A 41,593-nucleotide genomic window follows, 5' to 3' on the forward strand; every position below is an offset into this window, starting at 1 on the left:
GGTCAAGGCGTGGCTTCAAAAGCTGAAAAAAGCTGAAGGGGAATAACATGAAAAAGGCGCTCAAGAGTTTGTTCCTGGCCGGCACGATGCTGGCCGTTTCGTTGGGATCGGCCGCCGCACAGGCCAAGGTTTCAGTGGCCGCCATCTCGGGATATTTCGCACAGGGCTTTGGCGTTTCGATCGTCAACGGCCTCAACAAGGCCAAGGCCGATTTCGGCATCGACCTCAAGCTGGTCGATACCGGCAATCGCGCCCTGGACTATCAGGAGCAGTTCGAAAACCTGGCCAAGGGCAAGCAGTACGACCTCATCTTCGTCATGGGCTGGGAGCTGGTGGATTCGCTGCAGAAGGTCAGCAAGGAATATCCCGACCAACGCTTCGTCTTCATCGACGGCGTGCTCGACAATCCCAAGATGATCTACGCCAATTTCGCAGAGGAACAGGGCTCCTTCGTCGCAGGCGCGCTGGCCAGCATGATCGAGGCCAAGGGCAGTGAATTTCCCAAGATCGGCGACGGCAAGGCTATCGGCTTCGTCGGCGGCCGCGACATCCCGGTCATCCGCAACTTCCTAGGCGGCTACGAGCAGGGCGCCAAATATGCCGCGCCCGATGTGAAGGTGAACTCCGTCTTCGCCGGCACGTTCGATGATCCGGCCAAGGGCAGCGAGCTCGCCCAGGCGTTGTACGGCCAGGGCTCCGACATCGTCTACAACGTCGCCGGCCCGACCGGCGAAGGCGTGATGCAGGCAAGTGCCGCCGCCGACAAATATTCGATCGGCGTCGATATCGACATGTGCGGCTCTGCCCCCGGAAATGTGCTCGGCAGCATGCTGAAGCGCGGCGACATCGCCGTCTATACGCTGATCAAGGACGAGGTCGGAGGGAACAAGGTCACCGCCGGCACCCGCACCTTCGACCTCGCGTCGGGCGGCGTCGAGTTCAAGGTCTGCGACGACATCGCCCCGAAGATCCCGGCCGACGTGACCACCAAGCTCGACGAGATCAAGAAGGGCATCCTCGACGGCAAGATCGTGATAGCCAAGGCGAAATAAGCCGGCAACAGCGCATTCCTCCCAAGAAAGCGCTACACTGATCCGTCGCGGCATGCCGTGGCGGATCAGTGTCCAATCTGCGAGAGCCCCCCAATCTGCGAGAGCATCGTGTCGAACGCGCCGGGGTCCCCGCCCCTCCTCAGCACAGCCGCGATGGCCGTCGAGTTGACAGGCATCACCAAGCGTTTTGGCGCCTTCATTGCCAATGACGGCATCGACCTTGCCGTGCGCCGGGGCGAGATCCACGCGATTATCGGCGAGAACGGCGCCGGCAAGACGACGTTGATGAACATCCTGTTCGGGCTGCTGCAGCCGGACGAAGGCTCGATCCGGCTGAACGGCGAGGCGACGGTGGTCGCCGACCCGGCCGCCGCCATCAAGGCAGGGCTGGGCATGGTGCACCAGCACTTCAAGCTGGTTCCCTCGCTCTCGGTCGCCGACAATGTCTTTCTCGGCATGGAAGTCCGTCGCCACGGGCTGATCGACCATGCCGCGCAGATCGCACGCACGCAGGAACTGTCGAAGCGTTTCGGCCTGCATGTCGATGCGACCGAGCGGGTCGGGCTGCTCTCGGTCGGCATCGAGCAGCGCATCGAAATCCTGAAAGTCCTGGTGCGCGGCGCCCGCACCATCATTCTCGACGAGCCGACCGCCGTGCTGACGCCGCAGGAGAGCCGCGAACTGTTTCAGACGCTGCGCAGCTTCGTGGCCGAGGGCATGACAGTGATCTTCATCTCGCACCATCTGGAAGAGGTGATGGAGGTTTCCGACACGGTGACGGTTCTGCGCAACGGCAGGAAGGTTGCGACGCGCCCGACATCCGAACTCAACAAGGACGAGTTGGTGCGCATGATGGTCGGCCGCGAGGTCAGTTTCGACCGGCGGCCGCGCGCGGCGCTGCACGGCGACATCGTGCTGGACGTGAAGGATCTGTGGGCGCGCGACGATCGCCGGCTGCCGGCCGTTCGTGGCGCCAGCTTTGCCGTTCGCTCCGGCGAGGTGGTGGGAATAGCCGGCGTCGCCGGCAATGGGCAGACGGAACTGGCGGAAGTGCTTTCAGGCCTGCGGCCGGCAAGCCATGGCGCAGCCTGGCTGAAAGGCCAGGACCTCACCACGCTCTCTCCCGCCGCGATCCGCCAGGCGGGCCTTGCCCATGTCCCCGGCGATCGCATGGTGCGCGGAGTCGATCGCAATGCATCGATCGCGGCAAACACGCTGATGGGCCGCCAGCATCGCGCGCCGTGGAGCCAAAATGGCGTGCTCGACTGGAAAGCGATCGCGCAAAATGCCGGGGCGCTGATCAAGAGTTTCGACATTCGCGCCCAAGGAGCCGGCGACGCCGTCAAGCGGCTCTCCGGCGGCAACATCCAGAAAGTGGTGCTGGCGCGCGAGTTCACCAACGGTGCCGACTTCCTGCTGATCGACCAGCCGACGCGCGGCGTCGACATCGGCGCCCAGGAGGCCATCCATGACGAGATCATGCGCCAGCGCGCGGCCGGTCAGGCCATCCTCTTGATTTCCGTGCAGCTTGACGAACTGGCGGCACTCGCCGACCGCATCCTGGTGATGTTCAATGGGCGGATCATGGGTGAAGTCGCCGGCGACGATGCCGACGAAGACAGGATCGGCATGATGATGGCGGGCGTATCGCAGCAGTTGGAGCCCGCATGAGCGACCGTTTGCGCGCCTTTTCCGGCCAGATCATCGCAGTCGGCGTAGCTCTGCTGTTGGGAGCGATCATCATCATCCTGGTCGGCGAAAGCCCGGTGCATGTCTTGATGACGCTGCTGCGCGGCGCCTTTGGCGACCAGGAGAAGATTGCCGGCACCCTGCTGCAGACGACGCCGATCCTGATCTGCGGCGTCGCGGCCTGCATCGGCCTGCGCGGCGGCATGTTCAATGTCGGCATCGAGGGCCAGCTGTTCCTCGGTGGATTTGCCGCCGCCTGGGTCGGCTTCACGTTCTCCCTGCCCGCGGGCATCCATACGCTGGCGGCTCTGGCGCTCGCAGTCGTCGCGGGCGCGGCCTGGGTCGCCATCCCTGCTTTTTTCCGCGCTCGCTACAACACCAACGAAGTCGTCTCGACCATCTTGTCGAACTACATCGCCGTGCTGCTCACTTCCTATTTCACCATCTTCCTGTTCAAACGGCCCGGCGGCTGGTCGGAGACGCCGCCGATCCTGGCGACAGCCTATCTGCCCGAGATCTTCGCCTTCTCGCGGTTGAACTGGGGACTGGTGATCGGCTTGCTGCTGGCGGTCGGCGTGGCGCTGATCTTCCGCTACACCAGCTGGGGCTACGGCGTGACCATGGTCGGATCGGCGCCGAAATTCGCCGAATATGGCGGCGTCGACGTCAAGCGGCAGGGCTTTGTCGTGCTGCTGCTTTCAGGCGCCGTCGGCGGCCTCGCCGGCGGTGTCGAGACGCTCGGCGTGCATCACCGCTTCATGGAGGGCTTTGCACCGGGCTTCGGCTTCGACGGGCTGATCGCCGCCCTGCTCGCCAACGGCTCGCCGGTCGCCACCATCGTCACGGCGCTGTTCTTCGGCGCCCTGCGCAGCGGGTCGCTGCTGCTCGAGGTCGATACCAGCGCGTCGCGCGAAATCATCACCGTGATCCAGGCACTGATCATCCTGAGCGTATCGGCGCAGGTCCTGATCAAACGCCGTGGCGACAGCCAGGCCGGGGAGCGGCGATGGAAATTCTAGACAAGCTGATCAACGTCGCGCTGATCGCGGCGACGCTTCGCACAACCGCGCCGATCCTCCTGGTCGCGCTTGGCGGGTCGTTCACCACCAAGGCCGGCATCTTCAACATCGGCCTCGAGGGGCAGATGCTGGCCGGCGCCTTTTTCGCCGTCATCGGCTCGATCTGGACGGGTTCGGCATTCGCGGGCGTCGCCTGCGGCGTCGCCGCGGCCCTTGCCTTCGCGCTTGCCTTTGCCGTGCTGGTGGTAACGTTCCGGGCCAATGAGGTGGTGGTCGGCCTGGCGCTCAACATCCTGGCCGGCGGCACGACGATCTCGCTGATGAAAGCGATCTTCGGCACGCGCGGATCGATCGTCGGTCACGGCATTGTCGGCCTGCCCAAGGTGCAGATACCAGGCGCCCAGGCGCTGCTCGGCTCATGGGCGCCGCTGATCTCCGGCTTCACACCGATCGTCTATATAGCGTTCATCGCCGTGCCGCTGCTGGTGCTGTTCTACAAGCGCACCCAGCTCGGCCTCTACATCCGCGTCGTCGGCGAAAAGCCTGAAGCCGCGGAGGCGCTCGGCATCTCGATTACCCGTGTCCGCTACATCGCCTCGCTGCTGTGCGGATTGCTGGCGGGACTGGCCGGCGCGCATCTGTCGCTCGGCTACATCACCATGTTCACCGAGAACATGTCCTCGGGCCGCGGTTTCATGGCGGTGGCGATCCTGATCTTCTCCAATGGCGATCCGCTGAAAGTGCTGGCCGGCTGCCTGCTGTTCGGCTTCGCCGATGCCTTCTCGCTGCGCCTGCAGACATTCGGATTTCCGTCCTATCTGGTTCTTACCGTACCCTATGTCGTCGCCCTGACTGCATTGTTCGCGCTCTCATACCGGGCACGACCAAAAGTCATCAGGGAGACGCTGGCGTCGATGCAGAAACTTCTGTCGGTGGACAGGAACAGCGCCCCGGTCGACAAGAATCCGCAATGAAGGAAATCTCATGGAACGCATAATCCTCGACGTGGATTCTGCCGGCGACGATATTCTGGCAGTGCTGTTTGCCGCGGCGAATCCGAATCTCCGGCTCGAAGGCGTGACCTCCGTCACCGGTGCCGCCGGCCCGATCGAACAGGTCACCAATGTCGTGCTCAACACGCTGACGCTTGCCGGGCGCGACGACATACCGGTCCACGCCGGCGCGTGGCGGCCGATCGTCGGCAACGCCAAGGCCGACATGGAGGCGCCGGTGCATTTCGAGAAGCGGCTCGTCGCCCGTTTCGGTGACCGGCTGAAGAAATTCAACCCGCCGGCGCCGCCTCCCTCCCGCCCGGCAACGCCGGGGCACGCGGTTGATTTCATCATCGATACGGTCCTGGCCAATCCGGGCGAGATCACGCTGGTAACGACGGGACCGCTGACCAATGCGGCGATGGCGCTGCTGCAGGAACCGCGCCTGACGGGCGCGCTCAAGCGGCTGTTGGTGCTGGGCGGCAATTTCCAGACGCCCGGCAACATCACGCCGCTGTCGGAGTACAACATCTGGGCCGATCCGGAGGCATCGCGCATCGTGCTCAATGCCGATGTCGAGAAGATCCTGGTGCCGCTCGACGTCTGCGAGGACAACCGCGTCGCCGCCTCGATGCTGACGCGCGACGACATCGCCGACATGCAGGCCGTTGCCCGCAAGAACGCCGTCTTCGACATGATTGCCGACAGCTTCCCGATCTACGTCGATATCTGGCGCGAGTTCTTCGACCTGGTCGGCTTCCCGATGGACGACGTCATCACCGTGGCTCTGGCCTTCGACCCCGGCCTTGCGACGATGACCGAACCGCTCTTCGTCGATGTCGTGCTGGACGGGCGCCTTGCGCGTGGGCAGACGGTTGCCCATCGCGGCCGGCAATTGCTGCCCGGCGGCGGAGCGAAGACCACGCGCATCTGCACCGATCTCGACGGCCGCCGCTTCCTGAACATCTTCAAGCAAACCATCGCGCGCTACGAACAAGCGGCGTGAGGATCGAGAAAATGACCATTGCAACTCCCATTCTGTTCGACTGCGACCCCGGCCACGACGACGCAATTGCGCTGGTCATGGCGCATCGTTCGCCAGCGATAAAGCTGCTTGGCGTCACCACCACCTGCGGCAATGCCGAGGTCGAAAAGACGACGGCCAACGCGCTGCGCATCCTCGAATATATCGGCGCCGGCGACGTGCCAGTCGCGCAGGGGTGTCACCGCCCTCTGGCACGGCCCTTGGTGCTCGGTACCGCCGATGGTCCGAGCGGCCTCGAGGGCTCACCCTATCTGCCACAGGCCACGATCAAGCCGGTCGACAGGCACGCTGTCGATTTCCTGGCCGACAAGCTGCGTGCCGCGCCCGAACCGATCCTGGTCGTCGCCACCGGCCCCCTGTCCAATATCGGCCTCCTGATCCTCAAGCACCGTGACGTGCTGCCCAAGATCAAGGAACTGATCTGGATGGGCGGCGTCTTCTACCGCAAGAGCGAGATCATAACGCCGACCGAGTTCAATGCCTTCTGCGATCCGGAGGCGCTGAAGATCGTGCTGGACAGCGGCGTGCCGATCCTGATGGTCGGGCTCGACGTCACCATGCAGGTGTTGATCGAGGCGCCGCAATATGCCGAACTCGCCACCATCGACACGCCGCTCGGCAAGCTCGTCAATGACTGGCTGCTGTTCTACGAGAAGCTGCACCGCAACTCGATGGGCGTCGGCGGCGCCATGCATGATCCGCTCGCGCTGGCGCTGGCCATCGATCCGACTTTGGTACGCACGCGTCCCGCCCATATCGGCGTCGATCTGTCCGGCACCTATGCTTTCGGGGCGACGGTTGCCGATTTCTGGGGCGAGCGCGGCGAGAAGGACAATGCGCGTATCGCTACCGAAGTCGATGCCGACCGCTTCTTCAAGCTGATGTTCGACCTGCTGCGGGATTAGCCCGCTCGGGGATATTCGCTTGTGTCAGCGTGGCCCGGTGCCAGGTACCGGGTCAGACAATCTTTCGGCGTGCCATCTCAGATGGTCGTCCATGAATGTCGAAATGAAGAAATACGAGTGGTCGTAGCCGTCCTGCATGCGCAGGATCAGCGCAATGCCGGCCTTGGCGCAGGCCGCTTCCAGAAGCCAGGGCCTCAGCCCGTCCTTGAGAAAGCCGTCAGACGTTCCCTGATCGACGAAAAGCTCGGGGAAACGGTGGCCATCCTCGATGAGCAAAGTGGCATCGTAGCCCCGCCATGACGCGTCGTCGGCGCCGAGATATTTTTCGAGGGCGGGCCGTGACCAGCCGGCGGTGCTTGGCTGCACGATCGGCGCGAAGGCCGAGCAGCTCTTGAAGCGCTCGGGATTTTTGAGCGCGATCGTCAGCGCGCCATGCCCGCCCATCGAGTGGCCGAAGATCGCCTGGCGCGTCATATCGGCTGGAAACTCCTTGGCGATCAACGCCGGCAATTCCTCGGTGACATAGGAATACATGCGGTAGTTCGTGGCATAAGGCGCCTGCGTGGCGTCGAGGTAGAAGCCGGCACCGCTGCCGAACTGCCAATTGTCCTTCTCGTCGGGAATATCGGCGCCGCGTGGGCTGGTATCGGGACAGACGACGATCAGGCCAAGCTCCGCGGCCATGCGCCTGTACTCACCCTTGTCCATGACATTGGCATGGGTGCAGGTGAGGCCGGAGAGATACCACACGATCGGGCAAGGCTTTTCACGGGCCTGCGGCGGCACGAAGACGGCGAAAATCATGTCGCAGGCGCAGGCATCCGAAGCATGGGAATAGACGCCCTGCACGCCGCCATGCGATTTGGCCAAGGAGATGGTCTTCATCCGGTCCGACATCTTCTTCCTTCTCCGCCAAGCGTCCTTAACCGCCGCCTGTCTACGGCATGGGCCGGGACGGCGGCAACCCTGATGGATTGGACCATGGTCGCGAGGGCAGCTCCAGCCTGTTCCGCCGTGATCGATCGCCCGACGCCCCTGACGAAACGTCGGGGGCAAAAGGTTGCTTTCTCGCCGACAATATCGGAAGCGCCCGGACGTCTGTCCCTTAAATGTCGATGCGCTGCTCGCTGCCGGGGTTGAACAGGTTGACGCTGGCCGGATCGACGGCCAGGAATATCGACTCGTTTCGCCGACCTGCAAACCTCGGCGGCAGGCGGGCGACGATCGACTGTTCGCCAACCTGCACCGTCACCATGGTTTCCGGCCCTGTAGGCTCCACGACATCGATCACCCCCTCGACCGAAGCTTCATCGCGCCCGACCACCTTTAGTTCTTCAGGCCGTATACCCAGGACCACCGGGCGCTCGGAATCAACCGGCTGCTTGGAAGCCTGCAATGCGACCGATACGCCGCCCGCTGCGAAACGCACGCCATTCGCGTCCGAGACCAGGCGCCCGGGCAGGAAGTTCATTGCCGGCGATCCGATGAAACTTGCGACGAATACATTGGCGGGCCGTTCATAGATGGTGCGAGGATCGGCAAATTGCTGGATGTGGCCGCCCTTCATCACCGCAACCTTGGTGGCCAGCGTCATCGCCTCGATCTGATCGTGTGTCACATAGACTATGCTGGTGCCGAGACGCTCGTGCAGGCGCTTAATCTCCGTGCGCATCTCCACCCGAAGCTTTGCATCGAGATTGGAAAGCGGCTCGTCGAAAAGGAACAGCTCCGGGTCGCGCACGATGGCCCGCCCCATTGCAACGCGCTGCCGCTGCCCCCCAGAAAGATTGGCGGGGCGTCGGTCGAGCAGATGCGAAATCTGCAGCAGCCGCGCGGCGTCGTCGACGGCGCGCTTGCGCTGGTCGGCGTCCACACCGCGCATTTCCAATCCGAAGCCGATATTTCTCTCCACGGACATGGTGGGGTAAAGTGCGTAGGACTGGAACACCATCGCGATGTTGCGATCCTTTGGCGCGAGATCCACGACCGAGCGTCCGCCGATCAGGATATCGCCGCCGGACGTGTCGTCGAGGCCAGCAATCATGTTGAGCAGGGTCGACTTGCCGCATCCCGACGGCCCGAGCAGAACCAGAAAGCCTCCGTCCTCGAGCTCGATATCGACCCCGTGAAGGACCTGCACGGAGCCATAGGACTTGCGCACATCCTTGATGGAAAGTGTCGCCATGCGAATACTCCTAACCTTTGATGGCGCCCGCGGTCAGCCCCTGAACCATGGTTCGCTGGACGATGGCGAAGAGGGCTATGACAGGCAGGATGCTGAGAATACCGCCTGCCGCCAGGACACCCCATGGAAGCTGGAACTCGCCGACCATCAACTGCAGGCCCACGGGCCAGGTGCGGGATCCCTGCCCTGTCGTCAGCATCAAGGCGAACAGGAACTCGTTCCAGGCGGCGATGGCAATGAACACCGAACTTGCCACCAGGCCGTTGCGCGCCAGCGGCATGACGATACGGACCATGGCGCCAAGCCTTGTCGAGCCATCGATGCGCGCCGCGCTCTCAAGTTCCTTGGGTGCGGAATCAAAGAAACCTTTCAGCATCCACACGAACAGCGGCAGAAGGAAACTCGTATAGGCAAGCGCAAGTCCGAAACGGCTGTCGACAAGACCGACGCCGCGCATGACGACATAAAGCGGAATGATCATCATTACGGCGGGGAACATGCGCATGACGAGATAACCGAGCATGAGCTTCGTTCGGCCGCGAAATGCGAAGCGTGAAAATGTATAGGCGGCAAGCGTACCCGTGGCGACGCAGATCGTCACCGTCAGGAAGGTGACGACCAGGCTGTTGGCGATCAGCCGCGGGAAGCCGGACTGGGTCCAGATCGCCACGTAATTGTCTAAAGTGACGCGCCTCGGGATGTACTGCATGGTTTGGGTGACAATGTCGGCCTCATATTTGAGCGATGTCAGAAACATCCAGATCATCGGACCGATGCAGAACGTCGACAGGGTCGCGAGGACGAAGTAGGTGGCGATGTTGGCGATCACCCGCCGGCGGCGCTTGCTTTCAATCATCGCCCTCTCCCTTGGAGATTCTGGACAAGCGGATATATGCCGCCGCGAAGATCATCAGGATCACGAACATCACCACCGAAAGCGCGGATGCGTAGCCGAAATTGAATTCCTTGTAGGCGGTCTGGAAGGCGTATAGCGACAGGACCTGCGTGGCGTCTCCCGGTCCGCCACCGGTGAGAATGAGGAGTAGATCGGGCGAATTGACCAACCCTATGACGCGCAGGATCACCGCCGCCGCAATCACGGTCTTGAGCATGGGCAAGGTGATCAGCCTGAGCTGCGCCGAGACACCCGCGCCATCCACCGCCGCTGCCTTGTAGAGGTCTTCGGGAATGCTCTTCAGGCCGGCAAGCAACAGCAGCGCGAAGAATGGAAATCCGTGCCACGCTTCTACAAGGATGGTCGCCGCAAGCGCGGTATTGGGGTCCGCGAACCATGCCTTGTAGGTCTGCAGGACGCCCATGCGAACAAGAAGATCGTTGATGACCCCAAGCCTCGGATCGAGCAGCAGGGCCCACATATGACCCGCCACGACGTTGGGCAGGAAATAGGGAAGCAGGATCAGCACGGCAAAGATCTTCGTGCCTGGCAGATCCCTGTTGAGGGCCGTCGCGGCGAGAAGGCCGAGCGCCAGTTCCAGCACGACGGCCGCGGTGACCCACACGACTGTATTCTTCAGCGCGATCCAGAAGACAGGATCGGACCACATTCCCGCATAATGTTTGAAGCCGACCCAGCCACCCAGCCCGGGACGCGTCAGACGCATCTCGCGAAAACTGATGGCCATGCCGTAAAGCGTCGGATAGGCGATCACCAGCAGGATCATGACGAGGCTGGGAAGAAGCAGCAAATACATCCAGTACCGGGTCTCGGACAGTTCGCCGAGAGCCCGCAAAGGCCGATATCCGCTCGAGCTTGATGTCATGGATCCGCGATGCGAAAGCATCGTCCCGTTGCATTCAAAGCATGGCCGCACGCCGGAGCAGGCCGTGCAGGCACGTATCAGCGAAGGGCAGCCTCGAGCCCTTGGATCATCCGGTCCACAGCCTGTTCCGGTGTCGACTGACCGGTGAGCACCGATTGGAAAGCCGGGTTGACGACATTTTCGGACCAACCCGCCGCGCCCACGAAATTGTTCGGCAGACGTCCGAACTCCAGCGTTTCGACCGCCGCGTGATAGATTGGATTGCCGGTGATCCGCGGATCTTGCAGGACAGCGGCCGAGGCCGGGAAATAGCCTGTGCCTTCGAGCAAGGCCAGGGCAGCATCGGTCTCGCCCCAGAAGCTCACCCAGCGCCAGGCGGCCTCTATATTGTCTTCCTTCATGATGCCATTGCCGGCGTAGGCAACGCGAGCGACATGCGCCTTCGGACCGGCCGGCATGGGTGCGGTCGAGAACTGTTTGCCCTGCTTCATCGCGGCCGAGATTTCATTCAGCGAGCCGGTGTGGTGCCACACCATTGCCGTCTGCCCGGTGCGGAAGCCCTCCATGATCTGGCGGTAGCTGTCGTTGGGCGCGCTCGGCGGCACGACCTTTTCCTTCAGGAAGAGATCGGAATAGAACGTTATCGCCTCGATCGCCGCGGCCCTGTCGATGGCCGGCTGACCATTCTTGACGATCGGCGAGCCGAACGCCTCCATGACGTCGATGACATATTTGAAACCGCCGGCGCCGGCGCGCATGCCGAAGGCATATCTACCCTTCGACGGATCGGTCAGCTTGCGGCAAGCGCTCAGGAATTCGTCGAAATTCCGGGGCGGCCCCGCCAACCCGGCTTCCTCGAAATAGTCGGCGCGGTAGTACATCCAATCGACAAAGGCGAAGGCGGGAACCGCGTAGATGGCGCCGTTGCTGGAAAGCCCGGCCCAGCGATTCTCGGGGAAATTGGCCTTGCCCTTCCAGCCGTTCACCCGCTCGGTAAGATCAATCAACCCCTCCATCGCGGTAAGATCGGCGAAACGCTCGGCGATCACCATGGCGGTATCCGGACGGCCGCCGGCCAGCACGGCCGAAGAGACCTTCGCCATATATTCGGAATTCGGGATGTTCTCCTGCGTCACCGCCACATCGGCATTCGCCGCCTGAAACAACGCGATGATCTTCAGCAGGCTGGCCATTTCCGACTGGCTGGTGAAATGGTGCCAGTAACTGATGGCGCTAGCAGCGCGGGCGCCACCGACATGCCCTGCCATCGCCAGGGCCGCCGAACCCATGAGAAACTGCCTCTTGTTCAACTGCATGCGACCTCCTCCACGATATCAGATCATCAATCTGATCTATCAGTTGAAGTTTGGGTAGCATCCTTTCCCACGCCATGCAACCGCCCGGCGCGCTGCTGGGCGCAGCGACGGATCACGGTTGACCTGTCAGACGAGACCCAGGCTTCGCTGCATCGCCGCCTGGAAATGCGCCTGCAGTTTTGCCTCGGCGGCGTCGGCATTCCTTGTGCCGCAAGCTTCGAGGATATCGAGGTGCTCCTTGAGCGTCCGGACCATGATGGGTGTCGTGATCTTCCTGTCGAGCCGCAGCAGGCGCAGGTAATTGTGCATGCGCCGGTAGGTGCTGTCGATCAGGGGATTGCGCAGCGCGGCGATGACCGCGCCGTGCAACTCTCCTTCAAGCGCGTCCATCTCCTCCAGCTGTTCCTGTCCCAGACCATCGCGCTCGACGCGTCGAAGCAGCCTGGAATGCCGGATTTCCAAGGCGTTCATGACGGCTTCGTCGCCCTGTTCCGCAAAGACACGGACCGCCGCGCGCTCGACGATGGAGCGGAATTGGTAGGTGGCGCGCGTAAGCTCCAGTCCGGGCCTGATGAACTGGATGCCGGAGCGCGGGTGGATGGTCAGGATCCCTTCCGCTTCAAGAACGCGCAGGGCGTCGCGAAGTGGGGCAACAGGCACGTCGACGATCGCGGACAACTCGTTTTGCGAAATGAACGCCCCTGCCGGAACGCGCCGATCGAACAAGCCCTCCAGGATTCGTTCATAGGCGACATCGCTCATGCGGGCGGCGGCCACGAGGGGAGAAGAGTCGGTTTTTGCCTTACCCGCCACTTGCGGCCCCTCCATTGGTCCGGTAGTACGATGCCATCTGATAGATCAGTTTGATATAGTAACCGATCAGAAAGCCCCTGTGATGAGCCTTTCGCATTTTCGTATAACCCGATTTCAGTTCGCCCGCGACCGGGTAATCGGGGACAGTCAGGTTCGGGCGGACGATGTCAACGTCGCCGCGCTGGAACTCGTTTCCGAAAGTGGCGAGGTGGGGCTGGGATTCATCCAGACGCTCTTCAACCCACTGCCTGATCAGCAGGAGATCGAGAGCGTTTTCGAACATGAGGTTTGGCCGAGCCTGAAGGGAAACAAGGCGATCGCCCTGGTCCACCGTGTGCACCGCCCGCGCGGCGGCAATCAGCGGGCTTACTCCCTGCCCTTTCACGAAGCGGTTCAGGTGGCGCTTTGGGATCTTGCGGCCAAAGAAGCTGGCCTGCCCCTTCATGTCTTGCTTGGCAGTCGCCGCGACCGGGTGAAGGCCTATGCCAGCGGCCTCGATTTTCACCTCGACGACGAGGCCTTCGTCTCGCTGTTCTCCCACGCGGCGTCGATTGGCTACTCGGCTTTCAAGATCAAGGTCGGCCACCGGGATTTCGACCGCGATCTGCGGCGTCTGGAACTGTTGAAGACCTGTGTCCCGGCCGGGTCCAAAATCATGATCGATCCGAACGAGGCCTGGAGCTCGAAGGAGGCGCTCACGAAATTGGTGGCGATCCGCGAGGCCGGCCACGAACTTCTGTGGGTCGAGGATCCGATCCTGCGTCACGACCATGAAGGGTTGCGAACACTCAGGCATGCCGTCACATGGACCCAGATCAACAGCGGCGAGTACCTGGATTTGCAAGGCAAGCGGCTGCTCCTGGAAGCCAATGCGGCCGATATCCTGAATGTCCACGGCCAGGTGACGGACGTCATGCGCATCGGCTGGCTGGCCGCCGAACTCGGGATACCGATCAGCATCGGCAACACGTTTCTGGAGGTCGGCGTGCATATGGCGGCCGCGCTACCCGAGGTCGAATGGCTGGAATATTCATTTCAGAACTTCGATCACCTGGTGGAACAGCCTATCGAAATCCGGGACGGCTACGCCTACGCGCCCGATCGGCCAGGCCATGGATTGGTCCTATCGGAAAAAGCGCGCGTCGAATGGACCAGGCCAAGGCGCCTGGCACGGTCGGAGCTCGGCGCCGCGCCGGAAAATCCACGCCTTCTGGCGAAGTAGTAGAGAGCTGAAGACCGGGGCACGTGCCATCAGGCGGCGCGAACTCCGGCTGATCGTTGCGCTTGCAAGTAGCACCATCTACGAAATGGAAAGTCGCGGCGAGTTCCCTCGCCGCTTCAATCTCACCCCGCGATGCGTGGTGTGAGAAGGAGCATCGCCGTCGGTCATCCACGGAAGGCCTCGCGACGGTCCCGCCTGCCCTGACGTCCGTCCGCGTCGCACCCGGCCGGCAATGGGAGTGACTGGCCAAGGAGACTTCGTCCACTATGGGCCGAAAGCAAAGTTGGGGTGCCTGGAAAGGAGACACGAAAATGGTTGATCACACGACTGTGCTCCGACCAGAACGCAACTGAGCGCTAATGCGATCCATCCGCTTAGACCGACGCAAACTCGCCTCAGGGCCGGATGACAAGCTTGCTGCGCCACGCGCGTCCGTGGCGCCACAGTTCATGAACCAGCGAAGCCAAATGCAGGAGCAGACGCCTCAGATGTTGGCCAGCGTAGCCAGGATCGCGGTAGTCCGTAATGTAAGTGCTGACGCGAGCGGGCGTGGGCGCCGCTTCCACCTCATGGCCCTTGCTTTGCAACTTCTTGACGGTGCTCGCTCTGATGTAATGTGAGCCACCAATGACCACAATTTTCATATCGGGTCTCCTTGCTAGCGTTAAAATCTGGAATGCTCGCTGTCAGCGGCAGCCTTTCACGGGCGCAGGGCGCGAGCGTCTCAACCCCGATAGAGCCGGGCATCGACGTGCCGCCAGCCGGGGCACGCCACAGGTCGCCGACGTCGGCGTCGGCGACAGCGCCGCGGCTATTTCGAACTCGAAAGCATCGCAGTCATAGTCTTCGCACTCTCCTCCTCAGCCGGGCCGCCCAGCACAGGTCGAGTGTCTGGCACATCCAGGTTCAGAACGTCCTCGATTTGTCTGCGCAGAAATTCGGGACGCAATCCATCGCCCCGCTTGGCAGCGATTGGATGAAGTGCCCGGAACAATCCAAGCATGGCTTACCCTCCTCGTTGAATTCCCGCTCGCCCGGCGCCGTTAGAGGAGCCCCTCATCGGTCATGGCGACCCGTACCGCCGGCCGAGCGTCCATCCGGTTGCGCAGGGCGTTCAAGGAGGCCGGAACGGGAACATGAAAGCGCGCTGCCCAAAGCAGCATCACGTACAGATAGCAGTCGGCGACGCTGGGTCGATCGCCAAACAAATAGTCTGTCTTCAGCCCGTGAGCGATGAGCTCGAACTGGGCCGCCAACGTCGCTCTGGCGCCGGCTTTCTCGTCGTCCCGGCCGGGATGCCACATGGGCTTGAAGCTCCGGTGGATCTCGGACGAAATGTAGCTCAACACTTCCAGGACGCGCGTGCGGCCCAATGGCCCCGCTACAGCGACTGCAGGGTACTGCGATGCGATCCAATCGAGAACGGCGACGTTCTCGGTCAGCGTTTCGCCGCTATCCAACACCAGGGCCGGAACATAGCCCTTTGCCGAGACCGTGCGAAAATCACGCCCGGATGCGGTTCGTTTCGTCTCGAGATCCACCGCCTCGCGCTCGAAGGAAGCGCCCGCCTCCTCAAGCGCGATGTGGTCGGCGAGGCTGCAGGCGAAAGGGCTGTAGTAGAGTTTCACGATTTTTCTCTTGTCTGAACGCAGGTGAGGTTTCGCAAATGGCGGGACGGCAGCCCGCTCGACGATGCGCAAGCCATCTTGCAAAGCGCACCCGAAGCTCGCATTTTGGCAGGGAGGACAGCTACGACGCCGACAGCTAGGCATGCCTATGCCAAGGTGTGAGCAGGCCGAGACAATTGTCCTTGGACTGCCGCGCGCATCAAGCCCGACATGGGGAATGGCCGCTGGAAGTGTCCTGTCGCCGCATGGCGTTCTCGGTTGTCAGGCCAATCCTTCGCTCAGGAAATCATAATCGAAAGTATCGAACGCACGTGCCATTGGCACGATGGCTTACATCCCGCCGCGGCCTGCATGGTTCGACTCGAGCAAGGGGATGATGACGGCCGCAGCCTTGCCTAGTCGATTGCCGCCGTCGCGATGAAGAAGCTTCTCCAGCAACAGGAACCGTCATCATGACCAATCCTCGCAAACCCGAAAGACGGGCCGCCGAACTGGCGTCCCCTGTTGAAGCATTTGCCTCGGTCGAGGTCGACGTCTCTTCGCTGATGCCGGGCACCTCGGTGGTCTTGCAATGGCGCGGCAAGCCGGTGGTGGTGCGTCACCGCACAAGGCAGGAAATGGAGGATGGCGAAGCCGCCAGTCTTGCTGTCCTCAAGGATCCGATCGCCCGCAACGCCAATCTTCCCGCCGACGCGCCCGCCACCGACGCCAATCGCACCATACCCGGGCAGAAGGCCTTGCTGGTGATGGTGCAGGTCTGCACTCACCTTGGATGTATCCCGCTCGGCCAGGACGGCGATTTCGGCGGCTGGCTCTGTCCATGCCATGGCTCGCAATACGACAGCGCAGGACGCATCCGCAAAGGTCCGGCGCCGGAGAACATGGCGGTGCCGGTGTTCCAGTTCGTTTCCGATACCAGGATTCGTATCGGCTGAGGGAAAGGACAGTTCAATGAGCGACGGACATTCGACCTACAAGCCCACGACCGGTATCGGCCGCTGGTTCGACACCCGGCTGCCATTGCCGCGGCTGGTGCATAGTTCATTCATCGTCTATCCCGTCCCACGCAACCTGAACTACGCTTATACGTTCGGCGGCATTCTCACGATCATGCTGGCCTCGCAGATCATAAGCGGTGTCGTGCTGGCGATGCATTACGCTCCCGATACGGGACTGGCCTTCAATTCGGTCGAGACAATCACGCGCGATGTGAATTCAGGCTGGCTGCTTCGCTCCCTGCACGCCAACGGTGCATCATTCTTCTTCATCGCCGTCTACATCCACATCTGTCGTGGGCTCTATTACGGCTCGTACAAGTCGCCGCGCGAGTTTCTCTGGGTGCTCGGCTGCACCAATTTGCTGGTGATGATGGCCACAGCCTTCATCGGCTATGTGTTGCCCTGGGGCCAGATGAGTTTTTGGGGCGCCACCGTCATCACCAGCTTCTTCAGTGCCATTCCAGTGGTTGGCGACTGGATCCAGCACCTGCTGCTCGGTGGTTTCGGCGTCAGCAACCCGACGCTGAACCGCTTCTTTGCGCTTCACTACCTCCTGCCGTTCTTGCTTGTCGGAGTGGTAACCCTGCACATCTGGGCGCTTCACGTTGTTGGCCAGAACAATCCGACCGGCATCGAGGTGAAGTCGAAAACCGATGTCGTCGACTTTACGCCCTACGCTACCGTCAAGGACGCGGTGGGCATCGTGGCGTTCCTGTTTTTCTTTGCCTATTTCGTCTTCTATCTGCCGAACTTTCTTGGCCATCCGGACAACTACACAGTCGCAAACCCGCTGAAGACCCCCGCGCATATCGTGCCCGAATGGTACTTCCTGCCCTTCTACGCAATCCTGCGCGCCATCACCTTCAATGTGGGACCGATCGACTCTAAACTCGGCGGCGTGCTCGCCATGTTCAGCTCGATCGCCGTGCTGTTCCTGGTGCCTTGGCTCGACAGTTCCAAGGTGCGCTCGGCCGTCTACAGGCCATGGTACCGAGTATTCTTCTGGATCTTCGTGGCCAACGCGCTCTTTCTCGGCTGGCTCGGCTCACAGCCCGCGGAAGGCACCTACGTCACGATGTCCCAGTTGGCCACGTTCTACTATTTCGCTTTCTTCCTGATCGTGATGCCCTTGCTTGGGCTGATCGAGACGCCGAGGCCATTGCCACGTTCGATAACCGAGGCCGTGCTGGAAAAGAACGCGTCCCGCTCAAAGGCAGATACCCATGACTGACCAGCAAAGCAGCATCGCTGGCATCGACACCGTCATCCTCCCGATGGCCCTTCGCCGGACAGATGGATTCAAGGTCCGGCGGGTACTGCCATTGCTGAATCGACGCACGGTCGGCCCCTTCATTCAGTTCTATCATTTTGGTCCCGAAGAGTTCGATGCCGGCCAAGGCTTCGACATGCGGCCACACACCCATGACGGTCTCGCTGCCCTGACCTATCTGGTCGATGGAGAGATCATTCTCCGCAACACTCTCGGAAGAATGCAAACCATCCTTCCGGGCGAGGTTAACTGGATGACAACCGGGTCGGAAATGGCCCAACGTCCGTCGACAGAATTCCGAGCGTCGGGGAGCAATCTTCTCGGCGTCCAGGCGTGTGTCGCCCTGCCCCTCCAACACGAGGACGTCGCCTCCGAATTCGCGCACTTTGCCTCGTCTGAAATACCCAGGATCTGCGCCGACGGCGTTGAATTCACCTTGATCGCCGGGACCTCCGATGGGCTGATCTCGCCGGTCAGGGTCTTTTCGGAGACGATCCTTGCCGAAATTGTGCTCACGGGCAGCGCGCGATATCAGTTGAAACCCGAACACCGCGATCGTGCGATCTATGTGATCGCCGGCGAGGTCGGGGTTGTGGGCCAGTCGGGCACATTCGGAGAGGGCGCACTGATCGTGTTGACACCCGGCATCGAAATTGTGCTCCAGGCGCCTGCCTTTCACGCAGCGAGACTGATGCTTTTTGGCGGCGGGCCGCTCGCCGATGCGCCCCACGTTTGACCCTACCGGCCCAATCGATCCCAGAATCTGGAAATAACTTTGCTCGTGGCCGCGTCCCGGGACAAGGGGTCGCGAGCTCGCGCGGCCTCTATGAACCCAGATTGAGTTCGTTCATCGTGTCCTCATCGAGCAAACCGTCGAACCAAACGTCAAACATGGTCTGAAGCAGAAACTCGTCGTTACTGGCTTCGGAAAACAATGTCAGCGACGCGTGCAATTTCTTCGAATCATGATCCCCGAATATCGCGCCAGCACCCCAACCTGACAGCCGTTGCAGGACGCCGATGCATTCTCGATAACGGCCGCCCAATATAGGCGACGAGAGGTAGGCGCGCGCTTCGTCGAGCGATGCGATGGCATAGGGATCAGTCGCGGTGTTGCTTCGTCTGGCCCGCAACCTTGGGAAGATGATTTTCAGATAGGGGGTCCACATCATCCCTTGGCGTAGAATTCCGAGCGCGTCGTCGTAGACCGGATCCTGAGCCGCGATGAACCTCTGTAAGTCATACTCGTCGTTCATCTTAGCACCGGCCTTTTCCCGAGCATCGACAATCGTGCCCGCAACTATCCGTCGACGACATCGGCATACTCTGGATGCTTTTCGACAAACCAGCTCATGAATGGGCATTTCAGGATTGCCTTGCGGCCAGTTTTGCGCAGCAGATCAAACGTTCCTTGCGCCAGTCGCGAAGCGATGCCTTGCCCGGAAAACTCCGACGGAACTTCAGTGTGGATCAGAACCACCTTCCCGCTCTCGACCCGGTAATAGGCCGCGGCCATTGTTTCGACGGCGATCGGCAGCTCGAAGCGACACAGCCGAATGTTTTCAAAGACCTCTGCATGCATCTTCTGGTACTCGCGATTGTGCGCCAGGCTCGCCCACCTGAGGTGTCGTTTGGCTATCGCATTGCCGGCAATCGCAGCGTCACGGCTGTGCCAGCCCCCAGCGTGCTCTGCACAATGACGCTTCCGCCGGCCTCCTCGGCAAAGCTCTTCACCATCGGCAAGCCGACGCCGCCGAGGCCTTCGCCTTTCGTGGTGAAAAACGGATCAAATGCGCGGCCCATGGTCTCGCGGCTCATCCCAATTCCATTGTCCTCGACACGAATATGGACCTGACCGTCTGCCGACCGTTCCGGGACAAGGGCGACGTCAACCGAGATCAGGCCGCCGTCAGGCATGGCGTCGCGCGCATTGAACAGAAGGTTCAAAACCGCATTTTGCAATCCGGTCCGATCGCACCTTATCAAAGGCAAATTGGACTCAAGCCTGACCTTAAGACGAATACTGGCATCCCAAGCGCCGCGAATGAGGGTCTCGATCTCCGCGAGGCACTCGCCCACGTTCGCCTGCTGGATGTCCGAGCAAATCCCCCCAGCTGCGCCGATGGTCTGCCTGACCAGGCCGCCTGCTCGCTCCAGGGCCGTCTTGGCGCCTGCAATTACGGGCCCAAGAGCGGGAGCGGCTGAGACGGTGGGGTCACGGGCCAAATGATTCAAGGCCGACGAGGCGACCTGGATGAGATTGCCCAGGTCGTGAACGATACCGGCGGCGGATATCTGTCCGGGACGTTCATCCGATGGAGGGGCTGCCATACTGCCGAAGACATCCTCTTTCGATTCCAGGCGTGACATTTCCATTTCCCCGCTCGCTGTCGGCATTGCGGGAGAGAGTGCGCCGAACCGACCCGCCAAGCCTATTGTGCGAAGGGGTCTGGCATATGATGCCAAAGTGCAGGATCGGTTGGCTTGACGACCATGATGGCAGCGACTGGGCTGTGCTGTCGCATTGTGGGTCAAGCTGCCGGATGGAGCCCTGGCGGTGGGCTCCGGTCCCCAGGCAAGGGTGGACGCGCAGGCACCCAAAACCTCTTGAAATGGTCAGCATCCCCTGGCTTTCGGCCTGCGCGGCACAATGCCCTCGTATGGGTCATCCCGGCTACCAGTCTGATCGTATCGCAGATGCCAGGCCCGTATCTTCCCGGGGTGAATGCCATCACAGATCAACACGGAGTCACCAAGATGAAAATGATCCTTGTTACCGCCGCTCTCCTCGCTTCAGTGGGCGGTGCCTTGGCCGGAAGCGACCACTATGGATCCAGCGCCGATCCGCGGGTGCCGGCTCCCGCTTCGGATACGATGCATACCGGATCGACCAGCAAGGCAGACAACCATGACAGCGCGCCGAATACCGTGCGCAAGCCGATTGTTCCCGACTGGGAATCCGGCCAGGGCATCTGGGGTCACTGATCTCGACGGCCGAAATATCGAGGGCCGGGGCGAAAGGCTCCGGTCCTTGCGACGTCTCAACCGGCGAGGCTCGCCTCCAATCCTGTCTACAACCGCGACGGACGGCCGGTCAAAACGCCGGCGTGTTCGCATGCCGCGTCCACGTTGTGGTGCCGGCGTCTATGTGACCGCCTCGCAAGCTGGATTTCACGCATGGCTGACCAAGCGAGTGACAGGTCGCATGCCGAGATTCCCGCCGTGGCAGCTGAGCTCAGCAGCCTGCGCGACCAACTGGCAACGATCAAGTGTGGGCTGGCGGCATCGCCGGTCCGCAACTGGCTGGCCTGGACGTCGGTCGGCATTGTCGGCGTGATCATCGCCACATCGGTCGGACAGGTGCTGCTTAACCGTTGGAACCAGCCTTTCTATGATGCGCTGGCCCGGCGCGACATGGCGGCGTTCCTGCATCAGCTTATGGTCTTTGCGATGATTGCCGGCGGGCTGCTGGTGCTCAGCATCAGCCAGACCTGGCTCAACCAGATGACCCGGCTGAAGCTGCGCGAGGCGCTGACGCTCGACCTGATCGACCAGTGGATGCGGCCGGCGCGCGCCTTCCGGCTGGCCAATGCCGGCGCCATCGGCATCAATCCCGATCAGCGCATACAGCAGGATGCCGCTCACTTGTCGGACCTGACGACGGATCTCGGCGTCGGCTTGCTGCAGTCGTTCATCCTGCTCGCCTCGTTTGTCGGCGTGTTGTGGGAACTGTCTTCCGGCTTCGTGTTCCACATCGGTAGCTGGTCGCTGGCGATCCCAGGCTACATGGTCTGGGCCGCATTCCTTTATGCGGGCATCGCATCGTGGCTGAGCTGGGTGGTAGGGCGTCCGCTCATAAAGCTCGACGGCGATCGCTACGCCCGCGACGCGGAACTGCGTTCTTCGATCGTGCGCGTCAACGAGAACGTCGATGCCATTGCGCTAGGTCATGGTGAAGCCGACGCCAGGCGGCGGCTGGAGCTCGCCCTCGGCACCGTGCTGGACGCAACGCGGCGCATCTATGTGGCCCAGCTCAACCTGTCCTGGGTCACCGAAACCTATGGCTGGATCACCGTCGTGGCGCCGATCCTGGTTGCCTCGCCAGTTTATTTTTCAGGCGATGTCAGCTTTGGCGGAATGATGATGGCGGTGGGCGCCTTCAACCAGGTGCATTCGTCGCTGCGCTGGTTCATCAACAATATCGGCAGCATCGCCGACTGGCGCGCCACGCTGACGCGCGTCGCCGATTTTCGCATTGCTCTGAACAAAACCGATATGCCGCATGACAAGGAAATGCGCATCGAGTCCGGCGACGATGCCGATGACGGCCTGGCCTTCGACAAACGCGAGGCCAGCTATCACGAATAGAATGGGCCGCGGCGTCTTCGGCTACCTGAAAGCCAGGGGCCGGAGGTTGTTGGTCGTATTCCGCAATCGCGCCGTAACCCAAGCGCTTCGGTATGTCCCACCATCACCGTGCCCGAACCGTCCTAGACCTTAGCATCGCGGGATCGGTGCCTGTGTAGAATTGGCCGGTGCGCCGGACAGGCCCACTCTCCTTGCACCGGCCACTCCCGTGGCGCGGCTGACATAGGAGATGAAGATGAGAAGTGAAGTACCGAGCAAGGGATTGGAGTGGACCAACCTGATACTCGGCGCAGGCTTGGCCTTCGCCGCTATCACATTCGCCGGGCTGCCTGCCGCGGCCTGGAACGCCGGGGTCGTCGGCACGCTGATCGTGTGCGGTTCCGCCGTGGCCCTCTATCGCTACGGGGATTGGGCGGAATGGTCCAACCTCATTTTAGGATGCTGGGCGGTGGCGGCTCCGTTTGCGCTCGGCTTCGGGTCGGCGCAGGGGCCGATGTGGACGCATGTCTTGATCGGGCTTTGCGTGGCGACATTCGCTACCTTGCAGCTTTTGGCAAGTCGCCGAGCGCAGGCTCATTCGAGCACCAACTGACATCGACTACCGGAGGTCGTCGCGGCGCAGCATGTTATCGGCTTGCTTCCCGTCGCGACGCCTCCAATGGCGCCGACGCCACTCCGCTGCAGTCCTCTAGCAGAGCGTACGCGTTCGAACCGCAACGAAGGCAGCCTATACCCAAGTCTAGGGTGCCTAAACAAATCACTAGGCCCTGGTCGCCCATTGTCGTGTTGCGCCGCCCTCAATCCTTCCTTTACGTCAGGCATCGAGGGAAGATGCATATCCGGGTCTATCCTGCGACCATCCGGGGTGCCCAAGACGAGTTTCTCAAGGCAGTGCATGTGCGGTTCAGTTGACGTGCGATGGACGGGCGGCTGATAATGGTCAACCCGAACACGGTCAATTCGTGTCCAGATCGCCCCGAAAGAGGATTATGGGCGTGGCAAATTCGGAAACTGCAGACAGCCCCATGGCAATTCTGGTCGACGATGATGCGGAGGTCCGCGACTCGTTACAGGAGCTGCTCAGATCGGTTGGGATCGAGTCAATGTCGTTTTCCTCAGCCCAGGACGTGCTCAGCGCGAAGCTTCCAAGCCGCCCGGGTTGTATCGTTCTCGATGTGCGAATGCCGGGTCTGAGCGGGATTGATCTCCAGCAGCTCCTTGCAGCCAAAGACATACAGACGCCCATCATCTTCCTGACGGGTCATGGCGACATCGCCATGAGCGTCGAAGCCATGAAGGCCGGCGCGCTCGATTTCCTCACGAAACCGGTGCGCGACCAAGCGTTCCTGGACGCCGTGTCGACGGCCATTGCGACCGACATCGCCAGAAGAGCGGCCTTAGCCGTGGCCCAGAAGAACTCGGCCCTTTACGAGTCGCTCACGCCGCGCGAGCGGGAAGTTCTGAGTTTTGTGGTCTCTGGCGCGATGAACAAGGAGATCGCATTCGGTCTTGGTATCAGCGAAATCACCGTGAAGCTCCATCGGAGCAACATGATGAAGAAGATGAACGCGCGGTCCGTCTCTCATCTGTTCAACGTCTGCCAATCGCTTCCAGCCGATATCCAGTGCCGGTTGAGGATAGCTTCCGCCGCTGGGAAACCTATCGCGCGACCGGGAGCAAGAGGGCATTTTGCCAACTGAGTGAACGGGGCCGCGACGATAGGTTGGCCGCGGAAGCGGCATCCAGAGGGTCTCAGATGGAACTAACCTCATCGCGGCAACGTCGCGCCGTGGCTGCGGGAATAAGTGTTGCGTGCCTCTTGGTTACGCTGTTGACCCGCGACCCATCTGGCCTGCTGGTCGTGGTTGCAATCGTGTGCATCTGCCTGGACTGGAGGGCCGGATTGGTGGCCGTGGCAGCCACAAGCTTGATGTCGGCGGCTATGTTGCTGTCCCCGCTGGACGTGACGGCGAGCAGTTCGGCTCGGTTCGCCGCGTACGTATTCGGGGCTCTTGCGGTATGGCTCGTGGTAAAGATCTTCAGGACCACCAGCTTTTACGACCGGGTTTACCAGGGCGCTGGAGCAGGTACCGCCCACACCCCCGGCCTCGGCTGGTCCGCCTATCCCGACGGACGCCTTCGGTTCCTCAATCGGGCAGCCCTCGAGTACGTTGGCATTACAGCCGAAGAAATGCGCGAGGTCATGGATGCCGACGACTTTTCCTGGTGGCGGAGATTTGTCCATCCCGACGATGCAGAGACGAGCATGACGCAGTGGCGCCACAGCCTGAAGACGGGCGAGCCGATGATCGCTGAAAAGCGTTTGCGCAGGCTCGATGGCTCCTATCGATGGTTTCGCGATACCGGTGTTGCCTCTCGCGATGAGCGAGGTCGAATCGTCGGGTGGTATGGCCATACCGAGGACATAGACGACCGACGCAAAGCCGAAGCCGCTTTACGGAAGAGCGAGAGGGAGCTCAGGCTGCTGGTCGATACGGTTCCCACCATGATATGGCTGATGACGCCGGCGGGATTACCCTACTATTTCAACAAACGGTTCGTCGACTGGGCGGGGATCGACCCCGCCCAGGAAGAACCGCGAGGCACACGGCGATTCGCCTCGCATGTGGAGTTGTTCCATCCCGACGACAAGGCGGGCGTCAAGGCCGTCTTCCAGAAGTCATTTGCTCGCGGAGAGCCGCTGCAGCACAAAGGCCGGCTGTGCCGCAAGGACGGCGAATATCGCTGGATCGATTCGCGCTTCGAACCGCTGCGCGACGAAGACGGCACGATCCTGCGTTGGTACGGTGTCAACTTCGATATTGACGACGAGGTCCGCGCCCAGGAATCCCTGCGCCTGGCAGACGAGCGCCTCGCGCGCGCCCTGCGCGCCGCCAGTCTGTCCGAGCTGTCGGTGTCCATTGCGCACGAACTCAACCAGCCGCTCCAGGCTGTCGTGGCCAACGCCGGCGCATTCCAGAGATGGCTCAACGCCGACCCGCCCAACTTCAATCATGCCAGCCGGGTCGCCCAGAAGATCATCAGAAACGCCGACGCGGCAGCGCAGGTGATCAGCCGCATCCGGACCCTGTTCAGCAAGGCCGAAAGCGAACCGCAGGCGGTCGATCTGAATGCGGTGATCGGCGAGGTGTGTGACCTTCTGGGTGACAGGCTGGCCTCGGCCAACGTCGAGCTTGACCTCCACCTCGATCCTGATCTTCCAGCGACAGTCGCCGATCACGTGCAGATGGAGCAGGTCGTCCTGAACCTCGTCCGCAACGGCATCGAAGCGATGCAGGACGTCGACATCGACGTGCGAAGCTTGCGCATCGTGTCTCGGCATCGGAATGACGGAACTGTCGAGGTCGAAGTGCGAGATCGCGGCAATGGGCTTAGCAATCCCGACCGGATCTTCGACGCGTTCTACACGACCAAGCCGGATGGAATGGGAATGGGCCTGGCGATCTGCCGCTCGATCGTCGAGGCTCACCGCGGACGCATTTGGGCGGAAAATGTCGAGACAGGAGGAGCATCCATAGCCTTCAGCCTCCCTGTCCGCACCGGCGACTCCACCAAGACACTGCCGCGACAGCAAGCGTCCGAGTGAACTCGTCAGAGGTTGATTCGGGGGTCGGCCATCGATTGCCCGATTTCTATGAGCGTGTTGACCAGGATGTACAAGATTCCGAAGACGATGGCGACGCCCAGCACCGCCGGAAGATCGGCGCTGGCAAAAGCCTGGACCGTGTAAAGACCAAGGCCCGGCCACCCGAAAACGCGCTCGACGATAAGCAGATTGCCGAAGAGAAGGCGGACCTGCAGACCGAGCATGGACAGTGGGGCCGTGGCGGCATTGCGCAAACCGTGGCGCAACAGCACCTTTGTCTCGCTGAGACCTTTGCCACGTGCCGTGCGAACATATGGCTCACTCATAACTTCATGCAGCGCGCCGTTCAGGCTTCGACCAACCGCGATGCCGATAGGCAGCGCCAAAGCAAGCGCTGGCAAGAGCAGGTGGCGTAGCGCGTCCACGCTGACCTCGGGGCGCCCGAGCAGTATTCCATCGATGACATTCAATCCCGTTGGGCCCGCGAAGTCGCGGTAGCCAAGCCTACCCGCGCCGGGAAGCCAATCGAACCGGAACCAGAAGAAGTAACTGAGAAGCAAGGCCGACAGAAAGATCGGCGTGGAGCCCACGCCCACCATGAGGAGCCTTATGCCGCCTGATCCCGGTATCAGAAACTGAAGCACGGCCATGACGAGCGCAAGCGCCACTCCCAAAGCGATCGACGCCAGTCCGAGTTCAAGCGTGGCGGGAAGATATTGCCGTATGTCGTCGGACACTGGCCGACGTGTCCTGACCGAGGTTCCAAGATCCGCATGGGCGAGGCGCGATAAAAAGCGCCCGTACTGAATGATAGCCGGGTCATCCAGCCCGAGTTCCTTGCGCACCGCCTCGACCGTTTCCGGCGGAGCGTTTGGCCCGGCAATGGCCCGCGCTGGATCGGCAGGAATCACGCTTTGCAGGCCGAAGACGATCAAGCTCATCATGAGAAGAACGACGACGGCGCCGACGATGCTTTTGGCGAGATATGCCAGCATCTACACCCCCCTTAGCGCGGCGCGAATTCCGTCACCCGCAAGGTTGGCGAGAAGGCACAGCAGAAAGATAACCGCGGCCGGCAGGATCGGCAGCCACCAATGGACGGTGAGACTGTCGAGCGTGCGCGACGTCATTGCTCCGAGTTCAGGCGCCGGTGCAGGCAGTCCAAGGCCAAGGAACGACATAAGCGATAGCGTCATAATGACGTTGGCGACGTCCAGCGACGCTCCGATGAGCAGGGCCGGAGCCACTCCCGGCAACAAGTAACGCAGCAGCAGACGCGGACCGCGCACCCCGGCCATGCGCGCTGCCTCGACGTGAGGACGGGCCTTGAGACGGCGAATTTCGTCGCGGGATATGCGCGCGTACCAAGGCCACCAGAAAATGGCGAGCGCGATCATCGTGTTGACGAGGCCGGGGCCAACTGCTGCCACGAAAGCGAGCGCGATCAAAGTTGATGGAAGGACGATGAAGAGATCGACGATGCGCCCGATAACCAGATCGATCTTGCCCCCCATCAGACCCGAAATCAGTCCGACCAGGGAGCCCACAATGAGCGTAAAAGCGATAATGGCGAGCCCCGACAGCCACGTGTACTGAATGCCGAGGATAACCCGCGAGAACAAGTCGCGGCCGATCTCGTCGGTGCCGAACCAATGTCCAGTTGAGGGCGGCAGGTAGGCCGCGGCGACACGCAGCAGGGGGTCAAACGGCGTGATCCACGGCGCCAGCGCTGCCAAGATGGTGACCACAGGCAAGCCGACAATACCGACACTTTCCAGCCAGCCGGCACGCCGGAAGAAATCGCGCCAGTTGAACCGAGGCCGCACGGGCGACGTGTCCCGGCTTGACCGGCCAGTCATCGGCGGCCTCCCCCCTGTGGGCCAGGCATCGCTGCAATGAGAGACCGCGTGTAGGCGGACTGTGGTGCGGCAACGATGGCATCTGGATCGGCCACCTCGACCAACTCGCCGTCCTTCAGCACCGCGATACGGTCGGCGATGATCCTGGCGGCCGCCAGATCGTGCGTCACGAACAGCATCGCCATGTCGAGCCGCCGGCGCAGATCACTCAGGAGGTTCAAGGTGGTGGCCGCCAGCGACACGTCCATGGCGCTGATTGGCTCGTCGCAGAGCAGAAGCCTCGGGGGGACGATTACCGCGCGAGCCAAAACGGCGCGCTGGCATTGGCCAACCGACATCTCGGCCGGGAGGGTATCCATCAGGACCGGATCGAGGCCGACAAGCTTCATTGCCTCTCCGACGCGACGGCGGGCGTAGTCGCTGTCCCGCGAAACGCCCCGCAGGCGCTCGCCGATCTGCTCGCCGATCGTGAGCCAGGGCGTCAACGCCGCCACGGGGTCTTGGAACACGACTTGCGGGAGCGCCTTGTCGAAGCGGGTCACCGTGCCGCCCTCGGGCATCACCAGTCCGGCGGCAATCCTTAGAAGGGTCGATTTGCCGGCGCCACTCTCGCCCACGAGGGCCACGCACTCGCCGAGCTTGATCGTGAGGCTGACAGATCTGAGAACAGGCTGCGATTGACGTCCCCAAAACGAGCGGTTGCCTGTTGGATATGTCTTGCTGACATTGTGTAGCCTCAAGGCGGCGGTTGCCTGGATCGCCGGAGCCGGCCAAGGCTTCGCGTCGACGCGTTGCGCTGAAACAAAGCGGGTTTGTCCCTGATGGAGGCAGGCAGCTGCGCCGCCGTGGGCGGAAGCAGCCGCCAGCGAGGGACGGATTGCAGTGCAATCAAGCTGGGCGATCGGGCAGCGCTGCGCATAGGCGCAGGCGCTCGCAAGATTGACAGGGGGCACGTGCTCGAACGGAAGTGTGATAAGCGGCCGCCGCCGATCAGAGTCCAGATCGTATCGGGCGGCGAGCAGGCCGATTGAATAGGGGTGCGCGGCATTACGGGCCACGTCCTGCATCCGACCCATTTCAACGATGCGTCCGGCGTAGAGGATCAGGACGCGGTCGGCCAGCGAGGCTGCGACGTTCAGATCATGCGTAACGAACAGAATGGCGGTCTGCTGCTCGCGGGTGAGGGCGCGCAAGAGGTCGAGGATCTGCGCCTGCACGGTGACGTCGAGCGCAGTGGTGGGTTCATCGGCAATAAGCAGCTTCGGTCTCGCCATCATCGCCATGGCAATAAGCACGCGCTGACGCTGCCCACCCGACAGGCGATGTGGAAGCGCGTCCGCGATGCGGCCCGGGTCAGGCAGTCCGGTTCGGCTGAGCCAGCCCTCGATCGATCCCCCGTTGGATTCCCGCATCTGGTGACGAATGGTCATTGTCGGGTTGAGCGCGCCCATTGGATCTTGCGGGATGGCGCGGACGAGGCGGCGACGGACCGACCGCCATGTGCGGCTTGCCGCACCGACGAGCTCTATCCCCGCGAGCCGGATCGAGCCACCAACCAACGGCTGGTAGTCCCTCGGCAGCAGCCCCTGAAGGGTAAGCCCGATGCTCGTCTTGCCGGAACCGCTTTCCCCGACCAGCGCGACGACCTCGCCAGGAAGCATGTCGAAGGTGATGCCATCGATGACACGGGAAGGCCGGCCTTCACGGCTGAGGGTGACTGTAAGGTCTCTGACGGCGAGGAAAGGCTCGGTCACGGAACTGGACATTCGGTGCGAGTGCTTGACCATCTGCGGTGCGAGCCTGACCTTTGAGAACTAACCGGATGGCCGATGTTCAGGGCCCCCAACGAACGGTGGCGAAGTCGATGTTGCCGGGCGGGTAAACCGGACGGAGTCCAAGATCCTTCAGACCCTTGGCGTGGACAACCACATCGTTGACATTGACCAGCGGGATGACGATGCCGGCATCGAAGTACATCTGCCCCGCTCTCTCGTAGAGCGCGTTGCGCTCTTTGACATCCGTCAACTGCCCGGCCTGGTTCACGACAGCATCGGCTTCCGGCAGCACCCGGCCAAAAAAGTTGAGGGGTGCGTCTTTTGTGAAAAACACCTTGGCCTGGTTCTCCGGATGAGCGGCGTCCGGGCCTGCGATCGTGAGCAGCAAGTCGGGAGGGCTAGGGTCGTCCTTCAACGCATAAGCAGCACCGGAGGGCAGGACGTATGCCGTCGCCTTTACGCCGATCAATGCCAGTTGCGCGATCATCAGGTCGGCGATGCGGGCGTAGCTCGGGGCCGCGCTGTGGAGGCCAATGACCAGATGGACCTCGCCATGCTTGGCGATTGCGGCTTTCGCCGCCTCGAAGTCGGTCGGGAACCGTATTGGATTTACCGGGTCGAGCATCACGTTCGGATACACCGACCTCGACAGGCTTGCGAACCCGCCAAAGGCGTCCCTTACCCACAGCGCAGGGTTGATTGCCGTCAGAACGGCCTTGCGTACCTCGGCCTCGTCAAGCGGCGAGTTTGGCTTAACGAACAGGTCGTACGGTATCATGCTCGGGGCGGTGGTGATTTCCAGAGTTCCCGGCAGGCTGGTTAGTTGGGCGAACGGATAATTGATTGGCACGGCATCGATCGCACCCGCCTGCAATTGCAGTATCTGCTGGCTGATATCGGGAACGACCGAAATCTGGACCTGCTGGAAGAACGGTTTGTTCCCCCAATAGGCGTCGTTGCGTTCGAGCACATAGCGCTGTCCGCGTTTGAATTCAGCCAGTTTGAACGGACCTGTGCCAACCGCATGCTCATTGAGCCAAGTCGCCGCGAAATCGCCGTTGTCATGCTCGGCGAGCGCTGACGGACTGATGACCTTAGGCCCCCATGGACTGGCAAGGGCATCGAGGAACGAAGGCTGGGGATGCCCGAGGGTAAGCACGACCGTCGAATCGTCGGGCGCCTTCATGTCCTTCACGTTGGCCAGGAAGTAGCTCAGGATCATTCGATGATCGCGGCGGCGCTCGAACGACTTTATGACCGCCGCCGCATTGAATGGCGTGCCATCGTGGAACTTGACACCGTGGACCAAGTGGAAGGTGTAGGTCAGGCCATCGTCGGAAATGTCCCAACTCCTGGCGAGCAAGCCAACGATCCTGGTCGAACCGGGCTGGTATTGGACCAGACCCTGGTAGACGTTGTCGATTGCACTCATCGCTCCTGTCTCAAAGCCGTTGTCCGGATCAAACGATCCAATATCGGCCACGTACGGTATGCGCAGCACCCCGTCGGCATAGACTGGCTGTACCGCAAGCAGCAAACCGATCAAAAGCGGCAGCATCCGTAGACAGAGGCTTCGCTTGCCAAGTCGTGTGGTTGGGTAAGCGTATCTCTGCATGGGCATTCCAGTTGAGCTCGGCCCTCTCAGCGAGTGCAGCAAAACAGTCCCACAATCGACGCAGCAGCCAGAAAGCCCATCACTGGTTCTTGTGAGATCGAAGCGCGCCGATCCCTTGATGGTTTCTCGATCGTCGATCGCTGTCCTCGCGGCGTAACCAGGCGGTGTACCGCTCAGACGGTACTACTGCTGGTCTGTCGGGGTCTATAGAGTCCTCGGGACTGGTTACCCTATGCTTAGGCATAGGATGCGGGCACATCGCCGGCCGGCCACGGCCCATCAATGAGGATTGGTTGCCAGTTCGCGCAGGGCTACGCGAATCCACATACGGCTTGTTCGGAAGGGACTTCCTGCATCAGTGCTCCGTCTTCCCGGATGGTCTATCCGCCATTCCGCTTCAGCCGCCCCGGCGCTTCACCCAGCACGCGAGTTCGATGGCGCAGTGGTCCGGTTCGACAATCCGGGACATTAGCCGACAGAACCAGCAATCGGGCCGTCGTTCAGCAATGCGAGCGCACAGCGTTTGCCCTCGCGGGCCGCCCGAGATGCGATTCAATATACGCGAAAGGTTGCCAAGAACGGTTATCGTATGGCCCCAGAAATTGGGAGAGCCAATGGAGAAGAGTCCATCCCGATTCATCGCATCCATCCGTGACGTGGCCATTGAAAATCCAGCTAGCCATTACGACCGCCCACGCGACGAAATTCGCTAAATGGAAGGCGAAGAAACGATCGAAGCTCGACGCTCGTGATGGCTTAAGGAGGATGCACCGATCCGGGCCGCGAACCTATTCTACGGAAGGATCTCTCATCCAATGCCAAGGTTCAGGACGGGCAAGCCGACATGTCTGCAGGGCTTCGCGGTGAGTTGGCCATGCCTATAGGGCTGGGTATCGGGCAACCGCAACGCTCACGGACCGAGCCCGATAGCGGTGAAAATTACGCAAGTAAGGCGAGCGCGACCTATGGCTACAGGCGCCGGTTCCGATGGCCGGCGTCAGCACTGACGGTGCCGGCAACCTGGAGGCTGCAGCACGTTCCGGCCGCTCAACCATTCGTCCGATGACACGGCAATCGTTTTGCGTCCAGGATTGAACAGGCTCGTATCAAGTATCTAGGTCGCGCCATCCTCGCGCATCGACGCGGGCAGCGTTTCCCATGCCCGGATCAGTTCGCCAATGGACGCGGCCTCCATCTTGCGCATGACATTGCCGCGGTGCAGCTTGACCGTCACCTCACTGATGCCGAGGTCGAAAGCGATCTGCTTGTTGACTCGCCCGCGCGCCACTTCACGCAGAACCTCGCGCTCGCGCGGCGTGAGGGTCTCGCGACGTTCGATGTTGCGCTTGACGATTACCGCTTCCGCCCGGCGCGCGGCATCCGCCGCAACGCCTGTAGTCACGGCATCAAGCAGTGTTTGGTCCCGGACCGGCTTGGTCAGAAAGTCCACGGCGCCAGCCTTCATCGCCTGGACGCTCATCGGAATATCTCCATGGCCAGTCAGGAAGATCAATGGCTTGGGATTTCCGGTTTGGGCCAGGTGATGTTGAAGATCGAGTCCGCTTGCTCCTGGCATCCGCACGTCGACGATCAGGCAGCCCGGGTTGTCCAACACATCGGCATCAAGCAATTCGTGTGTCGAAGCGAAGGAAATCGGCCGGAAACCCGCCGACAGGATCAATTCCGATAGTGCCTCCCGGACCGATGCATCATCATCGACAATGATGACGAGCGGCTGCTCCGTCTCATCTTTCCGCTGCACAAACGGCGCCGATCTCCGCAAGAGCGGCTGGTCAACTCTCATGTCCATCCTCCTTGTCATGGTTGCGCAAAGTCTCGCCGACGGCCGCGAGCAGGGCGTGAGCATCGAAAGGTTTTCGGAAAAACCCTCTGATCCCTTTCGCGCGGTCCTGATCGGCTATCTCGTGGCGTCCCGTGATCAGGAAAACCGGCAACTCCGGGCGGGCCCTGTTCACCAGGTCACGAAGTTCAAAGCCGTCCATGCCAGGCATCCCGATATCGGTGATCAGAACGTCCAGTCCCGATAGTCCGCTGATCAACAATTGTTGCGCCGACGAGAAACTGCGGGCCGCATAGCCTGCGGACTCAAGGAGTTCCTCCATCGATTCCAGCAGCCTTGGATCGTCGTCAACAACCGCCACTACAGTTTTATGCTTACTCACGCTCATTCCCCTCTTGCCCGGCGCGAGTGGGTTATCGGTATTTCCAGTCGCTCCGCGATACGCACGAGATCGGCAAGAGACGCCGCCATCATCTTTTGCATGACGTTCCTTCGATGGATTTGCAAAGTGACCTCGCTGATCCCCAGCTCGGCGGCGGCTTGCTTGTTGAGCAAGCCACTCACCACCAGCGGCAGCACGTCCCGTTCGCGCGGCGTGAGCGCTTGATAGCGCTGCCTCAACCCACCAAGTTCGGCACGTTCCGATCGGGCCTGCCGATCCCGGGCGATCGCCACCCGGATTGCAGCCATGAGATCGGAGTCACTGAAAGGCTTGGTGAGGAAGTCCACCGCGCCGTCCTTGATTGCTCGGACGGATGACGGAATGTCGCCATGCCCTGTTATGAAAACGATCGGCGGATGCTCGCCCTGCGCAATCTGCTTTTGCAGATCGAGGCCGTTGATATCCGGCAACTCGACGTCGAGGATGAGGCAGGCTGGGACGTCTGGCTTGTCGGCGCTGACAAATTCGCCAGCCGATCCGAAGGCGACAGCGTGCATGCCATATGTGGCAAGCAGTTCGCTGAGAGCTTCCCGAATGCGTGCATCGTCGTCCACCACGAAGACAATATGGTCACCTGTCGTCATAGCGCGGACCTCCCGTCGGGGGATTGTTGGCGCTTCGTACAGCATTTGCTCTCAACAGTTGAATCTGGACTGATGCACTCACCTCACCAACTTAGTCCCAATAGGCTGCGACCGCACCTCATGGAAATCCATGCATTCTATTACGACCTTGCGGTGGGTGTGTTGGGCAAATTCCTGTGAGCTCGAGCCAGTGCGCACCTGAGCGCCCAATCCACGGTTGAGCCGCTCCAGGACGCTGTGTGTTTCAACGTCAAACCCCTGCGGTCCGTTGGCGTCACGATGCCGCTTTCGTTTCAATTGGCAATGTGAAGACGAATTTCGCCCCTCGCGGTTCGTTCGCTTCCGCCCACAACCGCCCGCCGTGAGACTCTACGATCGAGCGGCAGATCGCGAGGCCCATTCCCATCCCCTGCTCTTTCGTCGTGAAGAACGGCTGGAATATCTTGTCGGGAAACTCGATACCTGATCCACGATCGCTGATTTCGGTCTGGACCACATCCGTCATTCGGCGCACACGCATCCGGAGAATCCTGTCCGTGGCAACCGTGTCCATGGCCTCCATGCCATTACGCATGAGGTTGACCAGAACCTGCTGGATCTGGACGCGCCCAAGCGCGACAGGCGGAAGATTGTTTTCAACATCAATGCTCAAGCTGACCCGTCGCCGCGTCGCCTCCTCGGCCATGAGGTCACGCGCTTCGGCAATGACCTCGGAAAGCGCCGCGGTTACGCCCGTCCCCATGGATTGCTTGAACAAGGCACGGATGTGACCGACGACGTCCGCCGCGGCGTTGGCGTCCCGGATGACGCGTTCCACGGTCTTTTGTGCTCGTTCAAGATTTGGCGGTTCAGCGTTAAGCCAGCGCTGGCAGGCGTGTGAGTTCGCCACCACGGCAGCCAGCGGCTGGTTAACCTCATGGGCGATGGACGCGCAGAGCTCGGCCAGGCTGGCGGCCTGACTCTGACGCGCGAGGTTCTCCTGGGCGAGACGCAGTTGTTCCTGCATAAGGACCTCACCATCAATGTCCAGGCAGATCACGTTCCACTGCACGATGGCGCCTTCGGCGTTGCGCATCGGGGCGGCGCGCGTCTCGACCCAGCGATATTCGCCGTCGAAACGCCGCAGACGATGCCTTCGCGCGTAAGGCTCACCGGTAGCGAGCGAATGAGCGTATCTTTGCTTTACTCCCTCGACGTCGTCGGGGTGAACACCGGCATCGAGCGTGCCGACCAAACGGGACTTTCCCGTGCCGTCCAGTGTTTCAAGCTCATACCCGAGGAATTCGCGCAGCTGCTGGCTGCGATAAACCGGCTCGCCATCGGGCGCGGCACAATCGATCATCGCCGGCAGCGTTTCAACGAGCTGCCAAAGGAAGCGTTCCCTCTCAATGAGAGTCTCCTGCGCGTGCACCTGATCGTCGATGTCGATGGAAACCTGGTACCACTGCACGATCGTTCCGTCGTGATCACGCAGAGGCTCGCAACGCCCTTCCATCCAGCGATAGCTGCCGTCTTTCCAGCGCCGGCGATAGCGCATCATGAAGGGGTCGCCGGTCTTGAGGCAATTGAGCGACGTACGCAGCACCCCGGCAGCATCGTCCGGATGAATCAGCTGTTGCGCCACCCTGGCGCATTCCTCGAAGTTCGCGCCGGAGAGGCCGAGTTCCTCCAAGGATCGCTTGTTGAGATAGGCAAGCCTGCCATCGGGCGTCCAGCTCCAGACGTGGACCGGCAGGGCGTCGACAAGCTGCTGCAATTCGCGCTCGCGGACCCGCAACGCCGCTTCCGCGCGCTTGAGCTCGGTCAAATCGAGAATGTAGGCGACGCCTTGCTTGGTCTGCCCCTCGAAAAATGCGCCACCGATCAGGACAGGCACCCGACTGCCATCCTTCCTGAAGTACTCCTTCTCGCGGGCCTGCATCTTGCCCGTCGCCATAAGCTCTTCGGCTTCCTCCCGGGCGTGCACATCCCGCCATTCGGGGGGCGTCATTGCCAGCCAATCAAGCCCGGCCTTCAGTTCATCGCGATCGTGCTGGACCATGCGAAGAAACGCGTCATTGGCATCGATGAGCGTTCCGTCCAAATCCCAGAAGACGATCCCGATGATGTCCGAATCGACGAGTCGCCGAATCCTGGCTTCTCGTTCCTCGAGGTCGCTGTAAAGGCGCACCTGCTCGTCTATGTCGTGCGTGAGGCCGAACCACTGGACAATACGTCCGCTGTTGTCCCGCATTGGCTCGGCGCGGCCCGACATCCAGCGGTATGCGCCGTCGGCGCCACGTAGCCGGTACCGCATGGCGAAGCTTTCGCCAGTGGCAAGGCTATGGCGAAGGGTCTCTTCGTACTGCGGCGCATCATCGGGATGGACGGTCTCGATTATCGCCTGCAGCCGGCTCATGCCCGGCCTGTCCGTGTCCGCAACCTTCAGACCGAGGAAATCGACCATCTGCTTGTTGAAGAATCTGGGTTCGCCGTCCGGGCTCAGCCGCCAAACATGGCTCGGTATCATGTCGACGAGCTGAGAGAGCTCACGTTCGCTGTCCCGCAATGCCTCCTGCGCGCGCATTTCATCGTCGATGTCGAGAGAAACGCCGTACCATTGCGCTATCGTTCCATCCGGGTCGCGCCGCGGCCCCACCCTGCATTCGGCCCAGCGGTAGGTGCCGTCTTTCTCGCGCCAACGAAATCGCATGGCGGACGAGCCGCCAGATTCGAAACAGCTCTGCATCGTGCGCTCGATCTGGGGAGCATCGTCTGGATGAACCAGCTCCTGCAGCAAATTCTCGATGCGAGATTTGTCGATCGTCTCGAAGTTCGGGATTACGGCGCGGAAATGATCCTGGTATCGCTTGTTGAAGTACACCATCCCGCCCGTTGGCGTCGCGCTCCAGATGCGGACCGGCACGGCGTCGACCATCTCCTGAAGCTGCCGCTCGCTTCGCCGCAGCGCCTCTTCGGCGTGCACTTGATCGTCTATGTCATGGCAGAGGCCGTACCACTGGACGATGCGCCCGGCCTGATCCCGCATCGGGTCGGCACGGCTCGACATCCAGTGGTAGGCGCCGTCGGCGCGGCGCAGTCGATATCGCATCGCGAAGCTCTCGCCGGTGTCGAGCGAGCCATGCAGCGAATTCCTGAAGCCGGCGGCATCGTCTGGATGGACTGTCTCTATGATTGCGTCGAGCTTGCTCATTCCGGGCTTGCCCAAATCCGCGATATTCAGGCCGAGGAAATCAACCATCCGCTTGTTGAAGAAGGTCGGCTCCCCGTCGGGCCTCAATCGCCAAACATGGCTCGGAACCATGTCAACCAGCTGCGAAAGCTCGCGCTCACGGTCGCGCAGCGCCTCCACGCTTTGATGCAATGTGAGCAGCGCTACCTGGTGCTGCCGGGATATGGCGGCGACGATGAGCGCTGAAAATGCCGAGATCCCCAGGAAAAGCTGCAGCATGATCTGTTTGTGCTTCAGCGCGTCCGGACCACCGGCAAATTCGCCAGCGCCGAATACCGTGAAGAATGCTGTGATCAGGGCAAGGAGGGTCAAGGCAACGGCAGCGCCCTTGAACTCGAAACGCACGGCAGCCCAAAGAAGAGGCGGCATGATCATGTAGGCGAATGGGAGGTAGCCGCTCAAGGAAAGGGCGGCGATACCCAGAAAGATCAATCCCAGGACGCAAACCTCCGCCCATCGGGCGGCCGAGAGGTGGGGCCGGCGTCTCCAGTTCTGAAACACAACCAGCGCCAGCGGTGCTACGATCAAAACCCCGGTGGCATCTCCGATCCACCATAGAGGCCAAGCCCCCGTGAAGGTTTGCGACTGCATGCCAAACCAGGCTAGTGTTGCGCTTCCCACCGTCGCGCTTACGAGTGGCGCGATCCCCGCGGCAAGCACGACGAATGCGAGCACTTCCCGCAGGGTTTCCAGTTCGCCTGGCCGCTTGCTGGTCCGGTTCACGAGCCAGGCACCACAAGTCGCTTCAAGAGCGTTGCCGACATAAATCAGCAAGGCCGCAGGCCACGGGCTGTGGAACCATACGAGATTGCTGAACATTTCGGCCAGACAGCCTGCCACCACCCACCATGGCCAGCTGCGTCTGGAGGCAAGCACAAGCGTGGCAATAAACAGCCCACTCGGAGGCCAGACCGAAATGCCCGTTCCAGGTACGATTGCGAGCAGCTGGGCAAATCCGCAGCCCAACACGTATGCCGCGAAAAATAGTCCTAGATGTAAGTATCTGGGACGGTGCGACCAGACGCGCATCATGAGCTCCTCCTGCCTGACATGAACGGCGTGAGAATCGTCAGCGCTTGGCGCAGCACCTATCTGGGCTCGCGAATTCACACTGCATCCTAGTGCGGCCATGCCAAAGCCGCATCCTATGGAAATCCATGCATTGCGCCTACTGTCCCTGGAGCTCCAACCAGCAAATTGATGTCCGCTGGCGTTCCCGGCTCCCCCACAGTAGATCAGTGGGCGCCGCCGGCTGTTAGACGTTCAGGCTTCTTCAGCAACAGGGCGGCCGCTAACGCGATCGTCAAGCTGACGCCAAGCAGGAAGAAAGTGTCGTTGAAGGCCATCACATAGGCCTGCTGGCGGACCCTCAGGGCGATCGCAACGATCGCCTTTTGTGCTGCGAGTGCCCGGTCGTTGATGCCATGCGAGAGGAAATAAGCAGCGAGCCGCGCGATGCGGGCGCGGGTTGCCTCCTCAAACACCGACACCGACTGAACCAGCACGTTTGAATGGTACTGCTCGCGCTTGGTAAGAAAGGTCTGCAGCAGTGCGATGCCAACGGCCCCGCCGAGGTTTCGGGTCATGTTGAACAGTGCCGAGGCCGAGCCGGCATTCTCATTCTCGATGCCTGATGTGGCGATCGCCGAAAGCGGGGCCAATATAAGGGCCTGCCCGATGGCGCGGACGATGTTCGGCAAGAACAGTTGGTCGCTGGCATATGCTGCGCTCATATGGATGTTCATGAAATTAGAGGCTGCAAAGAGGGCAAAGCCGACCGCAATGACGAGGCGAATGTCGAAGCGCTGCATAAGGCCGGGCACGAGCGGGATCAGGAGGAGTTGCGGCAGGCCGGTCCAGGCAAGCACCATGCCGATCTGCTCGGCATTGTAGCCCTGAATGCGGGCGAGATAGACAGGCACGATGAAGACCGAGCCGTAGAGTGCGATGCCAAGCAGGAAATTCGCGAGGACACCGAAGCCGAAGTTGCGGCGGACGAGCAGCCTGAGGTTCAGCAGCGGATGGCTCGACGCCAGCTCGATACAGACGAACAGGGTCAGCGACGCGGCCGCCACGACCGCCAGCCGCGCGATAAGGGGCGAGCCGAACCAGTCGTCCTTGTTGCCTTCTTCGAGCACGGTCTGAAGAGCGGCGAGTCCGATGGCCATGGTGACGATGCCCGGCCAGTCTCCTTTGGCGAGCAGGCCAAGCCGCATCGGCTGGCGGTCGAGTGAAAACCACAGCATGCCGACCATCAAAGCGCCCGGCACGAGGTTGACGTAGAAGATGTACTGCCAGCCCCAGTTTTCGGTGAGATAGCCGCCGATGGTCGGGCCTATCGCTGGCGCGAAGGTGGCCGACAGCGCAAACAGGGCCAGGCCGATCGGCTGCTTGGCTTTCGGCAACAGTGTGATGACAATGGTGAAGGCGAGCGGGATGAGCACGCCGCCCGTGAAACCCTGGATCGCTCTTAGGGCAATCATCTGACCTAGATTGGCGGCGAAGGCGCAGGCGACCGAGAAGACGAGGAACAGCACCGCATTGGTGATCAGATAGGTGCGCAGCGAAAAGACCTGGGACAGCCAGCCGGTGAGCGGGATCACGACAATCTCCGCTATGAGGTAGGACGTCGAGATCCAGCCACCGTCATCGATGCCAGCCCCAATTGCCCCCTGGATGTCCGCCAGCGAGGCATTGACGATCTGGATGTTGAGCACGGCCATGAATGCGCCGAGAGCAGAGCCGACCACCGCCACCCACACCCGCAATGAACTGGCGGTCCCAGCAGATCCGGCCGCGTTTTGGGCGGCGCCAGCCGACGTCGGAAGCGAGGAGACGGCGTTTGTCATTGCTGCAACTCCTCGAGCGCCGGGAAGAACGGCGCAGCGTCGATCATCGCGAAACGGTGGAACGACCGTCGGCCAGCACGGCCGCTTTGGTGTCGATAGTTGGCTCGACAGACATGCCGGACCTGAGCAGCCCGCCGAGCTGGTGATCGTCGATGGCGATCCTCACTGGGATACGCTGCACGATCTTGGTGAAGTTGCCGGTCGCGTTGTCGGGCGGCAGCAGCGCGAATTCCAGGCCGCTCGCCGGCGACAGGCTGTCGACGTGGCCAGTAAGCTCGACACCGGGGAAGCCGTCGACGGCGACGTGCACCGGCTGACCGGGGCGTACATGAGCCAGTTGCGTCTCCTTGAAGTTGGCGACGACATAAACGGCATCAAGCGGCACCACAGCCATCAACTGCGTGCCTGCCCCCACATACTGCCCGACCCTGAGCGTGCGTGCGCCGACGGTGCCGTCGACCGGTGCCGTGATCGTGGCATAGGAGAGGCTCAGCCGGGCCTGCTCGGCGGCTGCCTTGGCGCGATCCTTTTGGGCAATGGCACTGTCGCGCTCGGTGGCGAGTACGTCGATCTTGGCCTGTGCCGCGGCTAAGGAGGCCTGGTCGCGGTGCAACCCGGCGACGAGCTGATCGGCCTGGGCGCGGCTTGCTTCGGCTTTCTGCGCAGTACCGGTGCCGCTTCTCGCCAGCGTCGCATAGCGGTCGGCGTCGGTGCTGGCGAACGTCAGCGAAGCTTGCGTTGCGGCGACCGTTGCCTTTGCCTGCAAGATCAGCGACTGCTGCAGCGCGATCTGTGCGTCGAGATTGCGGACGGCCGCCTCGGCGGCTTCGACCTCGGCATCAGCCTGGGCGAGAGCGGCGCGGAAGTCGCGGTCATCGATGCGGGCGAGAACTTGCCCGGCCTCGACGGCCTGGTTGTCATGCACGAACACCTCGGCAATGTAGCCCGAGATCTTCGGCGCCACCGTCGTGTAGTCGGCTTTCAAATAGGCGTCGTCGGTAGACTCCAGATACTGGCCTGCGGTCCAGTAGCCATAGCCCCAATAACCGCCGCCAGTCGCGCAGGCCAGAAGCGCGGCCGCGAATGCGATGCGCTTGAGGCGGCGGCGCCTGGAGACCGGCGCAATGATGCCACCGGGAGCAACCTCCGTGGTCACTGGCAAGAGGCCCGGCTGTTCCGCCGAGGGCCGCGCCGGATGCTCGACGAACGCCGCTGGCTGCTGCTGAGGTCCCGCCGCCCCGGGTGCGTTGGAGAAGGTGGTGGTTGCAGGCATCTCGGACATCTCATTCGTCCTGTCGTTCGTGGCGCTCAGCGCGAGAGCGGAATGCCCCTGCGCTCAAAAATCGGAAGCCGGACAGGTAAGACGCTCGCCTGCCTCTTCGTTGGCTGCAGAGAGAAACCGGAAAAACCCCTGCATTCGTCATCCCTGTCTCGTCCGGTTGACACGGCTCGGATTACATTTTGAAACATCATGGCGATAAATCATCTATTCTAACGTACATGATATGCAATCTAAACATTTGATTGTCCTGATTTACTTGGATAC

36 protein-coding genes and 1 pseudogene are annotated in these 41,593 nt (G+C 61.6%); 16 read left to right on the top strand and 21 right to left on the bottom strand.

Features of this window, described 5'->3' with window-relative positions; translation table 11 throughout:
* Window positions 1-47 precede the first annotated feature (47 nt).
* The 6 genes from C1D09_RS18045 (at window position 48) to C1D09_RS18070 (ending at window position 6,702) form a co-directional block, all read left to right on the top strand.
* Window positions 48-1,052 (top strand): BMP family lipoprotein, encoded by a 1,005-nt coding sequence (locus tag C1D09_RS18045; protein ID WP_143975592.1) that lies wholly within the window; start codon window positions 48-50, stop codon window positions 1,050-1,052.
* 153 nt (window positions 1,053-1,205) lie between these two features.
* Window positions 1,206-2,723: an ABC transporter ATP-binding protein gene (locus C1D09_RS18050; protein ID WP_246135790.1), complete on the top strand. Its 1,518-nt coding sequence runs from the start codon at window positions 1,206-1,208 to the stop codon at window positions 2,721-2,723.
* A complete protein-coding gene (locus C1D09_RS18055) occupies window positions 2,720-3,760 on the top strand; it encodes an ABC transporter permease (RefSeq protein WP_143975593.1) in 1,041 nt (346 codons plus the stop codon). Before C1D09_RS18050 ends, C1D09_RS18055 begins: the two co-directional genes overlap by 4 nt.
* Entirely contained in the window at window positions 3,748-4,734 is a 987-nt protein-coding gene (locus C1D09_RS18060) for an ABC transporter permease (RefSeq protein WP_143975594.1), read from the top strand. Before C1D09_RS18055 ends, C1D09_RS18060 begins: the two co-directional genes overlap by 13 nt.
* 10 nt (window positions 4,735-4,744) lie before the next feature.
* Window positions 4,745-5,758: a nucleoside hydrolase gene (locus tag C1D09_RS18065; protein ID WP_143975595.1), complete on the top strand. Its 1,014-nt coding sequence runs from the start codon at window positions 4,745-4,747 to the stop codon at window positions 5,756-5,758.
* 11 nt (window positions 5,759-5,769) lie between these two features.
* Window positions 5,770-6,702, top strand: coding sequence for a nucleoside hydrolase (locus C1D09_RS18070; protein ID WP_143975596.1), 933 nt, complete (start codon window positions 5,770-5,772; stop codon window positions 6,700-6,702).
* Window positions 6,703-6,726: 24 nt separating this feature from the next.
* Here C1D09_RS18070 and fghA read toward each other — a convergent pair whose 3' ends face one another.
* The 6 genes from fghA to C1D09_RS18100 form a co-directional block, all read right to left on the bottom strand.
* Entirely contained in the window at window positions 6,727-7,587 is an 861-nt protein-coding gene (gene fghA / locus C1D09_RS18075) for an S-formylglutathione hydrolase (protein WP_246135791.1), read from the bottom strand.
* A gap of 220 nt (window positions 7,588-7,807) precedes the next feature.
* The gene (locus C1D09_RS18080; RefSeq protein WP_143975598.1) at window positions 7,808-8,887 is read right to left on the bottom strand and encodes an ABC transporter ATP-binding protein; all 1,080 of its coding nucleotides are present in this window, start codon (window positions 8,885-8,887) and stop codon (window positions 7,808-7,810) included.
* A 10-nt stretch (window positions 8,888-8,897) separates the two neighbouring features.
* Window positions 8,898-9,743, bottom strand: coding sequence for a carbohydrate ABC transporter permease (locus tag C1D09_RS18085; RefSeq protein ID WP_143975599.1), 846 nt, complete (start codon window positions 9,741-9,743; stop codon window positions 8,898-8,900).
* Entirely contained in the window at window positions 9,736-10,638 is a 903-nt protein-coding gene (locus C1D09_RS18090) for a carbohydrate ABC transporter permease (RefSeq protein WP_246135792.1), read from the bottom strand. Before C1D09_RS18090 ends, C1D09_RS18085 begins: the two co-directional genes overlap by 8 nt.
* Before the next feature lie 107 nt (window positions 10,639-10,745).
* Entirely contained in the window at window positions 10,746-11,984 is a 1,239-nt protein-coding gene (locus C1D09_RS18095) for an ABC transporter substrate-binding protein (protein WP_143975601.1), read from the bottom strand.
* Window positions 11,985-12,110: 126 nt separating this feature from the next.
* Window positions 12,111-12,746: a GntR family transcriptional regulator gene (locus C1D09_RS18100; RefSeq protein WP_246135793.1), complete on the bottom strand. Its 636-nt coding sequence runs from the start codon at window positions 12,744-12,746 to the stop codon at window positions 12,111-12,113.
* A gap of 133 nt (window positions 12,747-12,879) precedes the next feature.
* On the opposite strand from C1D09_RS18100, the gene C1D09_RS18105 reads away from it, so the two are divergent.
* Both C1D09_RS18105 and C1D09_RS34360 read left to right on the top strand, forming a co-directional pair.
* Window positions 12,880-14,019, top strand: a complete 1,140-nt coding sequence (locus C1D09_RS18105) for a mandelate racemase/muconate lactonizing enzyme family protein (RefSeq protein ID WP_143975624.1) — start codon at window positions 12,880-12,882, stop codon at window positions 14,017-14,019.
* Window positions 13,910-14,164: an AlpA family phage regulatory protein gene (locus C1D09_RS34360; RefSeq protein ID WP_143975603.1), complete on the top strand. Its 255-nt coding sequence runs from the start codon at window positions 13,910-13,912 to the stop codon at window positions 14,162-14,164. Before C1D09_RS18105 ends, C1D09_RS34360 begins: the two co-directional genes overlap by 110 nt.
* A 250-nt stretch (window positions 14,165-14,414) precedes the next feature.
* Here C1D09_RS34360 and C1D09_RS18115 read toward each other — a convergent pair whose 3' ends face one another.
* Window positions 14,415-14,663: a hypothetical protein gene (locus tag C1D09_RS18115; RefSeq protein WP_143975604.1), complete on the bottom strand. Its 249-nt coding sequence runs from the start codon at window positions 14,661-14,663 to the stop codon at window positions 14,415-14,417.
* A gap of 399 nt (window positions 14,664-15,062) precedes the next feature.
* The gene (locus tag C1D09_RS18120) at window positions 15,063-15,647 is read right to left on the bottom strand and encodes a glutathione S-transferase C-terminal domain-containing protein (protein ID WP_143975625.1); all 585 of its coding nucleotides are present in this window, start codon (window positions 15,645-15,647) and stop codon (window positions 15,063-15,065) included.
* A 452-nt stretch (window positions 15,648-16,099) separates the two neighbouring features.
* Between C1D09_RS18120 and petA the strand changes: the two genes are divergently transcribed.
* Genes petA through C1D09_RS18135 form a run of 3 tightly spaced genes read left to right on the top strand, consistent with a single transcriptional unit; the run spans window position 16,100 to window position 18,651 of the window.
* Window positions 16,100-16,582 (top strand): ubiquinol-cytochrome c reductase iron-sulfur subunit, encoded by a 483-nt coding sequence (gene petA, locus C1D09_RS18125; RefSeq protein ID WP_143975605.1) that lies wholly within the window; start codon window positions 16,100-16,102, stop codon window positions 16,580-16,582.
* A gap of 16 nt (window positions 16,583-16,598) precedes the next feature.
* The gene (locus C1D09_RS18130; protein ID WP_143975606.1) at window positions 16,599-17,876 is read left to right on the top strand and encodes a cytochrome b; all 1,278 of its coding nucleotides are present in this window, start codon (window positions 16,599-16,601) and stop codon (window positions 17,874-17,876) included.
* The gene (locus C1D09_RS18135) at window positions 17,869-18,651 is read left to right on the top strand and encodes a pirin family protein (protein WP_143975607.1); all 783 of its coding nucleotides are present in this window, start codon (window positions 17,869-17,871) and stop codon (window positions 18,649-18,651) included. The genes C1D09_RS18130 and C1D09_RS18135 overlap by 8 nt, the downstream gene beginning before the upstream one ends.
* Before the next feature lie 88 nt (window positions 18,652-18,739).
* On the opposite strand, the gene C1D09_RS18140 is transcribed toward C1D09_RS18135, so the two are convergent.
* Genes C1D09_RS18140 through C1D09_RS18150 form a run of 3 tightly spaced genes read right to left on the bottom strand, consistent with a single transcriptional unit; the run spans window position 18,740 to window position 20,285 of the window.
* Complete coding sequence (locus C1D09_RS18140; RefSeq protein ID WP_143975608.1) at window positions 18,740-19,171, bottom strand: DUF1810 domain-containing protein; 432 nt, start codon at window positions 19,169-19,171, stop codon at window positions 18,740-18,742.
* A 44-nt stretch (window positions 19,172-19,215) separates the two neighbouring features.
* Complete coding sequence (locus C1D09_RS18145; protein WP_143975609.1) at window positions 19,216-19,497, bottom strand: GNAT family N-acetyltransferase; 282 nt, start codon at window positions 19,495-19,497, stop codon at window positions 19,216-19,218.
* 53 nt (window positions 19,498-19,550) lie between these two features.
* Window positions 19,551-20,285, bottom strand: coding sequence for a sensor histidine kinase (locus tag C1D09_RS18150; protein WP_143975626.1), 735 nt, complete (start codon window positions 20,283-20,285; stop codon window positions 19,551-19,553).
* 387 nt (window positions 20,286-20,672) lie between these two features.
* On the opposite strand from C1D09_RS18150, the gene C1D09_RS18155 reads away from it, so the two are divergent.
* From C1D09_RS18155 to C1D09_RS18175, 5 genes and pseudogenes are all read left to right on the top strand, one after another.
* The gene (locus tag C1D09_RS18155; RefSeq protein ID WP_143975610.1) at window positions 20,673-20,900 is read left to right on the top strand and encodes a DUF680 domain-containing protein; all 228 of its coding nucleotides are present in this window, start codon (window positions 20,673-20,675) and stop codon (window positions 20,898-20,900) included.
* A gap of 192 nt (window positions 20,901-21,092) precedes the next feature.
* A pseudogene (locus C1D09_RS18160) lies at window positions 21,093-22,271 on the top strand (ABC transporter ATP-binding protein/permease); the annotation flags it as partial.
* Window positions 22,272-22,512: 241 nt separating this feature from the next.
* Window positions 22,513-22,875, top strand: a complete 363-nt coding sequence (locus tag C1D09_RS18165; RefSeq protein WP_246135794.1) for an SPW repeat protein — start codon at window positions 22,513-22,515, stop codon at window positions 22,873-22,875.
* A gap of 433 nt (window positions 22,876-23,308) precedes the next feature.
* Window positions 23,309-23,983, top strand: a complete 675-nt coding sequence (locus C1D09_RS18170; RefSeq protein WP_246135795.1) for a response regulator transcription factor — start codon at window positions 23,309-23,311, stop codon at window positions 23,981-23,983.
* Between the two features lie 131 nt (window positions 23,984-24,114).
* Window positions 24,115-25,890, top strand: a complete 1,776-nt coding sequence (locus C1D09_RS18175) for a PAS domain-containing sensor histidine kinase (RefSeq protein WP_246135796.1) — start codon at window positions 24,115-24,117, stop codon at window positions 25,888-25,890.
* Window positions 25,891-25,895: 5 nt separating this feature from the next.
* On the opposite strand, the gene C1D09_RS18180 is transcribed toward C1D09_RS18175, so the two are convergent.
* From C1D09_RS18180 to C1D09_RS18225, 10 genes are all read right to left on the bottom strand, one after another.
* The gene (locus C1D09_RS18180; RefSeq protein WP_143975613.1) at window positions 25,896-26,885 is read right to left on the bottom strand and encodes an ABC transporter permease; all 990 of its coding nucleotides are present in this window, start codon (window positions 26,883-26,885) and stop codon (window positions 25,896-25,898) included.
* A complete protein-coding gene (locus C1D09_RS18185) occupies window positions 26,886-27,749 on the bottom strand; it encodes an ABC transporter permease (RefSeq protein WP_143975614.1) in 864 nt (287 codons plus the stop codon). It abuts the gene before it with no gap.
* The gene (locus tag C1D09_RS18190) at window positions 27,746-29,503 is read right to left on the bottom strand and encodes an oligopeptide/dipeptide ABC transporter ATP-binding protein (protein WP_246135797.1); all 1,758 of its coding nucleotides are present in this window, start codon (window positions 29,501-29,503) and stop codon (window positions 27,746-27,748) included. The genes C1D09_RS18185 and C1D09_RS18190 overlap by 4 nt, the downstream gene beginning before the upstream one ends.
* Before the next feature lie 79 nt (window positions 29,504-29,582).
* The gene (locus C1D09_RS18195) at window positions 29,583-31,082 is read right to left on the bottom strand and encodes an ABC transporter substrate-binding protein (protein WP_246135798.1); all 1,500 of its coding nucleotides are present in this window, start codon (window positions 31,080-31,082) and stop codon (window positions 29,583-29,585) included.
* 1,171 nt (window positions 31,083-32,253) lie between these two features.
* Entirely contained in the window at window positions 32,254-32,943 is a 690-nt protein-coding gene (locus C1D09_RS18200; protein WP_143975617.1) for a response regulator transcription factor, read from the bottom strand.
* The gene (locus C1D09_RS18205; protein WP_143975618.1) at window positions 32,933-33,328 is read right to left on the bottom strand and encodes a response regulator; all 396 of its coding nucleotides are present in this window, start codon (window positions 33,326-33,328) and stop codon (window positions 32,933-32,935) included. Before C1D09_RS18205 ends, C1D09_RS18200 begins: the two co-directional genes overlap by 11 nt.
* Window positions 33,325-33,966 (bottom strand): response regulator transcription factor, encoded by a 642-nt coding sequence (locus C1D09_RS18210; RefSeq protein ID WP_143975619.1) that lies wholly within the window; start codon window positions 33,964-33,966, stop codon window positions 33,325-33,327. The genes C1D09_RS18205 and C1D09_RS18210 overlap by 4 nt, the downstream gene beginning before the upstream one ends.
* Window positions 33,967-34,240: 274 nt before the next feature.
* Complete coding sequence (locus C1D09_RS18215; protein ID WP_143975620.1) at window positions 34,241-38,230, bottom strand: PAS domain-containing protein; 3,990 nt, start codon at window positions 38,228-38,230, stop codon at window positions 34,241-34,243.
* Window positions 38,231-38,433: 203 nt separating this feature from the next.
* Window positions 38,434-40,047, bottom strand: coding sequence for an MDR family MFS transporter (locus tag C1D09_RS18220; RefSeq protein ID WP_143975621.1), 1,614 nt, complete (start codon window positions 40,045-40,047; stop codon window positions 38,434-38,436).
* Window positions 40,048-40,090: 43 nt separating this feature from the next.
* Window positions 40,091-41,329, bottom strand: a complete 1,239-nt coding sequence (locus C1D09_RS18225) for an HlyD family secretion protein (protein WP_143975622.1) — start codon at window positions 41,327-41,329, stop codon at window positions 40,091-40,093.
* Window positions 41,330-41,593 lie beyond the last annotated feature (264 nt).

Origin of the sequence: Mesorhizobium intechi (assembly GCF_002879535.1) — a bacterium.
In the GTDB taxonomy this organism is placed as follows: Bacteria; Pseudomonadota; Alphaproteobacteria; order Rhizobiales; family Rhizobiaceae; genus Mesorhizobium; species Mesorhizobium intechi.

Bases quoted from the DNA above. Each gene is read 5' to 3' on its own strand.
- C1D09_RS18135 (WP_143975607.1), top strand. From the start codon at position 17,869: ATGACTGACCAGCAAAGCAGCATCGCTGGCATCGACACCGTCATCCTC.
- C1D09_RS18080 (WP_143975598.1), bottom strand. From the start codon at position 8,887: ATGGCGACACTTTCCATCAAGGATGTGCGCAAGTCCTATGGCTCCGTG.
- C1D09_RS18100 (WP_246135793.1), bottom strand. From the start codon at position 12,746: ATGAGCGATGTCGCCTATGAACGAATCCTGGAGGGCTTGTTCGATCGG.
- C1D09_RS18200 (WP_143975617.1), bottom strand. From the start codon at position 32,943: ATGAGAGTTGACCAGCCGCTCTTGCGGAGATCGGCGCCGTTTGTGCAG.
- C1D09_RS18045 (WP_143975592.1), top strand. From the start codon at position 48: ATGAAAAAGGCGCTCAAGAGTTTGTTCCTGGCCGGCACGATGCTGGCC.
- C1D09_RS18165 (WP_246135794.1), top strand. From the start codon at position 22,513: ATGAAGATGAGAAGTGAAGTACCGAGCAAGGGATTGGAGTGGACCAAC.
- C1D09_RS18085 (WP_143975599.1), bottom strand. From the start codon at position 9,743: ATGATTGAAAGCAAGCGCCGCCGGCGGGTGATCGCCAACATCGCCACC.
- C1D09_RS18195 (WP_246135798.1), bottom strand. From the start codon at position 31,082: ATGCTGCCGCTTTTGATCGGTTTGCTGCTTGCGGTACAGCCAGTCTAT.
- C1D09_RS18215 (WP_143975620.1), bottom strand. From the start codon at position 38,230: ATGATGCGCGTCTGGTCGCACCGTCCCAGATACTTACATCTAGGACTA.
- C1D09_RS18225 (WP_143975622.1), bottom strand. From the start codon at position 41,329: ATGTCCGAGATGCCTGCAACCACCACCTTCTCCAACGCACCCGGGGCG.
- C1D09_RS34360 (WP_143975603.1), top strand. From the start codon at position 13,910: ATGGATTGGTCCTATCGGAAAAAGCGCGCGTCGAATGGACCAGGCCAA.
- C1D09_RS18150 (WP_143975626.1), bottom strand. From the start codon at position 20,285: ATGTCACGCCTGGAATCGAAAGAGGATGTCTTCGGCAGTATGGCAGCC.
- C1D09_RS18055 (WP_143975593.1), top strand. From the start codon at position 2,720: ATGAGCGACCGTTTGCGCGCCTTTTCCGGCCAGATCATCGCAGTCGGC.
- C1D09_RS18155 (WP_143975610.1), top strand. From the start codon at position 20,673: ATGAAAATGATCCTTGTTACCGCCGCTCTCCTCGCTTCAGTGGGCGGT.
- C1D09_RS18205 (WP_143975618.1), bottom strand. From the start codon at position 33,328: ATGAGCGTGAGTAAGCATAAAACTGTAGTGGCGGTTGTTGACGACGAT.
- fghA (WP_246135791.1), bottom strand. From the start codon at position 7,587: ATGAAGACCATCTCCTTGGCCAAATCGCATGGCGGCGTGCAGGGCGTC.
- C1D09_RS18130 (WP_143975606.1), top strand. From the start codon at position 16,599: ATGAGCGACGGACATTCGACCTACAAGCCCACGACCGGTATCGGCCGC.
- C1D09_RS18050 (WP_246135790.1), top strand. From the start codon at position 1,206: ATGGCCGTCGAGTTGACAGGCATCACCAAGCGTTTTGGCGCCTTCATT.
- C1D09_RS18170 (WP_246135795.1), top strand. From the start codon at position 23,309: ATGGCAATTCTGGTCGACGATGATGCGGAGGTCCGCGACTCGTTACAG.
- C1D09_RS18220 (WP_143975621.1), bottom strand. From the start codon at position 40,047: ATGACAAACGCCGTCTCCTCGCTTCCGACGTCGGCTGGCGCCGCCCAA.
- C1D09_RS18140 (WP_143975608.1), bottom strand. From the start codon at position 19,171: ATGAACGACGAGTATGACTTACAGAGGTTCATCGCGGCTCAGGATCCG.
- C1D09_RS18180 (WP_143975613.1), bottom strand. From the start codon at position 26,885: ATGCTGGCATATCTCGCCAAAAGCATCGTCGGCGCCGTCGTCGTTCTT.
- C1D09_RS18105 (WP_143975624.1), top strand. From the start codon at position 12,880: ATGAGCCTTTCGCATTTTCGTATAACCCGATTTCAGTTCGCCCGCGAC.
- C1D09_RS18070 (WP_143975596.1), top strand. From the start codon at position 5,770: ATGACCATTGCAACTCCCATTCTGTTCGACTGCGACCCCGGCCACGAC.
- C1D09_RS18145 (WP_143975609.1), bottom strand. From the start codon at position 19,497: ATGCATGCAGAGGTCTTTGAAAACATTCGGCTGTGTCGCTTCGAGCTG.
- C1D09_RS18185 (WP_143975614.1), bottom strand. From the start codon at position 27,749: ATGACTGGCCGGTCAAGCCGGGACACGTCGCCCGTGCGGCCTCGGTTC.
- C1D09_RS18210 (WP_143975619.1), bottom strand. From the start codon at position 33,966: ATGACGACAGGTGACCATATTGTCTTCGTGGTGGACGACGATGCACGC.
- petA (WP_143975605.1), top strand. From the start codon at position 16,100: ATGACCAATCCTCGCAAACCCGAAAGACGGGCCGCCGAACTGGCGTCC.
- C1D09_RS18095 (WP_143975601.1), bottom strand. From the start codon at position 11,984: ATGCAGTTGAACAAGAGGCAGTTTCTCATGGGTTCGGCGGCCCTGGCG.
- C1D09_RS18115 (WP_143975604.1), bottom strand. From the start codon at position 14,663: ATGAAAATTGTGGTCATTGGTGGCTCACATTACATCAGAGCGAGCACC.
- C1D09_RS18060 (WP_143975594.1), top strand. From the start codon at position 3,748: ATGGAAATTCTAGACAAGCTGATCAACGTCGCGCTGATCGCGGCGACG.
- C1D09_RS18065 (WP_143975595.1), top strand. From the start codon at position 4,745: ATGGAACGCATAATCCTCGACGTGGATTCTGCCGGCGACGATATTCTG.